Annotated in this window: 58 protein-coding genes and 1 pseudogene (1 of these 59 cut by a window edge); 34 read left to right on the top strand and 25 right to left on the bottom strand. The window is 44.5% G+C overall.

Annotated features, from left to right (window positions below; translation table 11 throughout):
* Positions 1–473, bottom strand: the 5' portion of a protein-coding gene (tssC, locus tag K2Y18_06625; protein MBX9805409.1) for a type VI secretion system contractile sheath large subunit. It extends 1,000 nt beyond the left edge of the window; only the first 473 of its 1,473 coding nucleotides appear in the window; it begins with the start codon at positions 471–473; its stop codon lies beyond the left edge, outside the window.
* Between the two features lie 17 nt (positions 474–490).
* On the bottom strand, positions 491–1,012 hold the full coding sequence (tssB, locus tag K2Y18_06620) for a type VI secretion system contractile sheath small subunit (protein MBX9805408.1): 522 nt from the start codon (positions 1,010–1,012) through the stop codon (positions 491–493).
* Positions 1,013–1,304: 292 nt separating this feature from the next.
* On the opposite strand from tssB, the gene K2Y18_06615 reads away from it, so the two are divergent.
* The 5 genes from K2Y18_06615 to pnp all read left to right on the top strand — a co-directional run bounded on the left by K2Y18_06615 (position 1,305) and on the right by pnp (position 6,656).
* The gene (locus K2Y18_06615) at positions 1,305–1,772 is read left to right on the top strand and encodes a hypothetical protein (protein MBX9805407.1); all 468 of its coding nucleotides are present in this window, start codon (positions 1,305–1,307) and stop codon (positions 1,770–1,772) included.
* A 60-nt stretch (positions 1,773–1,832) separates the two neighbouring features.
* Positions 1,833–2,948 (top strand): rod shape-determining protein RodA, encoded by a 1,116-nt coding sequence (rodA, locus tag K2Y18_06610; GenBank protein MBX9805406.1) that lies wholly within the window; start codon positions 1,833–1,835, stop codon positions 2,946–2,948.
* A complete protein-coding gene (gene truB / locus K2Y18_06605; protein MBX9805405.1) occupies positions 2,945–3,862 on the top strand; it encodes a tRNA pseudouridine(55) synthase TruB in 918 nt (305 codons plus the stop codon). Before rodA ends, truB begins: the two co-directional genes overlap by 4 nt.
* 257 nt (positions 3,863–4,119) lie before the next feature.
* Positions 4,120–4,389, top strand: coding sequence for a 30S ribosomal protein S15 (gene rpsO / locus K2Y18_06600; protein ID MBX9805404.1), 270 nt, complete (start codon positions 4,120–4,122; stop codon positions 4,387–4,389).
* A 164-nt stretch (positions 4,390–4,553) separates the two neighbouring features.
* Positions 4,554–6,656, top strand: a complete 2,103-nt coding sequence (pnp, locus tag K2Y18_06595) for a polyribonucleotide nucleotidyltransferase (GenBank protein MBX9805403.1) — start codon at positions 4,554–4,556, stop codon at positions 6,654–6,656.
* 72 nt (positions 6,657–6,728) lie between these two features.
* On the opposite strand, the gene K2Y18_06590 is transcribed toward pnp, so the two are convergent.
* From K2Y18_06590 to K2Y18_06555, 8 genes and pseudogenes are all read right to left on the bottom strand, one after another.
* Positions 6,729–7,241: a GNAT family N-acetyltransferase gene (locus tag K2Y18_06590; protein MBX9805402.1), complete on the bottom strand. Its 513-nt coding sequence runs from the start codon at positions 7,239–7,241 to the stop codon at positions 6,729–6,731.
* A gap of 8 nt (positions 7,242–7,249) precedes the next feature.
* Entirely contained in the window at positions 7,250–7,558 is a 309-nt protein-coding gene (locus K2Y18_06585) for a DUF1778 domain-containing protein (GenBank protein ID MBX9805401.1), read from the bottom strand.
* A gap of 107 nt (positions 7,559–7,665) precedes the next feature.
* Positions 7,666–8,304: a MarC family protein gene (locus tag K2Y18_06580; protein MBX9805400.1), complete on the bottom strand. Its 639-nt coding sequence runs from the start codon at positions 8,302–8,304 to the stop codon at positions 7,666–7,668.
* A gap of 38 nt (positions 8,305–8,342) precedes the next feature.
* A pseudogene (locus K2Y18_06575) lies at positions 8,343–9,419 on the bottom strand (hypothetical protein).
* 75 nt (positions 9,420–9,494) lie between these two features.
* On the bottom strand, positions 9,495–10,364 hold the full coding sequence (locus tag K2Y18_06570) for a hypothetical protein (GenBank protein ID MBX9805399.1): 870 nt from the start codon (positions 10,362–10,364) through the stop codon (positions 9,495–9,497).
* Positions 10,271–10,627, bottom strand: coding sequence for a hypothetical protein (locus K2Y18_06565; GenBank protein MBX9805398.1), 357 nt, complete (start codon positions 10,625–10,627; stop codon positions 10,271–10,273). Before K2Y18_06565 ends, K2Y18_06570 begins: the two co-directional genes overlap by 94 nt.
* 146 nt (positions 10,628–10,773) lie before the next feature.
* Positions 10,774–11,286, bottom strand: coding sequence for a crossover junction endodeoxyribonuclease RuvC (ruvC, locus tag K2Y18_06560; GenBank protein MBX9805397.1), 513 nt, complete (start codon positions 11,284–11,286; stop codon positions 10,774–10,776).
* Position 11,287: 1 nt separating this feature from the next.
* Positions 11,288–12,037, bottom strand: coding sequence for a YebC/PmpR family DNA-binding transcriptional regulator (locus K2Y18_06555; GenBank protein MBX9805396.1), 750 nt, complete (start codon positions 12,035–12,037; stop codon positions 11,288–11,290).
* A 238-nt stretch (positions 12,038–12,275) separates the two neighbouring features.
* On the opposite strand from K2Y18_06555, the gene K2Y18_06550 reads away from it, so the two are divergent.
* From K2Y18_06550 to thpR, 4 genes are all read left to right on the top strand, one after another.
* A complete protein-coding gene (locus tag K2Y18_06550) occupies positions 12,276–14,357 on the top strand; it encodes a sodium-translocating pyrophosphatase (protein MBX9805395.1) in 2,082 nt (693 codons plus the stop codon).
* Between the two features lie 154 nt (positions 14,358–14,511).
* Positions 14,512–15,558: a hypothetical protein gene (locus K2Y18_06545; GenBank protein MBX9805394.1), complete on the top strand. Its 1,047-nt coding sequence runs from the start codon at positions 14,512–14,514 to the stop codon at positions 15,556–15,558.
* A 164-nt stretch (positions 15,559–15,722) separates the two neighbouring features.
* The gene (locus K2Y18_06540; protein MBX9805393.1) at positions 15,723–16,514 is read left to right on the top strand and encodes a TylF/MycF family methyltransferase; all 792 of its coding nucleotides are present in this window, start codon (positions 15,723–15,725) and stop codon (positions 16,512–16,514) included.
* Positions 16,515–16,518: 4 nt separating this feature from the next.
* Complete coding sequence (thpR, locus tag K2Y18_06535; GenBank protein ID MBX9805392.1) at positions 16,519–17,061, top strand: RNA 2',3'-cyclic phosphodiesterase; 543 nt, start codon at positions 16,519–16,521, stop codon at positions 17,059–17,061.
* A gap of 197 nt (positions 17,062–17,258) precedes the next feature.
* Here the strand turns inward: thpR and K2Y18_06530 are convergent, their stop codons facing one another.
* Positions 17,259–17,612, bottom strand: a complete 354-nt coding sequence (locus K2Y18_06530; protein MBX9805391.1) for a histidine triad nucleotide-binding protein — start codon at positions 17,610–17,612, stop codon at positions 17,259–17,261.
* Positions 17,613–17,716: 104 nt separating this feature from the next.
* Here K2Y18_06530 and hslV point away from each other — a divergent pair, with 104 nt between their 5' ends.
* From hslV to K2Y18_06490, 8 genes are all read left to right on the top strand, one after another.
* Positions 17,717–18,268 (top strand): ATP-dependent protease subunit HslV, encoded by a 552-nt coding sequence (gene hslV, locus K2Y18_06525; protein ID MBX9805390.1) that lies wholly within the window; start codon positions 17,717–17,719, stop codon positions 18,266–18,268.
* Between the two features lie 4 nt (positions 18,269–18,272).
* Positions 18,273–19,583, top strand: a complete 1,311-nt coding sequence (hslU, locus tag K2Y18_06520) for an ATP-dependent protease ATPase subunit HslU (GenBank protein ID MBX9805389.1) — start codon at positions 18,273–18,275, stop codon at positions 19,581–19,583.
* Between the two features lie 216 nt (positions 19,584–19,799).
* Entirely contained in the window at positions 19,800–21,026 is a 1,227-nt protein-coding gene (locus tag K2Y18_06515; protein ID MBX9805388.1) for a hypothetical protein, read from the top strand.
* Positions 21,027–21,265: 239 nt separating this feature from the next.
* Positions 21,266–22,357: an efflux RND transporter periplasmic adaptor subunit gene (locus K2Y18_06510; GenBank protein MBX9805387.1), complete on the top strand. Its 1,092-nt coding sequence runs from the start codon at positions 21,266–21,268 to the stop codon at positions 22,355–22,357.
* Positions 22,354–25,467 carry an efflux RND transporter permease subunit gene (locus K2Y18_06505; GenBank protein ID MBX9805386.1) on the top strand — a complete coding sequence of 1,038 codons (3,114 nt, stop codon included), beginning with the start codon at positions 22,354–22,356 and terminating at the stop codon, positions 25,465–25,467. The genes K2Y18_06510 and K2Y18_06505 overlap by 4 nt, the downstream gene beginning before the upstream one ends.
* A gap of 247 nt (positions 25,468–25,714) precedes the next feature.
* A complete protein-coding gene (locus K2Y18_06500; protein MBX9805385.1) occupies positions 25,715–26,416 on the top strand; it encodes an outer membrane beta-barrel protein in 702 nt (233 codons plus the stop codon).
* 29 nt (positions 26,417–26,445) lie between these two features.
* On the top strand, positions 26,446–27,093 hold the full coding sequence (locus tag K2Y18_06495; GenBank protein MBX9805384.1) for a hypothetical protein: 648 nt from the start codon (positions 26,446–26,448) through the stop codon (positions 27,091–27,093).
* A 184-nt stretch (positions 27,094–27,277) separates the two neighbouring features.
* Positions 27,278–27,835, top strand: a complete 558-nt coding sequence (locus K2Y18_06490; GenBank protein ID MBX9805383.1) for an SMI1/KNR4 family protein — start codon at positions 27,278–27,280, stop codon at positions 27,833–27,835.
* 2 nt (positions 27,836–27,837) lie between these two features.
* Here the strand turns inward: K2Y18_06490 and K2Y18_06485 are convergent, their stop codons facing one another.
* A complete protein-coding gene (locus tag K2Y18_06485) occupies positions 27,838–29,013 on the bottom strand; it encodes a hypothetical protein (protein ID MBX9805382.1) in 1,176 nt (391 codons plus the stop codon).
* A gap of 340 nt (positions 29,014–29,353) precedes the next feature.
* Positions 29,354–29,821 carry a protein-export chaperone SecB gene (gene secB, locus K2Y18_06480; protein MBX9805381.1) on the bottom strand — a complete coding sequence of 156 codons (468 nt, stop codon included), beginning with the start codon at positions 29,819–29,821 and terminating at the stop codon, positions 29,354–29,356.
* Positions 29,822–30,041: 220 nt separating this feature from the next.
* On the opposite strand from secB, the gene K2Y18_06475 reads away from it, so the two are divergent.
* The 3 genes from K2Y18_06475 to K2Y18_06465 are packed head-to-tail and all read left to right on the top strand — an operon-like array spanning position 30,042 to position 32,338.
* Positions 30,042–30,716 (top strand): Tim44/TimA family putative adaptor protein, encoded by a 675-nt coding sequence (locus K2Y18_06475; GenBank protein ID MBX9805380.1) that lies wholly within the window; start codon positions 30,042–30,044, stop codon positions 30,714–30,716.
* Between the two features lie 3 nt (positions 30,717–30,719).
* Positions 30,720–31,811, top strand: coding sequence for an MltA domain-containing protein (locus K2Y18_06470; protein MBX9805379.1), 1,092 nt, complete (start codon positions 30,720–30,722; stop codon positions 31,809–31,811).
* Positions 31,808–32,338, top strand: a complete 531-nt coding sequence (locus K2Y18_06465; protein ID MBX9805378.1) for a Smr/MutS family protein — start codon at positions 31,808–31,810, stop codon at positions 32,336–32,338. Before K2Y18_06470 ends, K2Y18_06465 begins: the two co-directional genes overlap by 4 nt.
* 15 nt (positions 32,339–32,353) lie before the next feature.
* Here K2Y18_06465 and K2Y18_06460 read toward each other — a convergent pair whose 3' ends face one another.
* On the bottom strand, positions 32,354–35,671 hold the full coding sequence (locus tag K2Y18_06460) for a tetratricopeptide repeat protein (protein MBX9805377.1): 3,318 nt from the start codon (positions 35,669–35,671) through the stop codon (positions 32,354–32,356).
* 490 nt (positions 35,672–36,161) lie between these two features.
* Here K2Y18_06460 and K2Y18_06455 point away from each other — a divergent pair, with 490 nt between their 5' ends.
* A complete protein-coding gene (locus tag K2Y18_06455) occupies positions 36,162–36,344 on the top strand; it encodes a hypothetical protein (GenBank protein ID MBX9805376.1) in 183 nt (60 codons plus the stop codon).
* A 106-nt stretch (positions 36,345–36,450) separates the two neighbouring features.
* Here the strand turns inward: K2Y18_06455 and K2Y18_06450 are convergent, their stop codons facing one another.
* Entirely contained in the window at positions 36,451–37,791 is a 1,341-nt protein-coding gene (locus K2Y18_06450) for an MFS transporter (protein MBX9805375.1), read from the bottom strand.
* Between the two features lie 251 nt (positions 37,792–38,042).
* On the opposite strand from K2Y18_06450, the gene K2Y18_06445 reads away from it, so the two are divergent.
* Positions 38,043–38,711 (top strand): LON peptidase substrate-binding domain-containing protein, encoded by a 669-nt coding sequence (locus tag K2Y18_06445; GenBank protein ID MBX9805374.1) that lies wholly within the window; start codon positions 38,043–38,045, stop codon positions 38,709–38,711.
* A 12-nt stretch (positions 38,712–38,723) separates the two neighbouring features.
* A complete protein-coding gene (locus K2Y18_06440; GenBank protein ID MBX9805373.1) occupies positions 38,724–38,939 on the top strand; it encodes a Trm112 family protein in 216 nt (71 codons plus the stop codon).
* On the opposite strand, the gene K2Y18_06435 is transcribed toward K2Y18_06440, so the two are convergent.
* From K2Y18_06435 to K2Y18_06420, 4 genes are all read right to left on the bottom strand, one after another.
* Complete coding sequence (locus tag K2Y18_06435; protein ID MBX9805372.1) at positions 38,936–39,391, bottom strand: hypothetical protein; 456 nt, start codon at positions 39,389–39,391, stop codon at positions 38,936–38,938. The genes K2Y18_06440 and K2Y18_06435 overlap by 4 nt on opposite strands.
* Positions 39,392–39,443: 52 nt before the next feature.
* Positions 39,444–39,962 carry a hypothetical protein gene (locus tag K2Y18_06430; protein ID MBX9805371.1) on the bottom strand — a complete coding sequence of 173 codons (519 nt, stop codon included), beginning with the start codon at positions 39,960–39,962 and terminating at the stop codon, positions 39,444–39,446.
* Between the two features lie 43 nt (positions 39,963–40,005).
* Positions 40,006–40,401, bottom strand: a complete 396-nt coding sequence (locus K2Y18_06425; protein MBX9805370.1) for a hypothetical protein — start codon at positions 40,399–40,401, stop codon at positions 40,006–40,008.
* Positions 40,402–40,520: 119 nt separating this feature from the next.
* Positions 40,521–40,877, bottom strand: coding sequence for a hypothetical protein (locus tag K2Y18_06420; GenBank protein ID MBX9805369.1), 357 nt, complete (start codon positions 40,875–40,877; stop codon positions 40,521–40,523).
* A 166-nt stretch (positions 40,878–41,043) separates the two neighbouring features.
* Here K2Y18_06420 and K2Y18_06415 point away from each other — a divergent pair, with 166 nt between their 5' ends.
* The 4 genes from K2Y18_06415 (at position 41,044) to K2Y18_06400 (ending at position 46,183) form a co-directional block, all read left to right on the top strand.
* Positions 41,044–42,570 (top strand): thymidine phosphorylase family protein, encoded by a 1,527-nt coding sequence (locus K2Y18_06415; protein ID MBX9805368.1) that lies wholly within the window; start codon positions 41,044–41,046, stop codon positions 42,568–42,570.
* Positions 42,570–43,472 (top strand): ribose-phosphate pyrophosphokinase, encoded by a 903-nt coding sequence (locus K2Y18_06410; protein ID MBX9805367.1) that lies wholly within the window; start codon positions 42,570–42,572, stop codon positions 43,470–43,472. Before K2Y18_06415 ends, K2Y18_06410 begins: the two co-directional genes overlap by 1 nt.
* 63 nt (positions 43,473–43,535) lie before the next feature.
* Positions 43,536–44,633 (top strand): peptidoglycan -binding protein, encoded by a 1,098-nt coding sequence (locus K2Y18_06405; GenBank protein MBX9805366.1) that lies wholly within the window; start codon positions 43,536–43,538, stop codon positions 44,631–44,633.
* A 140-nt stretch (positions 44,634–44,773) separates the two neighbouring features.
* The gene (locus K2Y18_06400; GenBank protein MBX9805365.1) at positions 44,774–46,183 is read left to right on the top strand and encodes a mechanosensitive ion channel family protein; all 1,410 of its coding nucleotides are present in this window, start codon (positions 44,774–44,776) and stop codon (positions 46,181–46,183) included.
* A gap of 6 nt (positions 46,184–46,189) precedes the next feature.
* Here the strand turns inward: K2Y18_06400 and K2Y18_06395 are convergent, their stop codons facing one another.
* A complete protein-coding gene (locus K2Y18_06395) occupies positions 46,190–48,127 on the bottom strand; it encodes a lytic transglycosylase domain-containing protein (GenBank protein ID MBX9805364.1) in 1,938 nt (645 codons plus the stop codon).
* 30 nt (positions 48,128–48,157) lie between these two features.
* Here K2Y18_06395 and dapA point away from each other — a divergent pair, with 30 nt between their 5' ends.
* From dapA to K2Y18_06360, 7 genes are read left to right on the top strand one after another with little or no spacing between them, the layout of a single operon-like run.
* Entirely contained in the window at positions 48,158–49,033 is an 876-nt protein-coding gene (gene dapA / locus K2Y18_06390) for a 4-hydroxy-tetrahydrodipicolinate synthase (GenBank protein MBX9805363.1), read from the top strand.
* Between the two features lie 13 nt (positions 49,034–49,046).
* On the top strand, positions 49,047–49,355 hold the full coding sequence (locus tag K2Y18_06385) for a hypothetical protein (GenBank protein MBX9805362.1): 309 nt from the start codon (positions 49,047–49,049) through the stop codon (positions 49,353–49,355).
* Between the two features lie 18 nt (positions 49,356–49,373).
* The gene (gene smpB, locus K2Y18_06380) at positions 49,374–49,844 is read left to right on the top strand and encodes an SsrA-binding protein SmpB (GenBank protein ID MBX9805361.1); all 471 of its coding nucleotides are present in this window, start codon (positions 49,374–49,376) and stop codon (positions 49,842–49,844) included.
* A 3-nt stretch (positions 49,845–49,847) separates the two neighbouring features.
* On the top strand, positions 49,848–50,666 hold the full coding sequence (rsmI, locus tag K2Y18_06375; GenBank protein ID MBX9805360.1) for a 16S rRNA (cytidine(1402)-2'-O)-methyltransferase: 819 nt from the start codon (positions 49,848–49,850) through the stop codon (positions 50,664–50,666).
* A 5-nt stretch (positions 50,667–50,671) separates the two neighbouring features.
* Positions 50,672–51,034 (top strand): YraN family protein, encoded by a 363-nt coding sequence (locus tag K2Y18_06370; protein MBX9805359.1) that lies wholly within the window; start codon positions 50,672–50,674, stop codon positions 51,032–51,034.
* A gap of 25 nt (positions 51,035–51,059) precedes the next feature.
* Positions 51,060–51,650, top strand: coding sequence for a BON domain-containing protein (locus K2Y18_06365; protein MBX9805358.1), 591 nt, complete (start codon positions 51,060–51,062; stop codon positions 51,648–51,650).
* A gap of 12 nt (positions 51,651–51,662) precedes the next feature.
* Entirely contained in the window at positions 51,663–52,118 is a 456-nt protein-coding gene (locus K2Y18_06360; protein ID MBX9805357.1) for a GNAT family N-acetyltransferase, read from the top strand.
* 51 nt (positions 52,119–52,169) lie between these two features.
* On the opposite strand, the gene K2Y18_06355 is transcribed toward K2Y18_06360, so the two are convergent.
* The 5 genes from K2Y18_06355 to K2Y18_06335 all read right to left on the bottom strand — a co-directional run.
* Positions 52,170–52,334 carry a hypothetical protein gene (locus K2Y18_06355; protein MBX9805356.1) on the bottom strand — a complete coding sequence of 55 codons (165 nt, stop codon included), beginning with the start codon at positions 52,332–52,334 and terminating at the stop codon, positions 52,170–52,172.
* A gap of 135 nt (positions 52,335–52,469) precedes the next feature.
* Positions 52,470–53,798, bottom strand: a complete 1,329-nt coding sequence (locus K2Y18_06350; GenBank protein ID MBX9805355.1) for an RsmB/NOP family class I SAM-dependent RNA methyltransferase — start codon at positions 53,796–53,798, stop codon at positions 52,470–52,472.
* Positions 53,795–54,745: a cation diffusion facilitator family transporter gene (locus K2Y18_06345; GenBank protein MBX9805354.1), complete on the bottom strand. Its 951-nt coding sequence runs from the start codon at positions 54,743–54,745 to the stop codon at positions 53,795–53,797. The genes K2Y18_06350 and K2Y18_06345 overlap by 4 nt, the downstream gene beginning before the upstream one ends.
* Positions 54,746–54,801: 56 nt before the next feature.
* Entirely contained in the window at positions 54,802–56,409 is a 1,608-nt protein-coding gene (locus K2Y18_06340) for a hypothetical protein (protein ID MBX9805353.1), read from the bottom strand.
* Positions 56,410–56,458: 49 nt separating this feature from the next.
* Positions 56,459–57,460: hypothetical protein (locus K2Y18_06335; protein ID MBX9805352.1), on the bottom strand; the 1,002-nt coding region annotated here is incomplete at its 5' end.

Below are 57,460 nucleotides of genomic sequence, written 5' to 3'. Positions count from 1 at the left end.
CCAACCAAACAAGAGTAGGGATGGCCACCAAACGTGCCATATTCTTCTTCATAGATTTTCTTAAACATTTGGCTTTGGTCAAATTCAACGGCCTTTTCCAAATCGTCCAGAAGTTCTTTCTTGGTAATGTTCATTAAGCGAAGTTTCAAATGCACAGCTGTTTCGGTATTCATCACCAGGTAGTTTAAGCCTCTCCAAGACCCTTCCAGTTTCTGGAAAGCGGGGTCATGCATGATTTCGTTTAATTGATTCCCAATCAAATCATCAATTTCAAGAATGCGTTGATTGATGAAGGCAACCGTATCGTTGCTCACAACGGTTCCTTGCTCGAGAACTTGGTTGACAAATTCTGTTACCAAATCACGTGCAAATGGTTTTTGCGAATCATCGCGAGCCAATTTACCTTTCGACATTAATACATCGAGGGCGGTTTCTTCTGCTGCTGCTGGTGCGTCTGTTTTATCGTCAGCCATGATCGTATCTCCTTAAATTAAGATGCAGCGGGAGGTGGCGTATCGGTGATACCCAACTCTGTTTTCAAAGCATCGCGCTTTTCCGTATTGGTAATAATTTCCTGTAACATTTCACCCAAAGTGTCGTTACCATCCAGCTTGGTCAGTAAGTCTTTTAGGCGTGTTCGCGCTTCATAAAGTCTCTCAAGGGCAGGGACTTGCTTGGCCACATTGAGGGGTTCGAAGTCTTCAATATTTTTGAAGAACAACTCAACGCTCATTTGTGTATCGTCATTGGCAAGAGTATTGTTGATGCGCAACGCTAGCCTTGGATTAATTGAGGCCATAATTTCGTTGATATTATCGCGGTCAATCTCTGCGAATTTGCGGTCTTTAACTTTCGGTAAGGCTTCAGCTGGCATACCCGACAGGTCAGCCAAAATTCCCATAACAAAAGGCAATTCCTTCATCTCGATGGCGTTACCAATTTCAACGTCATAGGTAATTTGAACCCGTGGTGGTCTTACCCGATCCAGTTTATGTTGTAAACTTTCAACCATTTTTGAGCCTCCTTGTTCTCTCCAATATCGGAGAATTTCCGTGCTATACTTTAATTAATACGCTTAATTGTTTAAAAAATTATTAATTTTGTTAAAGTTTATCGATTTTTTGATTTAGAGATTATTAACAAAGTATTAATTTATTATTTTGAGTACGGAGGACTTTAAGTATGTGTAGACTTGCTATGAAAAATTCAAGAGGGGTGAAGCCCGAGACGAGCTCGTGCTTGTCAAAATCAAGAATTCTGATGTAAAGTAATATTAAGATTTACTATTTATGGGGAAAATATCCATGACAAATCAACCGCATACTGCCGAAAAGCCTAAAGAAATTGTTCTTGCTATAAAGCTTCTTTGGGCGTACTTCGCGGTCAGCATTCTTGGTATGGTGTTGAATTGGGGGCATGTCATTCTTATGGCGCGTACTAAATCTCCAGACTTTCCACCCCCCAATTTTCCGATGACTCTGGAGATGTTTCTTATTCTAACAATGAGCCTTTCCTTAACCATTCTACTTTGGATAATTCTTAAAATTTCTTCGAGTCGCAATTGGGCGCGTATCCTTTATTTAATCACCATGATCATTGGAGTGCCTTCATGGCTCTTGAACTTCATGGAAATGATGGAAGGACCTAAAATGGTGATTGTTCTATCTATCTTCGCAATATTCTTGTCCTTGGGTGCCTGTGTTCTTTTGTTTACAAGGCCCTCAAATGCATGGTTTAAGGAACAAAAAGCGCTTCGAAAACTGAAGAAGTAATGATTTTAATTTAAACGCCCTATGCTAAACAACAAATAGAAATAAAGCACCCGTAACTCTATGACATCTATTGCCCTTAAAGTATCCCTCTTGCGCCAAATTAACCCGTGGGTGATTGGGCTGTTGATTCTCATTGCCAGTGTCGGGTTTTTCATGCTTTACTCCGCAGCCAATGGCAGTATGACACCTTGGGCCTGGAAGCAAGTATACCGCTTTTCCATGGGTTTTACGCTGATGTTTGTTGTGAGTGTGACCGATAGCCGAACATGGATGGCCTATGCCTACCCAATCTACTTTGTAACCTTGATCTTGCTTGTTGGTGTTGAAGTCATAGGGTTTGTGGGGAAAGGGGGGCAACGGTGGATTGATCTCTATGTTTTTCAGCTTCAGCCGTCTGAGGTCATGAAAATAGCTCTGGTCCTGGCACTTGCCCGCTTTTTTCATAAAAGAACTCTCGATGAAATTCGACAAATATCCACGCTCCTGGTGCCCCTCGCTCTTATATTCGTGCCGACCCTTCTTGTGATGCGTCAACCGGATCTTGGCACGGCGATCATTTTGATTTTATGTGGATGTACCCTTTTCTTTGCAGCGGGTGTCCAATGGTGGAAATTTTTGACGGCGGGAGTCGCTATGCTGGCAGCAGCTCCGGTGATTTGGATGCAACTCTATGATTATCAGAAAATGCGGATCTTGACCTTTATCAATCCCGAAAGCGATCCTGCCAATTCGGGGTATCATGTAACTCAATCTAAGATTGCGCTTGGGTCTGGAGGTCTGACGGGCAAGGGTTATCTGAAGGGAACTCAAAGTCACCTCAATTTCCTGCCTGAAAAGCAAACGGATTTCATCTTCACAATGTTTAGCGAAGAATTCGGCTTGATAGGGGGCATTATTCTGCTGGGCCTTTATGCAGCGCTTCTGGCCTATGGATTTCGGATTGCGATGGCCAGCCGCACTTCATTTGGTCGGCTGGTTGCTTTGGGGATGACAACAACAGTTTTCTTGTATGTTTTCATAAACATGGCTATGGTTATGGGCATGTTGCCTGTAGTGGGCGTCCCTTTACCTTTTATTTCTTATGGCGGAACCGCGATGCTCACCCTTCTGATTGGACAAGGATTAATTTTTTCTGTTGCCTTGCATAACACCATTCGATTTGGCCGAAGCAGATGACGTTTGCAAAGAGAGTAGACGGTTGGATTATCCTCGATAAGCCCTATGGGATGACGTCGACAAAGGCGAGCAACATGGTACGTCGACTCACTGGGGCTTCAAAAGCGGGTCATGCAGGAACTCTAGATCCCCTTGCGACAGGAGTTTTGCCCATTGCGTTGGGCGAGGCTACAAAAACGCTTCCTTATGTTGTGGCCGACGTAAAGGAATACTCCTTTCAAGTGACATGGGGGGAGGCGCGTATTACTGACGATGCAGAAGGGGTTGTCATTGCAACTTCTGATCATCGACCTTCCTCGGAGTCTATAAGTGACATTTTGCCTCAGTTTATGGGGACAATTAATCAACGGCCCCCGATATTTTCTGCTCTTAATATTGATGGAAAACGTGCTTATGATTTGGCAAGATCCGGTGATCCCTTGATTTTAGCGAATTTGAAGGATGCTATCGCTTTGAAAACACGCCCTGTTGTGATTTACAACCTTGTGCTGGAGTCGATTGATTCCCCCGACCAGGCGACGTTTATTGTTACTTGTGGACCTGGGACATATGTTCGCTCTCTTGCCCGCGATATGGCGGAAGTGCTAGGCACAGTGGGCTATGTTTCTCGTTTAAGACGTATGCTTGTTGGAAAATTTCATCAAATTGATGCGATTTCTCTGGAAATGTTGAAAGAATTCGGGCATAAATCAGAATTACATCAAGCATTTCTTCCCCTTGGGGCTGTTCTGGACGACATCCCGGCAGTTTCCGTGACGGAGGAAGAAGCGATGAAGATTAACCAAGGGCAGCGGATTCCTGTCATAGGGAATGGCGTTGGATTTTCTTTGGTTGTTCTTAAGTTAGGCGACCAGGTGGCCGCCATAGCGAAGGCGCGCGAAGGGTATTATTACCCGATTCGTGTTTTTAAATAGCTTTGCTTTTGTCTACTTAACGGAAGAGTAGGGGACGAAAGGGTAGGTTGTCGAAGGGTTAGTATAAGCTCGTTATGATTGTACATAATGTTTGAGCTTCTCCCAGACATCTGTATGGAAGCTTTCCTCTAACTGATTGAGTTAAAGAGAGTTAACTTCCGCCGTAAAAGGCAGTTAAAAGTTGCTTTTGGTTGACTAGACCTGGAGCGATATAAAGAAATGTTGTATAAAAGTTTTAAAGAAGAGGACAAAATCCGATGTCGATCGAAGCGTTACGTAAACAGGAATTAATTAAGGAGTTCGCAACCAAGCCTGGAGATACTGGATCTCCTGAAGTTCAGGTTGCCATTTTGACAGAGCGCATCCGCAATCTGTCTGGTCACATGGAAACACATCCAAAAGATTTTCACTCTCGTCGTGGCTTGATCCTAATGGTCGGTCAACGTCGCCGACTTCTGGATTATCTAAAAAGTAAAAGTGAAGAGCGTTATCAAACGTTGATTAAACGCCTAGAGATACGTCGCTAATTGATTGCATCGGATGGAATCAGATACAGCATGATGATGAGGCTTAAATATTGCTCAAGCTCACAAAATATCAAGGTTTATGAAATGAAAAGGGCGAAGTTTTGGGACTTCGCTCTTTTATTATTTATATTTTCCCAAAATGAAAAGGTACGTTAATGTCAAAAATGTTTAAAATTACACGTCAAGAAGTTAAGTGGGGCAACCGCACACTTATATTAGAAACTGGTAAGGTTGCTCGTCAGGCAGATGGTGCTGTACTCGCCACTTACGGTGAAACAACAGTTTTATGTACGGTTGTGGCCCAAAGAGAGCCGAATCCAAATGTGGATTTCTTTCCGCTGACAGTTCATTATCAAGAAAAAGTGTTTGCAGTAGGCCGCATACCAGGTGGCTTTTTCAAGCGCGAAGGCCGACCTTCCGAAAAAGAAGTTCTGACCTCTCGTCTTGTTGATCGCCCCATTCGCCCCTTATTCCCAGAAGGCTTTCGTAACGAAGTGCAAGTCATTTGCACCGTTTTGAGCCATGACCTTGAAAATGACCCGGATGTTGTGGCTTTAGTCGGCGCTTCTGCTGCCCTTGCCATTTCTGGTGTTCCTTTCTTGGGCCCGGTTGGTGCGGCACGTGTTGGTTATGCGAACGGCGAGTATATATTGAACCCAACTCCCTCAGAATTAATTGAAAGCCAGTTGGATTTAATCCTGGCCGGGACCAAAAGCGGTGTTTTGATGGTTGAATCAGAAGCTCAAGAGTTATCTGAGGATATCATGTTAGGTGCTGTTGAGTTTGGCCACAAGGCTTTCCAACCGATTATTGAGGCTATTGCTAAGCTAAAAGATGCGGCAGGCAAAGACGATTGGGACCTTCCCGCGCCGGCTTATGATAAAAAGGCGATCTATGATCAAGTTAAAAAGATTGCCGAGAAAGATTTGCGCAAGGCCTATAGCATCACAACAAAGCAAGATCGTTACACCGCCATTGGCGAAGTGAAGACTGCCACAAAGGAAAAGCTCGCAAGTGAAATCGAGAATGAGTCAGCATTAAGTCATGCGTTGAAGGCTTTGGAAGCTGACATATTGCGCAACCTCATTCTTGAAGATTCAAAGCGTGTTGATGGCCGTGATTTAACAACGGTTCGCCCCATTGTTTGTGAAACCGGTATTTTGCCGCGTACCCATGGCAGTGCTTTGTTTACCCGTGGAGAAACTCAAGCCCTTGTGGTGACTACCCTTGGAACTGGACAGGATGAGCAAATTATTGACGCCCTTGAAGGGGAATATCGCGAACGCTTCCTCCTTCACTATAACTTCCCCCCATATTCCGTAGGTGAAGTGGGCCGGATGTCATCCCCAGGTCGTCGCGAAATTGGCCATGGAAAATTGGCATGGCGTGCGATTCGTCCCCTTCTTCCCAGCAAGGAGCAGTTCCCCTATACGATTCGAACCGTCTCTGAAATTACAGAATCCAATGGATCTTCTTCAATGGCAACGGTTTGTGGAACCTCTTTGTCCATGATGGATGCCGGCGTTCCTTTAACACGTCCCATTGCGGGTATTGCCATGGGGCTTATTAAAGAGGGCAAGAAATTCGCTGTTCTTTCAGACATTCTGGGTGATGAAGATCATTTAGGAGATATGGACTTTAAAGTTGCTGGAACAACCAATGGTGTGACAGCGCTTCAAATGGACATTAAAATCACGAGTATTACGCCTGAAATTATGCGTGTTGCGCTTGGCCAAGCGCGTGAAGGCCGTTTGCATATCTTAGAAGAAATGAGCAAAGAAATTGAGTCATCTCGTGAATCGGTAAGCGACCATGCCCCGCGCATGGTAACGATCACCATTCCTAAAGACAAGATTCGTGACATCATCGGCCCAGGCGGCAAGATGATTCGGGAAATTTGTGAGACCACAGGCGCTAAGATCGATATTGAAGATGACGGCACTGTCAGCATCTCTGCAGTCGATGCGAAGGCTATTGAAGCGGCTTTAAGCACCATTCGAGGCATTGCTTGTGACCCTGAAGTGGGTGAAATTTACACTGGCAAGGTTGTCAAAATCATGGACTTTGGGGCGTTCGTCAACTTTATGGGTAACCGCGATGGCTTGGTTCACATCAGTGAATTGTCACCAGAACGAGTCGCTAAGGTAACGGACATCGTTAAAGAGGGCGATACGGTACGCGTAAAAGTCGTTGGATTTGACGATCGTGGGAAAGTAAAACTGACCATGAAGTCGATTCCTCAAACGGAGGAAGCTCCTGAGGCTTAAGGTAGTAAAAGGGGTGAGGGACAAGTTCTCTCACCTTATGCCCTCTCTTACTCGATATTCTATGAAGGCTTTTTATTCAACAAACAAATTTCTTATAACTTTCATAGGCATAAAAAGTTTTAAAGGTTGGTTTGGAAATTGAATAAAGCCATATTTTGTATAGAAGGAGACTACTTTCTCGTTAGTTGCATCCACTATGACAGAAAAGCCTCGGATTTCATTGCTGTAACATTTTAGAAGAGCATCGATTAAAAGTTTCTTACCTATACCCATTTCTTGATTTTTTATGCTCACAGCTAGGCGGCCAATTCTATAGGCAGGCAAGAACGGATACCGAGGGAGTGATTGAGCAATTTCAATTGGTAAACCTGTAAACTCTATTTGAGCAGCTGATAAAGTGTAAAAACCCATAACTTCCGTTGAGTCTTCTTCCTTTGAGACAGCAACATATGTACTTGATATGAATTTCTTAACTTCTTGGCCAGCTTGGTTTCGTAGGTAAATGTTAAGAGCATCTTCGCCGCAATCAAATAGTTTGCGATTGTGTTTGTTATCGAGTCGTTCTATACGAACATCATTTGTCATGGTCGCTATTAGTTAGCCTCAAAGTATTGTTTTGCAGCGGAACGCAAGGCTTCATTAGGAACTTCATAGTTTAGTAAAGCTTCCATGAAGATACGTTGATCTTCTTTGCCGAGGGTAATAATCTCATACTCCCGTATTGTCCTTAAAGCTTCTTGTTGAGCAGAATTAATTAAAAATTCCGTTAATGTCTTTCCTTGTAAATCTGCAGCTTTTTGGAAAAGAGATTTTTGTTCTTTTGGGACGCGAGCCTCCAAACGGTCGCGTTTAAGACCGCTTCTTTTCTCATGAGAGTGTTGATACTCTTGTGTGTGACTCATAATGGCCTCCTAATTTCTTTAACCTTACATCTTATAATATACGGCAAATTGCCGTACTTTCAAGTGGTAAAATGCGAAAATTAGAAAAAATCACAAAATTACCCCCCTCAGCCCATCACACCCTTCACAACCATGGTGATTCCGTTGATCATGTATTGAACAGCCAAGGCGGCGAGAATAATACCAAAGACGCGGGTCATGACGTTGGTTCCTGTCACCCCCAGAAGTTTCATCAGCCAGTCACCAATCAGGAGACTAAGGTAGGTGATGAGCAAGACGGTCATCAATATCAAGACAATGCCTAAGCTTGCTTCCATACCCATGGTCTCAGCTTGGCGCATCAGGACAACGATGGAGGTTAACGCCCCAGGACCTGCAATGAGGGGAATTGCCAGAGGAAATACGGAGATATCATCGCGGTGCGTGGCTTCTTCGGCCTCGTCTCCCGTGGTTGAGCGGATACCAGACGCGCGAGCCACTACCATTTCAATGGCGGCTAGAAGCAATAAGAAGCCTCCCGCAATGCGAAACGCGGGCTCAGAAATGCTTAACGCATCGAGCAGTTTGTCCCCTGCAAAAGCAAAAGCGAGAAGCAGAATAGTGGCGATGACGGTTGATTTAAGGGCTGTGTGGCGTTTACTGGCGACAGTGTCGTTGCGTGTCAAACCAACGAACATCGGAACGACAGCAAAGGGGTCAATCACAACAAATAGAGTAACAAATGCCTGCCAGAAAAATAGGGACATGGAAGTGACCTCATAAGAGTAGAAACGATATCTCTTCTCTATTTGTAAAGGGTCACTATTTTGTTTACAAGATTCCTTTTACTAAATCGTTCTTTAGCAAGGTGATCACTGGCATCACTTGTCGTCATATGATGGGCCTTTGCGGTTTCAAAAATTTCCAAAAGAGTGTGATAAATACCTCCGACATGGGTCATGACGTTAGCAAGATTATAATTCGGACCCTCATAAGACACATTAATGAGGCCGCCAGAATTGATGAGGTAATCTGGAGCGTATAAGATGTTCCGATCTTCAAGGGCTTTGGCATGATGGGGTTCGGCGAGTTGATTGTTGGCAGAGCCGGCCACGATTTTGCACTTCAGAAGCGGGATCGTTCTGTCATTCAAAATTCCCCCCAGGGCACAAGGGGCAAAGACATCAACGTCGGCTGAATAAATGTCGTTAATGCCAACGGCTTCAGCGCCATATTGAGCGGCAATCTTTTGAAGGAGCGTCTTATTAATGTCGGTCAAAACTAAGGTGGCGCCAGCCTCAGAAAGACGCTTGACGAGGTCTATGCCCACATGACCGAGCCCTTGAATGGCGATACGAACGCCTGTCAAGTCTTCCTTCCCTAACTTATACTAAACGCAAGACTGAATTCCTGTGAAAACCCCAAAGGATGTTAGAATCGATGGATCTCCGCTTCCCCCTTCTTTGGCTTCACGCCCCACAACATGGGTTGTTGTCTCAAAGATAGTGCTCATGTCTTGAAGGGAGGTCCCCATATCTTCGGCCGTGATGTAAAGCCCGTTGAGGCGTTCCACAAACCGACCAAAGGCCCGCAATTTTTCAGGGGTTTTTTCTGTATGAGAATCACCTATAATGACGGCCTTCCCACCACCCAATTCCAGATTGGCCAAGGCGGCCTTGTAGGTCATGCCGCGCGACAGACGAAGGACGTCTTTTAAGGCATCTTCCTCCGTTGCATATGGCCAAAACCGGCACCCGCCCAACGCTGGGCCCAGATTGGTGTTGTGGATGGCAATGATGGCTTTGAGACCTGACGCCTTGTCATAGCAAAATGTAACTTGCTCGTGATCATCAAAATCATGGGCATCAAAAATCACAACCAAGTTCCTTATCTTTAAGACATATATTCTTAAGGATAAGGGGATCTTGTTAAGATTTCGTGAAGGAGAGAAGAGACGTCAATATTCAATCTTTTCGATCGTATAAGAGTCTAAATCTTCCCCAATATCAGCTTTCGCTCTATCTTTTGAATTTCCTGTTAGGTATAGGGGGGCTGGATTTAAACGACACTCATATACCTCCTCAACAAACTCTTGGGGTGCGCAAAAAAAGCTAAATGTGAAGCTCGTATTCACCCACAGAGGATTTTGATGACAGAATTCTGAGATCTTTCCTTGGATTGTTTCGGGTTTGAAAAAATAACCACTAGCATAGAATCTCAATACTTCTAAGGTCGGACAACTTGTTAGGACACCCAGGTCATCTCGATTGAGCAGGTGATCTTCCACCCCATAATGACAGAGTCCATGAGGGTCTCCTAAGGTTAAAGTACGCAAGCTTGGAAAGCAATTTGGGCTATTGAGGAGATTCCCCGTTTCACGGATCCCAATTAATTTAAGCCTCGTCAGTCCTTGCCAATTTTGAAAGGCATCACAGGTAAGGGTATGAGACCGCTCAACCCCATCTCCATGGAGAATCAAGGAACTTAGGTTCACACAGCGTTGTTGTAATTGGAGGAGCATAAAATCGGTTGCATCATGAATCTCAAGGTGTCTGAGAGGTAAGAACATCTGAATATAGGGTTCAAACAGAAGGGGGCTCGCTTCAGATTGGCCTAATAAGAGAGCATTCGTCTGATGGCGCGCTGGTAAAGAAGAACATTCCTCGGATATTGTCAAAGAACGGCGATGGGGAAAAGAATTTATGTAAGCTAAGACTTCCTCATCTAGTATTGTTAAACCATAAAGGCGAAAGAGTTTCTTTTTAATGTCAATTTGGTCGTTCGTGAAAAAACAACTGCCCGCGCCGCATTTAAGAACTCGGTACATACTGTCATTAAACGTTTCGCATACCAATTACCCATCTGTCTAAAGATGTGCCGTGTACAAAGGTCATCTAAGGGCCAGCCACTATTTACTTGTTTCGGAGCTTTTACTAAGTTTTCTTCGTCTTTCTTCGTATCATCTGTCTCTCTCTTCCTAAGAATTCCAGTCGCTTCTGCATTTTCTGGAAACGAATTTTCTTTCTCCATGGCTAAAGCTTGAAGGGTGAAGGAAATTCCTAAAATAAGAATTAGTAGTCTCTTTTTCATAAGTAAGTAGTCCCTTGTTCATTGAAATGAAATTTTTTGATTATTTTTCGTTTATACAGAAATTTGTTAATATAATCAATTTTCATTCTATATTAAAGTATATTTCTGGAAGTCTTTAATTCGTGACTTTAGAACAATCCGTCTTCTTAACCAGCCACAGACCGTGCAATCAACTCCGCAGTCCCGCGATAATGAGCATGGCAGATGGCAACGGCTAAAGCATCGGCAGCGTCGGCCGAAACTACCCCGCAGCTGGGAAGCAAGCGTTGAACCATCAACGCGACTTGATTTTTATCCGCATGCCCCACACCAACGATGGATTTCTTGACGCGATTGGCGGCATATTCCCCCACCACAAGACCTGCTTGGGCAGGAGCGAGAAGGACAATGCCGCGGGCCATGCCAAGTTTGAGGGTGGAGGCAGGATTTTTGTTCACGAAGGTTTCTTCAACGGCAGCTTCATGGGGGCTGTAGAGATCTATTATTTTGAGAAGTTCTTGGTAAAGTTGAGACAAACGAGGGGCGAGGTCATCGCCGCTATCAGATTTGGCAACACCGTGAGCCACATAAGCCAACCGATTGCCGGTGCTGTCCACAATCCCCCAACCGGTGGTGCGTAAGCCCGGATCGAGGCCTAAGATGCGGACCGTGTTGGTCATCTTAAGCGGTCAGCTTTTTCAAAACTTCGTCGCTCATTTCTCCGTTGGAATAAACGTTTTGAACGTCATCATTATCTTCCAATACATCAATGAGTTTCAGGAGGGTTTGGGCCGCATCTTCATCACAAGACGCGGTTGTGGTGGGGCGCCAGATCACTTTTGCTTCCAAAGGATCCCCATACTTTTGCCCCAAATAATCCCGGACAGAACCAAAGGAATCAACCGTAGAGGTGATTTCGTAGACCTCCTCTTCGGTCTCTAAATTTTCAGCGCCAGCTTCAAGAACCGCTTCAAACACATCATCATAAGATCCCACAGAAACGGGGTAACGAATTAACCCAATGCGCTCAAACATGAAGCTCACACTGCCTGTTTCACCCAGTGTTCCGCCATATTTGGTGAAAGCTGAGCGCACATCCGACACGGTTCGATTACGATTGTCCGTCAGACCTTCTACAATGATAGCGGTCCCGCCGGGGCCAAAACCCTCATACCGAACTTCCTCATAATGGGTTGTATCTTCTCCCCCAAGAGCTTTCTTGATGGCGCGATCAATGTTGTCTTTGGGCATGTTGGCAGCACGAGCAGATGAAAGGGCGGCGCGAAGACGGGGGTTTGAGTTGGGATCTGGTAGGCCACCGCGTACCGAAACAATGATTTCGCGTGTAATCTTGGCAAACATTTTGGCGCGCTTCGCGTCTTGGGCGCCTTTGCGATACATAATATTTTTAAACTGCGAATGACCTGCCATTTTTATCATCCCTTCTTTCTTTAAAGGCCGTTTCTCTATTTTTGACAGATGAAGGCCCTTGTGATCAAGACAAAAGAGAGAGGGTGAGTATTTTACCCTGAGAATGAATTTTATTGATGAAATTCAATTTAATCATCGAACCTGTTGCGTGAATAAATTTTATCTGGCATTCTGCGTGCAAATGGGGCATGCCCCTTATTTTGGATAACGAACTGAATAGAAGGATAATTTTATGACTATGGACTATGCTTTTCCCCTTATTTTTAGCTGTGCTGGATTGGCTTTGCTCTATGCGCTTGTCGCAGGACGCAGTGTCTTTGCCGCGAGCCCAGGCACAAAACAGATGCAAGAAATTTCAAGCGCCATTCAAGAAGGCGCCAAGGCTTACCTGAATCGTCAATACAGCACGATCGCCATGGTTGGCGTTGTGGTTGCTTTAATTTTGGGATATTTATTGTCCCCCTTGGTTGCTTTAGGCTTTGGCATCGGCTCTATCCTTTCCGGCCTTGCTGGGTATATCGGGATGAACGTTTCTGTTCGTGCCAATGTGCGCACCGCAGAAGCGGCTAAAACGGGATTGGCGCCGGCTCTTAACATCGCTTTCAAATCCGGTGCGATCACCGGCATGTTGGTTGTTGGGCTTGGGCTGCTGGGTGTTTCTTTGTATTATCATTATCTTCTGTCTATTAACATTGAACAACGCCTTCTCTTGGAAGCCCTGGTTGCTTTAAGTTTTGGGGCATCTCTTATTTCCATCTTTGCACGATTGGGCGGTGGTATCTTTACAAAAGGTGCGGACGTTGGTGCAGACTTGGTTGGAAAAATTGAAGCCGGAATTCCGGAAGATGACCCCCGCAACCCAGCTGTGATTGCGGATAACGTGGGCGACAACGTGGGCGACTGCGCGGGTATGGCTGCGGACTTGTTTGAAACATATGCGGTGACCATCGTGGCTTCCATGTTGCTTGCAGCGATTTTCTTCACAGGTTCTGATCAAAAAATCCTTATGATGTACCCACTTCTCATCAGTGCTGTGTGTATTATTGCCTCGATTGCCGGAACGTTTTTCGTATGTCTTGGCAAGACCAAGAATATTATGGGAGCGCTTTACAAAGGATTTATCGCGGCTTCAATCATCTCAGCGGTGCTCATTGTGGGCGTTACGTTTATGACTTTTGACAGTTTGACGCAAACCTTGTCGGTTGAAGGTTTAAGCTTTACACCAATTAACTTGCTTTACTGTGCGCTCACCGGTCTTGGTGTGACGGGCTTGCTCGTTTGGATCACCGAGTATTATACTTCCACAGATTATCGCCCGGTTCGAAGCGTTGCTCAAGCCTCCACAACAGGTCATGCAACGAACATTATTCAAGGGTTAGCGGTTTCCATGGAAGCCACAGCCCTTCCGGTTTTGGTGATTTGTGCGGGCATTATAGCCGCGTTCATGAATGCAGGCTTGTTCGGTATCGCCATTGCCGCGACTACCATGTTGGCTTTGGCTGGGATGGTTGTAGCGCTGGATGCGTATGGTCCTGTGACCGACAATGCCGGTGGTATTGCGGAAATGGCGAACTTGCCAAAGGATGTTCGTAAAGTCACAGATGCGTTGGATGCTGTTGGAAACACCACCAAAGCCGTGACAAAGGGATATGCGATCGGTTCTGCTGGTTTGGCGTCTCTAGTTCTTTTTGCGGCTTACACGGAAGATTTGAAGCATCACTTTAGCAACCTGAATGTTCAATTCAGCCTCCAAGATCCTTACGTTCTTGTTGGCTTGTTCATTGGGGGATTGCTTCCCTTCTTGTTTGGCGCCATGGGCATGAAAGCGGTGGGCAGGGCAGGGGCAGCCGTTGTGGTAGAAGTACGTCGTCAGTTCGCTGAAATCAAGGGCATTATGCAAGGTAAAGCAAAGCCGGATTACAGTGCAGCTGTGGACATGCTCACGAAAGCCGCAATTCGGGAAATGATTATTCCATCACTTCTTCCGGTTCTGGCACCCGTCGTTTTGTACTATGCTATTAACGCGATTGCAGGACAAAGCTCTGCGTTCTCTGCTTTGGGAGCGATGCTGATCGGAACCATCATCACTGGATTGTTCCTTGCGATTTCCATGACCTCCGGCGGTGGTGCTTGGGATAATGCAAAGAAGTATATCGAAGATGGCAACCTTGGGGGCAAAGGTTCTGATGCTCACAAGGCAGCAATTACAGGAGACACAGTCGGCGACCCTTATAAGGATACAGCCGGTCCTGCCATTAATCCGATGATCAAAATCATCAACATCGTGGCGATTCTCTTGCTGGCTGTTCTTGCTAAATAGAGCACAGGTGACGAAAAAACAACCGCTACTTCGAAAGATGTAGCGGTTTTTTAATGTATATTTCGATGCTAATAATGATATATAATTTACACGAAATAGTAATAATTTCAAATCTAACATATAATATTAATAGAACTTAATGGGAGCATTCAAAATGAATGTCTTGTCTTTTCGACTCATTCTGTGCGTCATAACGCTTTTCGTTGCCTATACTTTATCTACAGCTGCAATGGATGAAGAACTTGCAGGTGGTTACAAAGGCGGCAGCGAGTCACCCTTAAAGAAATCGAGGGATGGGGATAGTACGGAAGAGGGCAAATCATTTGGTGAGAAGGGGGGAAGCGGATCGCCTTTAAAGAAGTCGATGGAGGCCCATTCGCCTCTCAGCCCCAGAAATTCGGGGATCAGGCACTCTGGGGATTGGCGGGGACGTCACAGTCTTTCAAGTTCTGGGGAAGGATTTGGAGAAGAGAATGAACCACATCATCCTATTCCATCCATTGAGTATGCGATTCCTGCAGAGCCCCCGCCGTATAATCTCCAAAACTTCTATCCGAGTAAGGTTTTGGGCGCCCCAAAATCTATGATCAAGACTCTCAAAGCAACATCCGTATACCTGCTTGATGAACTCATTGTGAGAGATCATGAAGATCCGAAAGGAATCGTCGTCATTGTAGACGTTGATGGTGTTCTGACAGACAACCAAAACCCGAAGCCTGATGATATGGTTAATCCGCGTAGGAACGCGATCGAGCTTATGAGGGAGCTGCATAGAAGGGGTTTCCACCTTATCGCCTCAAGCGCTCAGTCTGACTTGAATCACACATTAAATCGTATTCGCAAGCTTGGATTGGCAGACATTTTTCATGTTGGCGAATCGACAGAGTATAGCGCTAAAATTATTAAGATCTTTCAAGAGAAGAGGTTTGTAAGAAGTGTGTCGGTTATGTGTTTGGGAAACGTAATCTCTGTACATTCATTTTCAGAAGGATCCTTTCCTTCGTATTATCGCGGCAAAGCTTTATCACCTCTTATCGCTTTTGATGGAAAGGTTGATTTCATCCGGCGTGTGGTCTTTCTAGATGATAGCTCTAATAATATTATTCCTTTTGAAAAAGACGTTATGGCGTTGCATCCATTCGGAAATCACCCTGTTAAAGTTGATATCATCTTCCTGGGAGAGCCTTCGTTAGAACCTTAAGGTGGGTCATCTTTCTTTGACTTTTATTCCTTTCCTCAAGGGCAGTGTAACAACACTGCTCTTTTTTATGTCAAGTGACACGACAGTAATCTTGCTATATAAGTTGAATGTATTGATACGAAGAGAAGATCTTGGGCAACGAAAAAACAGATTGTGAGGGACAAATGAGTATCTTTTTAAAAATAATGGTGGTGACGTTTGTTGTGGCCCAGGTTCATGCCCAAGAAGTGATTCCGTATGATTGGAGTCGGGTGTTGGAAGTTCCCCCCGGTGCTGGAATTAATGAAGGTTCACAAGTTCTTCACTTCAAATGCAAGAACAAACACTACACCGCGAGCCCTGAAGCAACCCAGTTTGTTCAGATAAATCTTCTCAAAGCTCAAAAGTTACAATCCGATGCGGAAGTGATTTTGGCAGCTTCAAAAGCAGTGACCATACCGAATGGTGTTTATTTAGAATTGGGCGTTTGTACAGGCAAAACCATCAATTTTATCGCGGCTTTAAATCCTCATCATACGATCTATGGCTTCGATTCTTTTGAAGGGCTTCCTGAAGACTGGGTAAGAAGTGACAAGACTTTTAAAAAGGGAACCTTTGCTTTTAAAAAGGGCGTTTATCTTCCTCCTGTTCTCCACAATGTTCGTCTCTACAAGGGGTGGTTTAAGGATGTTTTGCCAAAATTCAAAGCAGATGCTCTTGTCAATAGACCCATTGCATTTATGCATATTGATAGTGATATCTATAGCTCGGCTAAAACCGTCTTTGACAGTCTCGGGGATAACATCGTTCCGGGTACGGTTATTCTCTTTGATGAGCTTTATAATTACCCGGGCTCAGAGCAACACGAATGGAAGGCTCTTAAGGAGTTTTTGGAAGCGAAGAAGTTAGGGGTTGAGTTTATTGCTTACAACGAAAACCACGAGCAAGTGGCTGTGAAGATTATCGCCAAGACATAAAATAATGGGGGAACATCGTCGCCTTTTTTTGGGAATCCCTCTTCCAGAAGATGTTTCGACCAAAATATCGCTGCAGATAGGGCATTTCTTAGGGAAGGTGATCCCTTTTCAAAATTGGCATATAACATTACATTTTTTAGGAAATGTTGAGGAGGCAAGATGTCCTCTTGTGGATGAAGCGCTTCAATCCCTTGATTTGGGGGTTTCCTTTCCCTTAATCTTTGATCACGTCGGTGCCTTTCCGAGCTCCAAAAGAGCTCGTACGCTTATCCTTGGGACGAAGGAATCCCCTCAAATGAATGCCCTTGTTCAAACAACCGGCAACGCTTTAACTTCTCTGGGGTTCATCCTTGAGGCGCGTCCCCACGTGCCCCATGTAACGGTTCGTCGGTTTCATCCACCGAAGAATGTAACGGATGTCCTGAAAACGCATCTCTTCGAGGAGGTTAATATGACAGTCGATCACCTTATTTTATTTGAAAGCATGTTGAATCAAGGTCCCGTTCATTACGAGAGGCTTAATGTCTATAAGTTCGGAGCCTATTAAGAATTACTTCCGCTTTTTCTTAAACAACAGATAGTAAATCACATAAAACCAGCTCAAAAACCCATGAATAATGGCCCATATTATCGAGTGGTTTTGATTGAATGAGACAGCAATGGCTAAAGCTGTTCCAAATGAGATTCCGTATTTAACGATTTCAGTTTCCATATATTTTGACCCTTCTTTGAGTTAGGAATCCCTTACGCCATCCCCCCTAAGCGCTTGCCACCAATGATGTGCACATGGAAGTGATCTACTTCGGCGCCACTATCGGCGCCATTATTCATCACCAGGCGAAAGCCTTGATCGGTTAACTGCAACTCCTCGGCTATTTTTTCTACGATTTGAAAAAAGTTTCCGATTTCATCCGGGGTGGCGCGGACAGTAAAATCAATTAACGAAGCATAAGGTGCTTTGGGAATCACCAAAACATGGATGGGGGCTTTGGGGTTGATATCCTTAAAAGCTAAGACTTGATCATCTTCGTAGACCCGGTCGCATGGGATTTCGCCCTTTAAGATTTTTGCAAAAATATTGTTATAGTCGTAAATCAATGGGTTCCTCCTTCATGAATATAACTTAGCATAGCAAATTCTTGCCATTTTGCTAATCTTTCATGTAAAACTAGGATATGTCTACATTTCATCAGGAGCTTTTCATGAGTACGTCTTCGAATCTACCCTCGTGGCATGGGACAACAATTGTATGTGTTCGCAAAAACAACAAGGTCGTTATTGCCGGTGATGGTCAAGTTACCTTGGGGGCCACTGTCATTAAATCTCAAGCGCGAAAAGTACGCCGCATTGGGGATGGTAAAGTGATTGCTGGATTTGCAGGGGCCACTGCTGATGCGTTTGCCCTTTTTGAACGCCTCGAAGCCAAGCTTGAAAAATATCCCAGCCAATTGGCACGCGCTTGTGTGGAAATGGCGAAGGACTGGCGAACGGACCGTTATCTGCGTCGCCTGGAGGCCATGATGGCGGTTGCAGATTCTTCTGTTTCTTTGGTTTTAACGGGGAACGGAGATGTGTTAGAGCCGGAAGATGGGCTCATTGGCATTGGATCCGGCGGATCTTTTGCGCTGGCTGCAGCAAGAGCCCTCATGACCGTCGACGATATGGACGCAGAAACCATTGCTCGGCGATCCATTGAAATTGCTGCCGACATTTGCATCTACACCAATAAAAATATCACCATAGAGAGTTTGTAAATCCATGACTTCCCTGACCCCCCGTGAAATTGCCAGTGAGCTCGACCGCTTTATCGTCGGCCAAGATGATGCGAAACGAGCCGTAGCCATTGCTTTGCGCAATCGGTGGCGCCGCCAGCAATTGCCATTAGAATTAAGAGAAGAAGTTTTGCCCAAGAACATTCTCATGATTGGACCGACGGGCGTTGGAAAAACTGAAATTGCCCGCCGTCTGGCGAAGCTTGCTCAAGCGCCATTCATCAAAGTAGAGGCTACAAAGTTCACGGAAATTGGCTATGTGGGGCGGGATGTGGAGCAAATCATTCGAGATCTGATCGAAATCGCGATTCAAATGACGCGCGAACGGTTGCGTGAAGAAGTGAAAGTTAAGGCTGAAACGCACGCGGAAGAGCGTGTTTTGGATGCGCTTGTGGGGGCGAGTGCGAGTCCGGAGACACGTCAAAAGTTCCGGCATCTCCTTCATGATGGGGAGTTGGATGAGAAGGAAATTGAACTCCAGGTTGCGGACACCAGCGGTATGAGCATGCCAACCTTCGATGTGCCTGGCATGCCTGGTGCGCAAATGGGCATGATGAATTTGGGCGATATGTTTGGCAAAGCCTTTGGGCAACGGACAAAGGCCCGGAAAATGACCGTTGCAGAAGCCTATACGGTTTTGATCCAAGAAGAAAGTGACAAGCTTTTGGATATGGATAAGGTGGTCCGGGAAGCCACAGAAATGGTTGAACAAAATGGGATCGTTTTTATTGATGAAATCGATAAGATTTGTGCACGTTCCGATCACCATGGGGCCGATGTGAGTCGGGAAGGGGTACAGCGAGATCTCCTGCCTCTTATTGAAGGCACAAGTGTTTCTACAAAGCATGGAACCATCAAAACAGACCATATATTGTTTATTACGTCTGGGGCCTTTCATTTGGCCAAACCGTCCGATTTGCTGCCTGAATTGCAAGGTCGTCTTCCTATTCGAGTTGAACTCAAGGCCCTGACGAAAGATGACTTCGTTCGTATTTTAACGGAACCTGAAGCCAACCTTATTCGTCAATCTAAAGCTATGATGGAAACCGAATCCGTTACGCTCAATTTCACAGATGATGCGATTCAAGAGATTGCAACCTTAGCGGCTGAGGTGAATCAGTCGGTGGAAAACATTGGCGCGCGCCGCCTACACACGATTCTTGAAAAATTGATGGAAGACATCAGCTTCAAAGCCTCCGAAATGGCGGGAGAGACCATTACCATCACGGACAAAGACGTGCGGGATAAGGTCTCTGATTTGGCCCACAACGCGGATCTTTCAAAGTTTATTTTGTAAGGATGTTTTCAGATTGTTGTTTTGTCTTAAAGACTAAGAGATTTTGAACACCAATTGTATAAACAAGAATGACAACACTACTATTTAAGAGTTTTTTAAGTTTAAAATCAAGAAACAGATTGAAAAATAAAAATAAATTTCCTATATATATTTCAATTAACCTAGTACCTATTTGTGAATAGAAACTATTTAAATTATTATTTAAAGGAAACCCCGATGAAACGTATTCTCTTGTCTACACTTTTGTTTTCTTCTATCTCCAATATTCAAGCTATGGAAGAGGCACAGAGTCTGGCTCCTTTTATTTTAAAGGCGTCTTCTGAAAGTGTTCGAACTTTTAAAGATATGCTTCAAAGCAATTCGGAATTGACGTTTGTTCAAGACATAGTTTCTGGTTTTGAAAAATCCGTATTACCTGAACTGCCTCCGTTGGCTGTTAAAAGCATGGATGAGAGCGAACTGGTATCTAATTTGAAATCAGCTCTGCATAATTTTAAGCTGATGCTTGCTGAACAACATGGAGTTACCATTTCATTCTTTAATGTCAAAACGGTTGAGGGCTTGAAGGTTGTTTTAAAAGAAAGTGGAGCCGCTGAAGACCTTATTGATCAAGAAGTTCAAAGGAAAGTGGCAGAAGAACAAGCCGAATTTGAGAAAAGACAGCAAAATAAGATAAATGACTTTGAACTCTATAGCCAATGGACGCAGACTTACGGAACCCAACCTCTGGGTCTTTGGAATAGCTTCATTTATTATGTCCTTGGGTCATCCATTAAAATGCCTCCAGGGTGTGACTATGCCGAAAAAGGGCGCTTTGATAGAGAAGAACCTCTCCCTCTTAAAGCCCGTCAAATCACTTGGGACGCGTTGAGAAAGAGTGGGATCATTTCAACAACTATAGAAAATCCAATTGACTATCGCTACAATCCAGCAGCCCTTTTGAACGCTAAAATTGAGAGCAGTCAAGCCCGTGGTCTTATCCTTGGGTGTGGACATTTTTTGACTGTTTCAACCCTAGCTAACCTCAATCTCGATGAATATGAGCATAGCAATTGTGCGGGCTGCCGAGAAGACCACAAAGCACGTGGTGAAGTTACAATTAACATCGATGCAACACAATGTCCTGATATCTATGCTGATGGCTTAGATGTTGCGCTTTGGGCTGGTATCACCTCAGGTTCTGTTAGCTATATTAAGGATGAAATTGGCCTAGAGGGTTTTATGAGTAAGGGGAATGAGTCCTTATTCCAGAGCATGGTAAACTCTTTAAAACCGGGTGGTGAATTATTTATTTTCGCGAATAACGAGCAATCCCCATTATCGCGCGAGAGTCGAGTGTTTCTAAATGGGATCAAGGGTTTCGAGATTGTTGAATATCCAGAAATGATTGTCCGTAGCAATCTACAAGTTCCTGCCAAACGGGTGAAACTTGTGAAAAACTAACTCGATAGGGAGGACAATTAAGAGGAGAGAAAGCAGCAAACTTTCTCTCCTTTTTTTGACAAACATCAGTTCCCTGATTTATTCTTTTCATTACTGGCTGTTCTCCCTTGACCATCCTTACTGCTCCATTTTAAGATAAACTATTCTAAAAGAGTGAGTCTTTGAGAGCTTCTCGTGTTGAGAAGCTTGTCAGTAAACCAATCTCAAATGTACTTAGTAGAATAGTAAGGTAGTCTCTCGTGAAATTGATCCAAATTCGTCAGTATATAACCCGCAATCCCTTGTCGATTATTATTGGGGTTTTTGTGGTGTTATTCATAGGACGCGCAAACTTATTTCATGCCGAACCAGCCCCGATTGTTACACCCATCCCAAAAGTCAAGGTGAAGGAGATGAAGGCGACACCCTTGGTGACAAGTATCCAGTTGAATGGACATACCCTTGCAGATCGCACTGTCACCCTAAAAGCCAAAACGGGCGGGCGTATACTATCGCTCCTTGTCAAGAAGGGGCAAAAGGTTGATACAGGACAAGACATTATTCTGATTGATGCAGAAGATCGTCCCGCACGCTTAGCAGAAGCAAAGGCAAAACTGGAGCAACGATCCCTTGAATTTAAAGCTGACACGAAATTGGAGGAAAGGGCCTTCAAGGCGCAAAATGCTCTCGCGGCAAGTAAAGCCGACTATGAGGCTGCAAAAAGTTTACTGGTCGCCATTGAACAGGAAATTCAAGATACTCATATAAAGGCCCCCTTCAAGAGTATTTTGGAAGATACATTTGTCGAACTGGGAGATGTGGTCAATGTCGGGGATAAGGTCGCAACAATCATTGATCTGGATCCCTTGAAGGTTATTTGTAACATCTCTGAAAAAGATATTTCTCGCATTCACCTTAATGGAGAAGCTGAAATCATCCTCCCCGCCCTTGACAATCATAAGCTGTTGGGGCGGGTGACATATATTGCGAAGGATGCTGAACCGAAGACGCGTACCTATCGTGTTGAAATACAGACAGATAATCCCGACATGGACATACCGGCGGGCCTGACTGCGCGCATTAATTTTCCGACGAAAAGTACGAATGGCTATTTAATTTCACCATCGACCATAAGCTTAAGGGATAATGGTACGATCGGTGTGAAAGCTATTGCGGACGGGAAAGTTGTATTTCATCCCATTGAAATTATTGAATCCAAACCAGAAGGTCTCCTCGTTGCAGGCTTGCCCGATAGCATTACACTGATTACAACAGGCGGCGATTTTGTTGTTGAGGGCCAATCAGTGCATACATCTCTTGAGCCTTCTGAACCACCGGTAAAATCCACATGAATGGGTTAATTGCAGCTGCTTTATCTCGCACCCGCACGGTCTTATCTATTTTGGCCCTATTCATCATATGGGGGTCGATTGCCTATTGGAAAATTCCCAAGGAATCAACCCCTGATGTCAAAATACCCATCATTTATGTTTCCTTGATTCATGAGGGGATCTCTCCTCAAGATTCCCAAAGACTCTTACTTCGCCCGCTTGAGCAAGAACTTCATAATATTGAAGGCGTGAAAGAGATGCGCTCCACAGCTTTTGAGGGTGGGGGCAACATTGTTTTAGAATTTACCGCAGGATTTAATTCAGATCGCGCGCGCTCTGATGTGCGAGATCGGGTAGATCTTGCTAAACCAAAACTCCCTTTAGAAACAAAAGAACCCATTATTACAGAGATTAATCTCAGTCTATTTCCTGTCCTCGTTGTCAAGCTTTCCGGTCAAATTCCGCACCGCACGCTCTACCACATGGCGCGAGAACTGCGAGATGAAATTGAAGGAAGTCTGTCCAGCGTTCGAAAAGCGGAAATTATGGGAGACCAGAAGGACGTTGTCGAGATCCTCATTGACCCCACAAAGGTGGAAGGGTATGGGCTGGCTTTTGATGAAGTTATCATGAATTTTTCCATGAACAATCAGTTAATTCCAGCGGGAAATATTGAAATGAAGACGGGGCGCTTTGCCATCAAGGTGCCCGGTGTATTGGAAAGTATTCAAGATATTCAAAGACTTCCCGTAGCAACATTTCAAGACGCTGTGATTGAGTTGAAAGAGATTGCCGAGGTGCGACGTACTTTTAAAGACCTTGAAAGTATTGTTCGAGATCAAGGAAAGGCCGCTGTATCTCTGGAAATTTCGAAGCGAACCGGGGAAAACCTCATTCAGACGATTGAGGATGTGAAAGCAATCGTTGATGCACAAAAGAAGAAATGGCCGGAGCATGTGATCGTCGCTTATCAAAACGATCAATCCCACCATATCCGGGATATGTTAAATGATCTCCAAAACAACCTCATCCTCGCCATTATTTTGGTTATGGGAATTATCGTGATGAGTCTTGGATGGAGGTCTTCTCTTTTGGTCGGTGTGGCCGTTCCCGGCTCCTTCTTAATGGGCATCATGATTATTTCACTGATGGGCTTAACCGTTAACATTGTGGTTCTGTTTAGCTTGATTTTTGCGGTCGGCATGTTGGTGGATGGTGCCATTATTGTGGTTGAATATGCGGATCTCAAAATAGAGGAAGGCGTGCCACCGGGTCCTGCGTATCTTCATGCTGCACAACGGATGGCGTGGCCTGTTATAACTTCAATTATTACGATTATTGTCGTCTTTATGCCCTTGTTGTTTTGGCCAGGGGTGCCCGGGCAATTTATGAAGTTTATGCCCATCACCTTAATTGCGGTTTTGAGTGCCTCGATTTTGATGGCCTTGATCTTTATTCCAGCGATTGGTCAGCTGTTGAAGCCACCGCCAGGGCACATCCCTCTAAAGAAGGTCTCCAATGAACCCATAGAACTTAAAGGTCTGATGGCCCAGTACTTAAGAGTTTTGAAGTTCGCCTTAGATCATCCCAAGCGCATTATTTTGGGGGCGATTGTCATTTTGATATTGGCTAAGACGGCCTATTCCCATTTTGGTCGAGGTGTGGAGTTTTTTCCAAATGTGGAACCGGAAATTGCTGCCATTCAGATTCAAGGGCGGGGTAATTTATCCATAACAGATAAGGACGACTTGGTTCGTCTTGTTGAAGCCAAAATCTTGCCTATGAAAGAATTGAAGTCCGTTTACACACGTACGGGCACTTTCACGGGAAGTGGCGCGGACCTTCCAGAAGACGTGATCGGCACCATCACGGTTGAGTTTATTGATTGGCGCAAGCGCCGCCCTGCGGATATCATATTAGATGAGATTGATAAAAATACAAAAGACATCCCCGGCATTCACGTTGCTGTTCAAAAGGAAAAGAGTGGACCGCCTGCTCAAAAGCCGATCAATATTGAATTGTGTGCGCCAGAGGCTTCTCTCTTAAAGCCTGCTCTTCTCATTTTGAAAAAGCACCTGAAGGGTATGGCCGGTGTTACAAGTATATCCGATAACCTCCCCATCCCAGGTATTGAGTGGCAGTTGACCATTGACCGGGGCCAGGCAGCTAAATTTGATGCCAATGTCCGACAAGTGGGCAATGCCATCAAGTTGGTCACCAACGGGGTGACCGTTGCCACGTTCCGACCGGAAGATGCGCGAGATGAGGTTGATATCGTTGTGAGATATACGCCCCCCTTCAGGGTGTTGGATCAGTTGGATACCTTAAAGATACAAACCAAAGAAGGCCTGATGCCTATCAGCAACTTTGTGACCAGAAAGCCGGAGCCCAAGATTAGTAAGATTGATCGGGTCGATGGGCATGAGGTGTTAACATTAAATGCGGATGTTGTGCCCGGTGCCCTTGTTGCGGATCAAATTACAGAAATACGCGCTGCGCTTCCCAAGCTGAATCTCGATCCCGGGGTTAACGTCAAATTTAAAGGGGAAGAAAAGGACCGACAAGAGTCTATGATCTTTTTAATGCAAGCGTTCATGGTCGCGATTTTTATGATCGCCATAATATTAGTCACGCAATTTAATAGTTTCTTCAGTACAGGCCTTGTCTTGAGTGCGGTTGTCCTGTCAAGTGTCGGTATCTTTGTGGGGTTGCTTGTGCACAATTTGGCATTTGGAATTGTCATGGGCGGCATCGGCGTCATTGCACTCGCGGGGATTATTGTCTCTAACAACATCCTTTTGATCGATACTTATGATCTCATGATTGCGCAGATTAAAAAGCCAACCCTGGCTCAATATCGCGAAGTCATCATCCATACCTGTCTACAGCGTGTGCGCCCCGTGATCTTAACTAAATTGGCGACAATTCTTGGTTTGTTGCCGATTATGTTGGGGATTAATATTGACTTTATCAACTTCGAAATTACGGTTGGGGCGCCCTCGACCCAATGGTGGCACCTCTTATCTGTGTGTATCGTTTATGGTGTTTTGTTTGCTTCCAGTCTCACGCTTCTTGTGACACCATCTGCGCTCATGTTACGGGCGATGCGAAGGTGCAAAGAGGAGAAGTAAAGGTGTTGGGGCACCTGTTCATTTGAACCCTTCTTTATCAAAGTCTTGCTGCACTTGTAAATGAGGCCATTAGTAAATAAAGTATTAATAAAATTGTGTTAAAACTATCACAACTCTTTTTAAAATTTTTCCAACAATCTATTAAATCATTCTAAATATATAAACAACCTGGCTAGACTTTTAGAGTGTGAAGAGAGTTATGCGCTCTCTCAGAGTATAAATTGGAAACAAATTAAGGAGTAAGCAAATGAAGAAGCAAGTACTAAAATCACTAGCAATTGTTGCTTTGGCAACGACAGCATCAGTCGCAAATGTACGCAACCATGGTCCATATATTGGTTTTGGTGCTGGTACAGTTGTGGGTGAATATACAAAAGTAGAATTATCTGACAATGTAACACCAATAAATTATAAGTTTGCTATGACCAAGTTTAATGCTGCATTAGATCTCATCTTAGGTTATGCGATTAAAGTAAATTCTTGGCATCTTGGATTAGAGGCTGATTATTTGTTTGGAAATATTAATGACTCAGCATCTTTTCCAACAGCAAATGCTAACAATGCGTTAGCAAAAGTGACTTCCAATGGCGCATGGGGTCTTGGTTTAAGAGTAGGTTACCATTGTGAACGTGTAATGGGCTTCATTCGCTTGGGTATGGAAAATCGCCGCTTTAAGTCAACTGCATCAGCCTTTGGTCCGGTTGGGTTGCCAGCTGATACTGCAAGAAATACTCTTAGTTTTTCAACCAATAAGACTGCTTTTGCGCCAGGCGTTGGTGTTCAGACTAATCTGACAAAAAATATTACAGGAACTCTAGAGTATAGAGTTGCTTTATACGGTAAAGTTTCAAGGACTCTTGCTAACCCAGACGCAAACAATGTGACGACAGTATTTCGTTTCAAACCACGTGTTAGCACAGTCTTAGCTTCTTTTAGGTACCATTTTTAAAGGTTAAACATTTAACAAGGAGTTAGAAAATGAGTAAATTAGTAAAAATGGGATCGCTGTGCACGTTATTTGTGGCATCCTTTATGACCTTGTGTGGTGAAGGAAATGCTTCTGATGCAAGATTCAAAATAATCTATAATCAGAGCTGTGGTCCGAATGCCAACAAAGCATTGTTAAATGTTGAGCATGCAACAAGATGTTTGAGTGCTTTACAAGAGTTTACGGCTACAAAGAACCCGGGAATTGAAAACCAAATATTTCAAACGTCAAATGCACTCATTGAAAAGTTTGGGTGGCGGGATCTTGGGAGGCCAGCATGGGTTGAAGCCATCTATGATAAGTTCCAAGATACTTTAGTGGTTGGCGTTATCCATTTCTTAGAAAAGCAACATCAAGCTGGAAAAGAAATTGAGTTAAGTGGAGGAAAAGCCATAAAAAAGCCTCTGGTGCATGATTTGGAGCCAGACGTCAAGGAATTTGGTGACAAAGTATGGCGCGAACTCACACCGGCAAATAGAAAGAAACTTGAAGAAAAAGTCAAAGAATTCCATATGCAAGACGAATTCAAGGAAGTCCCTAATGCACTTGCAGCTTATTTTCGAGGGGAAGCAGCTCGTAGAGCTGGACTTGAAGCACAAATGAAGGCTGACATGCCAAAGTTAGTAGAAGTAAAATAGTTAGTGTCTTTCGGTCTTAATAAAAGCACCTTCTTCGGAAGGTGCTTTTTTTCTGTTCGCAGACAGCTTTTCTCTTAATGATGAAAAATCAATAAATTCATGCAATAAAAAATTGAGTAGATTAAAAATCATTTTTTATGATAGTTTGTGAAAAATATTACCTTTAATTTACGGAATTTTTAATATGAACTGTTTTAAAATATTTCTATTTACATGCTTTTTCCTTGCTCCGATAGCGACCGTCAACGGGGCAGAACAATTCAGGGGTGAAGAGGTGTGGGAAAAACTATCCCTCAAGGTAACACAAGCTCAGCAGCAGCTTAAAGAGTTAGGAGTGAAGGAACAGCTTAATCCAGTGCAAATGGATAAATTCCAAAGGCGCCAAGAAGTAGATCAGGCGTTTTTAGAGATTGAAAGAAGAATCTTCACGAAAGAGAGCCAACTTGTCTTGCCGGAAGCCCTTAAAGAACTGCACAGGCGGCAAAGCAACTTGGACACCAGTTTCGGCTTCATTATTTTGTCACCCTTAAGGGATATTCTTTATAGTGGGATTAGGCGTGGTCAGGAAAAGGGGATTCCAAGTCCCTGGGTTGTTTTTGCGCATCTGACGGCGAGTGAGTTCTTCTGCATCAATTATGCAAGTGGTGAGGTTGCTCGGTATACGGTTGTGCCTAAAGTGAAAATCCATGATAGATATAGTGATCTTTATGAATGGCTCGCAAAAATTGTCCTGAAGAACTAATCTTAGTTTATTGTATAGTGTGTTTTCACAATATGTTGGTTGAACAGTTCGCGGTATTCTCCAAAATAGGAGCGATCCATTTTAGTTCTTGGCTTTTTATAGAATGATCTGCCGAGGTGAAGTTGACGGTATTGTTGATGAATCCACGCAGGAATTAAAATAATCTTCAAAGGGCCTTCATAAGCGAGCAGTGTTGGCTCATCAATTTTGATCTTATGAGATTTATCAAAGCGAGTGACATGGTGCCATTCCATAGAATCATTGTCGCTTCCAACAGGACAACCACCATGCATCATATTTATATAATTGGGATGTTGGTTTAAAGGATTGACCCTATTGAAATCAACGGTTTTTAATAAATAATAAATTTCATATCCATCAATCTGGTGTCGACTCATATGAGGCGCAACAAATTTCGAGAAGGCATCTGCTATATCTGGCCACTTCATCTTCTTATCTGAGCCCAATGTGATACGTTCCTTTTTGAAGTCAATATATTTAAAAAAACCAAGCCATGGTTGGAGAGCCGTTTGATTTTCTTCTTCCAAATGGACAATTGAAATGCCTCTTGCAGCCTCAGCGGCTTCAAATTCAGCCATTTGCTTTTCTTTACGAGCACGTCGTTCTTCCGGACTTTCAACCATCTCTGCTTTGATAAAGGCCGTTGCGGGAAGAGAGACGATATGTGACCCTTTACGGGCTTCGAGGGTCTCTGTTCGGGAGAGCACCAAAGGAGCCACAGGACTATAGAAAACTTGGTGTGATGGCTGGAAACGGTCAGTGTCTTGGATTTTATTTGGATGGCGTCGTTTAACCTGAGCAATCCCCTCTCTTAATTCAGGGGTGGAAACGCCTGCCTCTTTACATGTATTTAATTTTCGGGGAGTGAGAACATCAAGATTTACCTCTTCAGCGGTGAGTAGTTTTGTTTTTTTCTTTGTTGGCTGTCTAAACTCCTCAGCATCATGAAAGAGGGCAGCATTGAATACACATAGCTTAGAAGCGCGTTTTGGGGTGAAAGCGGGTTGGCTTTCGTTTTCTTTATTTGTATTTTGAAAGCGGGGTTTGGGAAGAAATGATCCATCGTCTTCCATTCCAAAGCTGCTTGGTGTGAGGGTAGACAAGGAAAATAGAGCTGCTGAAACACTGATAATCGCATTTCTAAAATTTTTAAACATAAAAAACTCTCAAAGTTAAATTCTAATTTTCTAAGAAGATAATAATTAAGTAGTTAGAAGTACGGGAAAAATCAAGTAAATACTTTAGAAATTTTTCTCATTCTAGAAAATAAAAATAAAGTATTTTTATTAAAGTAAAGTGAAATTATGTTAAAAATCTATTTAATGGGTGAAATGTTATATTAGAAAAGGGTCTGCTGACCTGTACCAGTGGATAAGAAGAAGGTATATCTTGAATTTTCTTGTGAAGGAGGGAGTCGTCAAAGTCTTGCGTGTAGCGGCAGGCAAGAAACCTGAGGTGCTTCGCGCAAGGCTTTGACGTAACTGAAAAGCGAATAGTCTACTTGTCTTCTTTGTTTCCCTTAGGATCTTTACCATTAGCAGCTTCTTGGTTCTTTTGCTGCTCATAAAGAGCTGCAAAATCAACTGGAGCCAACATCAAAGGCGGAAAGCCACCATCCCTTGTGACATCTGCCAGGATATTGCGGGCAAATGGGAACAGGAGGCGTGGGGATTCTATCATTAAGAGAGGGCCAGCATCACTTTCCTCAACGTTATCCCCTAACGTTATGATACCTGCATAACTGAGTTCCGTTACAAAAAGGGGAGCCTTATCGCGTGTTGCATCGATGCGAATGTCCAAAATGACTTCAAAATTACGACCCCCTAAATTTTCTGCTTTGGCTTGAATGCCAACAGAGATATTTGGTTGTGCGTTGTTTTCATTTGTAAATGATGCAATAGGTGTCGGATTTTCGAATGATAAATCCTTAATATATTGCGCGTGGATCGTGATGGGTAGGGTCATTGCAGGACCCGTTGATTCTGTGCCCGGCTCTTTTGTTTCAGTAGACATTTCTTGTTTCCTCCTTATATAAAATTATATTATCTTCAAGTTGTAGCAATTTGAACCCAACTTCGTCTACACTAGAATAACAGGAGATAGGTTACGAAAACCTTGACGATAGATAAAATTGTTCTGAATATGGCCGCAACAAAAGGCCTCTTAAGGAGTAGTGACAATACGTATGATGGAAATACTTTTTTTTGCGGCATTAACAGGCTATATGATTTTTCGACTGTGGACCGTTCTTGGGAAACGCGATGGGTTTGAGGCGCCTCCAACCTCTCAACAGGATACTAAAGCTTCTGATAATGTAATTCCTTTGCCGGTCAGGCCTTCTATGAGATCCGTCAAAAGCGTCTCAATGTCTGAAGAAGCTGATACTCCTATAGATCTTAAGCCTTCGATACAAGAAGGTCTTAAGAAGATTCAAGCCGTTGATCCTGCGTTTCAGTTAGATCATTTTTTGAATGGCGCTGTGACGGCATTCGAGATGATTGTAGAGGCATTTGCGAAGGGTGATAAGAGCTCCTTGAAACCCTTGTTAAGTCCTGGGGTATTCAAATCATTTGTAAGTGCCCTTCAAGATCGCGAAGAAGCTGGGCAAACCGTTGAGACAAAGATTGTTGATTTGAAAGATCCAGAAGTTGTTGATATCGAGATCAAGGGCAAGCAAGAACAAATCACCTTAAAGTTTGTCAGTGAACAGATTGTTGTGACAAAAGATGCGGAAGGCAAAATCCAAGATAATCCTGCTCACTTAACCTTAACAATGAATGATATTTGGACCTTTAGCCGACCGATTGGCTCTGAAAATCCCAACTGGGTCCTTATTGCGACGCGCATTGAAGGCAATTAGGTCATGAGGCTTCCTTTACGCTTTTGTTTTATTGCCCTGACTGCGATATCTCTTCTCTTAGCTGGATGCCAAACCCAACCCATGCGGCCATCCTCTCTAGATTTAATACCCGTGACATACCAAGAACTACCCGGATGGAAGACCGATAAAGCCTTAAAGGCCTTGCCTGCATTGAAACGATCTTGCACGACCTTGTTAAAGAAAGATTCGTCTACTCCCATGATTACGCGAGGCGACAAAATGGGAACTGCCGGCGATTGGCGTCCATTTTGTTCAGCGATTCTGGACAATTCACCCACGACAGAGTCAGATTTAAGGCAAGTCATTCAGCGCCACTTGAGGCCTTACCAAGCTTCTGGTTCTAGTGGCGCGACGGGTTTGTTTACAGGATATGACGAGCCAGAGCTTCGCGGATCAAAGCGTCGTCATGGGCGGTACCAAACCCCCCTGTACCGCCTTCCTGGAGCTAAAATTCGTTATAAAGGGATGCCTCGCAATCGCATTGTAAAAGGCGGTTTGAAGGGACGGGGGCTTGAGCTGGTGTGGGTTGATGATCCCATCGCCGCTTTCTTCCTCCAGATTCAAGGCTCTGGGCGCGTGCGTGTGGACGATGGTAGCGTGATGCGTTTGGGTTATGCCGGGACGAATGGATGTGGTTACCATCCGATTGGAAAAACATTGATTGATCGGGGAGCCTTGTCTTCGGATGATGTCTCAAGGCAGTCCATCGTTGCTTGGTTAAAAGCGCATCCTTCCCAAGCAGAATCTGTCATGTCTACCAACAGGTCTTACGTGTTTTTCCGAATTCGGCATGGGGAAGGGCCCATCGGAAGTCAAGGGGTTGCCTTGACCCCTCAGAGAAGTCTTGCAGTTGATCGGGAATACATTTCCTTAGGAACCCCCCTTTGGATTGATTTAGAACATCCAGATGCCGGCGCGCCGCGTCTTCAATCCTTGGTTGTTGCTCAAGATACAGGGGGTGCCATTAAAGGGGGCGTGCGAGGTGATCTCTTTTGGGGATGTGGGGCTGATGCTGCTGATTATGCTGGGCGCATGAAGTCACGAGGGGAATTTTATTTGCTGTTGCCTAAATGACCCGGAAGAGAAGGGATCTCACGCCAGATGAGCAAACATTGTGGGAAATCGTCTCTAAAAAAGTTAAACCCCTGTCGCCTGGAAAAAAGCCTGTAACGCCTCCCCCTTCTAAACCCTATCGGACTCTTCGAAAGAAGGCCCCTATGGTGCTTCCACCAGAGCTTCCTCACATATCTCAGTCGACATCCTCCCACCGGATTCAAAGGATTCGTAACGTCGACATTGAAGCGCGCCTCGATTTGCATGGTTTTTCACGGGAAAAGGCCCGTGAAGCTCTTGCTCGGTTTTTAGTATCGAGCCAAGAGAGGGGCTGTCACTGGGTTTTAGTGATTACCGGGAAAGGTCGACCTCAACTGGATCAGGATGGGTCTTCTCAAACACGTCCCTATAAAAGCTTGAGAGACCTTGTCCCCCAGTGGCTTGAGGAACCGCATTTTCGAGCTGTCGTGTCCGTTTATACAACGGCTAAACCACAAGATGGGGGCGGAGGCGCTCTTTATGTCCGGTTGAAGAAAGTATCCCGATGACACCTAAGGGCTTTCCTATGCAACCTGAGCCATCGGCATACTATTCAGTTTTACTTTAATTCTTAATGTATGAGGGGAATCTTCTTGGAAATACTCTTTTGTCATTGCCAAGGCTTGATTAAAATAATTTAGTGCTTGGATATTGTAGGACTGAGCATGCTTGAAGTCCCCCTCTGCCGTTGCTATCTTGCCTTTTTTCAAATACAAATCACCTAAACTTTCGAGTGATTTATAAGCTTCAGGAGATTTCTTGAGCTGGAAGACGAGCAAGGCTTTGTTGAGCAGTTCTTCTGCGGTTTCAACGTCGCCCTCAAGGCAATAGGTTTCCCCCAACAATTTTAAGACACGAGCGGTATCGTTGTGGTTTTTACCATATTCCTTCTCATAAATATGCAAGCTTTCTTCAAATAGACTCCGTGCTTTTTGATAATCTCCAAGTTCATTATAGACTGCACCCAAAATCGCGAGACGGGAGGCTACATAAATGTGGCTGTCCGAAAAATTGCTTCTGGTGATTGTAAGGCTTTGTTCTGCAAGAGTTCGTGCTTTCTGAAAGTCCCCCAATCCTCGGTAAACATTGCTTAAATATCCCAAAACCCATCCAACACCGACATAGTCTTCAGCTTGCTTTTTATAAATCAAGAGGCTTTTTTCAAGTAACAAATTCGCCTTTTTATAGTCCCCCAAAATGGCGTAGATGTTTCCTAAATGCGCCTGAATCCAGGCATGGCCAATTTGATTTTGTGCATTTTTCTCATGAATTTCTAGGCTCTGCTCTAACAGAAGCTTGGCGCGTTTGTAGTCGCCTAAATCTCGATAAACGACTCCCAAATAACCTAGGGCTCTCGTGCTTTTTACATGGTTTGGTGTTTTTTCATAAATAATAAGGCTTTGTTCCAGAAAAGTTTTGGCCTTTTCATAATCGCCTTGGGCTCTATAAAAACTCCCCAGATATGCTAAAATCCGGGCAATCTTATCCTGATTATTGATTTCATGCGGATTTAAACTTGCCAAACTTGTTTCAAGATGTTGCTTCGCTTGAAGATTGTAGCGCAAATAGTAATATATGCAACCCAAGGCACCCCCAATTGAACCCTCCATTTTTGAATTGAGTAATGGATCGCGGTTAAGAAAGGCTTCGCAATGGGGAACAAGGAGTTTCATACGTGAAAAATCTTCGTTTTCAATTGTTTCAACCATATAAGACTCGAGAGACAATGCGATGTCATTTATAAGGGGGCTCTTATTTGACAGGGCTAATGCCTTTGTTAGATAGGTGAGAAGAATTTCCTGCGTTGCTCTGTGAAAAGAGACCGTAGAAATTGAATTTACAGAAGTCTCGGAGGTTATCAAGGAATACTTCTTTAAATTATAGATAAAGTTGTCAACAACAATGTCACTTTTATAACTCGAAAGGAGGGGTCGTGGGATATTTTGATAATCGAGGAGGCTAATCAATGTTAAAAGATCGGCAAAATCTCGATGGGTCTCAATGAGTTGCTTCAAAGATAGAGAGACGATGCTATATCGTGTCTTTGTATAGCCGCTTGCTTCCTTGACGACATCTTCTTGGATCGTTTCAAAATCCGTACTATCTTCCTTTAATTTCTCGAGATACTTAGCATAAGGCGTGTTGGTTGATTTCAAATAATAAGCTGCAATTGATACATCTAACGGAAAGGGTGGAACATCATTCAAGAAAGTTCTGGCTTGTTCTGCTTGGGAAGGAGTGAAGGTGTGACTTGTTTCATTTCCCATGATGTTCATAAAAAGATTCAGTTTTTCATTTGGAGATAACTCCCCTATGTAAACGAAATTATTGATCAAACTATTATTTTTCGTATTGCTGTCAGTTGTGGTAATAATGACCTTTCCTTCTCCCCATGCCTTTGAGTCACAAGGAAAATACTGCTGGATGCTTGTGAACTTGTTGACGTTGTCATAAATGAGAAACCAGTTTGAATATTGTTTTAATTTTTCTTTGACAAGGAGAAGAATTTTCTCATCCCGCTCAATTTTATTTTTGATACCTTGTAGCCCCATTAATCTTTTACGCTCCTCTTCAGATTTGCAAAGAGCATACGCTAGGTGTTCGAAAGAATCTTTGATGCTTTCTCTGGTTTCTGCGTTAATTTCCCAAACGATATTGGCGTTTTGCTTCAAGGCATATTGTCGGGCGATGGTTGTTTTTCCTGCCCCTCCAATCCCAACAATTGCAACCGTTTGAATTCCTTGTTTCTCTTTCAAACCCTCTGCAATCTTCGTGATCACGTTTGGACGTTTGAGGAATATATTGTCGGTAGGAACAAGCAGATCAGAACGGATTGAAGACGATGTTTTCGAGTCCGTCCTATTGAACCAGCTGCCTTTACTAATGTTATGGAATGAAAGGCCAAGATATACCGTGCCCACAAGAGTAGACGCAACAAACAAGAGCTTTGCTATTCTTCTTTTAGGAGTGGGTATTTGCTGTGTCGTTTTCTCTAAGAGGGTACCATGGTCGAAAATATCTTGCTGCAAAACTTCGTTAGTTAATTCCTGGTCTTTTTGAAATGAGGACATAATTGGATCGATATTTATATCCGGGAGCATTCTCTTGATGAGCTTAAAAAAGGTGCAGAAATAGTCTTCATGTTCCTCAAAACAGACTGAGTTTGTTTCATAAAACACATTTGGCAGGCTGAGTTGCTTCATTCCCCATGTTAAGAAGGTAAAAGTCCCGGAATTTAGGTTAAGCGTTTCTATTGATTTTGTTTGGTTCTTGGAATTATTTTGATAGGCTTCTAAAAATTTTTGAGGGACGAGATAAAGGATGTGATCATTTGGCTCGAGAATATTTTGGGAGCTAACATCTCCTATAGGCTTCTCATCCTTGTTTTCAATTAAGACTGTACTGATGCCGCAAAGACCAAGATGACCTTTAAGAGCGTTCAGAAAAGTCCTTTCCTCATGGGTCGTATCATTAAATACGATGGTGCTTGTAAAATTCTTGTTTTTAGTAAGGCGAAAGACTTCTTGCAGTCTTTTGGTGAAGTTAAGTTGGACTAACAGAGCTTGGTAGTGTTTTTTAATACGAAGGGTGTGCCCGTGCTTGCTCACAAAATCTATAATGCCTTCTCTGGAGTTCGTATCCATTTTTCGCATGATATTTGCGGTATGCGTTTCAACAGTTCGGTTAGAAATGGATAGAAGGGAGGCAATTTTGCTGGAGCCCCTTGTATGAAAGATAAAGGTAATAATGTCCATCTCTCGATGGGTGAACTTTATGCCACTTATTGTGGTTAAGCTTTCATCGTAAAGATTCAGAGGAGCGCTAAGTTCCTTATGTTCCATTATGGTTCCTTACAATTTCCAGAGTATTAAATTTACTCTTATTCGTTATTAATTTTATGAACTCGCCCCTTCAAATGAAGAGAAGAGTCTGCTACATACTACGCCGAATTCATTTGCTTTTATATATTTTTCAATGGGGTTGACGTCCTCACAAAATGCCGAGATGAAAGAACATTGTCCCAGAGCGCTAAATTCCACATATATTATCTAAAATTCTATACGTAATATGTACCTAAGTAGACTACTTACGCCTTCTTTCCGGATAAAAAAGTTTAGAATACTTCCTTACGGTGATTTTAAAAGGAGCGGTTAGGGCATTGGCCTTATAAGATCTGGTGATTTGGTTTTAGACAATTTTTCGTGGGCAGCGAAAAATCGAAGAGCCTTTAAAGGCGAATCACTGGGCCTCAGGGGTTTCAATGCCCGCTCTTAGTTTTCTCTTACACAATGGGGAGATCTTTTGAAGTGTCATGATAGAAGGAGAAAGAAAATGGATAATATTAGGACGATACTATTTTTTGTCATATTAGTTTTGGCTCAATATTCCCTAGGCGTAGAAGGGGATACCCATGATTGTAAAAGTTGCCAAGGGACTGTTGGTTCGTTTGTTCATGGGAGCACGGGGAACTGGTTGAAAGCAGAAGTTCTCCATAGAGACTGGGCAAAGGCGTAATAAATGGTTGCCCCTAAATTGGAAAGAGTGAGGGCGTTGTTTATACTTGGAGACCACGTAGGATAAACCATAATATTTGGCCAGCAAACTTTCTACTGCATTAATATTAATAAGAAGTTGGGTCAGTTCCTGTAAGAGCTGGCCTATTTTTTCCACTCTCATTAACCGCATGATTACCTATCCGATTAGGGATCGTTTCCATTATCCCCCCTTTCAAACCCCAGGTTGCCAACGCTGACAGGCCAGCAATTACAGATAACATGCCAGGAACGACCCAAGGGGCTGCATAATTATCAAGAAGAGCAGTGTAAGCCATGGGAAGCGTTGCCATCAGTGCCCAGGTGAGATTATAACACACCGCAATCCCTGTGTAGCGCACTTCTGTGGGAAAGAGTCGAAGGATAATGGGGAAAAGACTCGGGGCACAAAGCGCGATGAAGAGTTGTTGAATGATGAGAAACGCAATCAATAAAGGCACTGACTTGAGGGAAAGTAATGAAAAAATAGGCAGGGAAAGGGCTATATATAAGCTACAAGTCAGCCGCAAGAGTGTCTCTTTTTGACGAAACAAGTCTGCCACGATGCCCGCGATCGGAAGCATCAAGATCACAAAAACAAGGCTGACCGTCGTTGCGAAATAAACATCCTTTGATTCATACCCATAGAACTTTGGAATGAAATAAGGGAAATAGAGATTGGTGATGATCAGGGCAGCCATACAGGCAGTTAATGCTGCGCCTCTGAGGAGAGAAAGTTTGTGTTCTTGAAACAAGGCTATCAAGGGTTCCCTCGTATTGAGATTACTTTTTAGGGCTTGAAAGGCGGGCGTTTCTTGAATTGTATTTCTGGCAATCAGAAGGAGGAGGCCCAAGATCCCGCCACCCATAAAGGGAAGACGCCATCCCCAAGCGATAATTTCTTCGCGGCTCAAGGTTGCTGCGAGAAGATAGAGGACACCGCTGGCCAAGAGCGCTCCAAGACTGGTGCTTGCCACTACGAGGCTCGTTTTTCTCCCTCGACGATGTTCTGTTGAGAATTCAGCCACAATGGTCATAGCCCCTGGTAATTCACCCCCAAAAGAAAGGCCCTGAATAATACGAAACAATATGAGGAGAAATACCGCAATATGTCCGGAAGTTTCGTAACTGGGAAGACAAGAGATGAATAGGGTGCTTGCGGCCATGAGGGAAGTTGATAGCAAGAAAGCAGGCTTTCTCCCCCAACGATCGCCGATTACGCCTATAACAGTGCCTCCTAAGGGCCGGGCGAAATAGCCTACAGCAAAGACCAAAAAGGATTGCAATACGGCAGCGGCTTGATTGTGAGGGGGAAAGAAGACAACGCTCAAATAAGTTGCCATCATGCCGTACACCACGAAATCATAATACTCTAAGGTAGACCCCAAGCTTGCAAGAAGGGTGACATGAGAATTGGAATTTTTAGGCATAGATTTATCCTTATAAAATCAAGTTGTTAGAAATGATTTAGTCGTTGAAGTTATGTATGTTTGGAAAGAAGATACTGAATCATGATTTGATACCCCTTAAACAATATCCATTTATAAGCAGGAGAGGGAAATTTCACCTTGACCATAATCACAGGGCCGCAACTTGTCAAGAGCAAGAGTTTTCCTAGATTTGGCCTCGTATCATTCATAAACCACTTGAAATTTATGGGAAAAAAGTGCACATAATTACTATGATGACTCAAAAAAATATGACTCAAAGTCCATCCTTTCCTGACGTATTACCCTTGCTGCCCATGCGCGGGGTCATCTTGATGCCTCGTACATTGTTGCCTGTGCCCATCTTTGATGTCACCCAAGCAGCGATGCTTGCCGCCTGTGTTCAGGCTGAGAAAAAGCATATCGGATTGGTTCAACCAAATTCGACGTTGATTGAGGGCCAAGTTCTGGCACCGCTATTTTCTACGGGGTGTTTGGGGGAAATTGTGGAATTCGGCAAGACGGAGGAAAACAACCTCGTCGTTCTTCTGAAGGGCCTTTGTCGCTTCGACATTGTTGAGGAATTAGCCCCAGATAATGGGTGCCGCACAGCACGAGTGACTTATGATTCCTACCCAGGAGATTCAGCTCAGAAGTTGGATTTTTCCATTGATCGGGTTCGACTTTTACGCAGCCTAAAATCGTACCTAGCTTCAAATGATATGAATGCGGATTGGGATACTTTGGAGAAAGCATCCAACGATCAATTGCTCAATGTCCTTTCTATCGCCTGTCCGTTTGCTGTTCGCGAAAAACAGGCCCTGCTTGAAACCAGGAACCCAGAAGAGCAATCCCGCGTCATGACGGCCCTCATGGAAATGGCTGTTCTTGATCAGAACAAGAAAAATCAAACGTGTCACTAAAGGAAAATAATAATGACGGAAGTTGATCCTAGCCTTTTAAAAATACTGGTTTGTCCTGTAACGAAAGGGCCTTTGGAGTATGATAGAGGCGCGCAAGAGCTCGTCAGTCGTTCCGCCGGTCTTGCGTATCCGATTCGCAATGGTATTCCGATTATGTTGGAAGATGAGGCACGCCCTCTTGAGGACGCGCCCAAAACTTCAAGGAAGCCAACGCAACCTAAATCTTAAGAAGCTTTAGCGGCGGGTTGCTCTACTTTGGCAGGTTCACTCGCCATTTTCTCGGCTTTCTTATTTGCCTTTCTTTCGTCCTTCAATGCTTTTTCTTTTGCTTTGAGGGCTTTTCTTTCGTCCTTCAATGCTTGCTTCTTTGCTTTGTGTTCCGCTTTTTGAGCTTGGCGGTAGGCCTTATACGCATGCTTCAAGGCTTTCTTCTTTTCCTTGTATTCCTTTTTTGTAATGCTCTTATTTTTCTTTTGAGCTTTCAACTCAGCTTTTTGTTTCTGATAGTCTTCACGACTGGTGACCTTAACCTCAGCAGAAGGGGTAGCGGTGGTTTGTGGGCTGACAGCTGCGGGTGCTGACGTTTCCATCTTTGGGCTTGCAGCCGGTTCCGAAGCGCCAGCCATAGGAAAGGCTAGTAGGGCTGTTGAAAAAATAACTGCATTTGATATCTTAATCATGGTCGTCTCCTTTTAAAAATGTATTCGTTCCACTCTATTTTTTCCGTACTGCCTAATTTGCGGCTCCTTGGGCTTTTTGGGCCTTCACTTGAGCTTTATGGCTTTTCTTTTGTGTTTTTTTAACATCCTCTAACTTCTTCTTTGCATCCTTTATGGATTTATTGTATTGGTTTTCTGCTGCTTTTTTTGCCTTATCACGTTCGTTGGCTGCATCTTTTAATGACTTGTCAAACACCTTCTTTTCTTCACTCATTTGCTTCTTGTAAGCTTTGTCTCCGATGGTGCCTGCTGCTTTTACCTTTTCGATCTCAGCTTTCTTTTCAGTATCTTTAGTTGTAGCTGCTGCCGCTTTTTCACTATATGCCTTGTCAGCATCATCCTTTGCTTTACGATACACTGCGTTAGCATCATCTTCTGCTTTACGATAGGTGGCGGTAGCGGTATCTTTTATATCGCGAGACATTTCTTTGGTAGGAGCCGGAGTTCCAGTCTCGCTCGCCTGAGTTAGGGGGGCTAACAGAACAGTTCCAGAAAGAGCAAAGGTCTTTAAATGGGTGGTTAATTTTGTCATGGTCATTCTCCAAAAAATTGTTTACGATTTCCTCATTTTCCGTTCAATTGGGGATATTATCCCCAACGTTTTGATTTCCATTCGATTGTGCAGCTCTTTTTGCTGCCTTCTTGTCTTGTTTGTAACTCTTCTTTTCCGCTTTCTTTGTCTCTTTTAGTGACTTCTTTTCTGCCTTTTTAGCGGCTTTGTGTTCCTGTTTGGAAATGTCTCCGCTTTCTCTTTGAGCTCTTAAAGCATCTTTTCTTTGTTGAGAAGCCTGTTCAGCAGCATCTTTTCTTTGCCGATAGGTATCTTTTCTTGAGCCTTGGGGTTGTTGACTCATGAGGCTTTCTGGTTCTGGTGATAGGATCGAAAGATCTGTCGCCAAAATTTGAGACGTGAATAGCAACGTTCCACAAATAGCCATGACTTGGAAGCGGGGGGTGACTAGGGTCATCATAATTTTCCTTAAATTATCAATTTATCTATAGAGATTGTGCACTAAAATATCTTTAGATTTCGTTAATGCGCGTGTCTTGTCGAGAAGGACGTTTTTGTATCAGCGTCATTACTGACTTATTAGTGCCCTGCCTCTAGCGCCTTTATAGCGGCTTCTTGGCGTAATTCCAGTCGGTGTAGATCATCCTGAAATCTTCTATTTAAGGCTCTTATTTCGGCTTTGTGTTTGAGTTTTAATGCGCGCTTCTCGCTCTTGTTGCTCGAGAGTGAAGGAGGGGTGATCGGTTGTTGAGCAATGAGAGCTTCGTGGTCATCTGCAGAAAAATTAATGTCATGGACCTCAACTACATTGTCACCTGAAGAGGTATCGATTATATGGGGGTAGGAATCATCATCAACCCCGGCTAAGGTTTGAGGTACGGCAAATAGGAAGCAGAAAAGGACAAAGAGTTGAGCTCGCAGATAGACTTGTTGCATCACAATTCTCCTAAAAAACACACATAAAAGTTTCTTCTAATGTTAGGCTAAGGGGAAAGGGTTAATGATTTATTAACGGGTATTTTCTTGAATTGCGTAAAAGGGGTGACTTGGCGCAGAATATGAAACAGGCATTCAAGAAACAAGGAATTATGAGGCGAAATGAATGAGTGATCAGCAAGCCAGCAATCATCAAAATGGGGAGTTAATCCTCAAGCGGTTGGACGTTGATACCTATAGCGAATCCATCATTTTCTTACACCATGATTCTCATGTGTGTCGTGCGGAAGGTTTGCAAGCCTTTAGCCGTGTCCAGGTAACTTTAGGCAAGCGGTCAGTGATCGCAACCCTTTATAAAGTTCACTCCGATCTTTTACCAAAGAATGTCGTATTTTTGTCGAATTATGCCTGGAAAACGCTGAAAGCCCATGAGGGTGCCTCAATTTCTGTGTCCCATCCCCCTCCGTTAAAGTCCCTTTCTTGCCTTCATTCGAAAATCTATGGAAATACACTGAATCAGCGGCAGTTTGACAGTATTCTGGCCGATATTATGTCGGGAAATTATTCGGATATTCATATCTCGGCTTTTTTGACAGCGTGTGGGTCTGAAAATCTAAACCAGGAAGAAGTGACTGCTTTGACAAAGTCCATGGTTAAAACGGGGGATACTATTGACTGGGGGCATGATTTTGTCGTTGATAAACATTGTGTGGGGGGGTTACCGGGAAATCGAACCACGCTTCTTGTTGTTCCCATCATTGCGGCTTATGGATTGCTAATGCCAAAAACCTCTTCTCGGGCCATCACGTCCCCTGCAGGAACGGCTGATACCATGGAAGTATTTGCACCTGTCGAGTTAACCTTAGACATGATGCGTAAAGTTGTCCGCCAAGAAAATGGGTGTATTGCCTGGGGTGGGTCCGTTAATTTGAGCCCGGTGGATGATCTATTGATTCGTATCGAACGTGTTCTGGATTTTGATGGAGAGGGGCAGCTTGTGGCTTCCATCTTGTCCAAGAAAATAGCCGCTGGCTCAACGCAGATTTTGATTGATATGCCTGTGGGGCCAACGGCAAAGATTCGAACGCACGCTGAAGGAGACTCTCTTGCGAAGCTTTTGAAGCGTGTGGGTCATGAACTCGGGGTGATGGTAGACGTTTTATTCAGCGATGGTCTGCAACCTGTTGGACGGGGGATTGGTCCTACTTTAGAGGCCTTTGACATTCTTCAAGTATTGCAAGGAAGCCCTGAAGCACCTCAAGATTTGCGGGAACGAGCGTTAACCATAGCGGCCAAGATTATCGAGTTTCAACCTCATATCCATGCGGGTATGGGAAGAGCCCTCGCCGAAGAGATCTTAGTCAGCGGAAAGGCTTGGGAAAAGTTTGTAAAGATTTGTGAGGCTCAAGGAGGATTTCGCACATTCAAGCTGGCGGATCATACCCATGAGGTTCTTGCTGAAAGGCAAGGTAAAGTGACCCAAATCGATAATCGTGCTATTTCACGACTCGCAAAGTTGGCCGGCGCCCCACATGCAAAAAGGGCAGGGATAAGACTTCACACCCCTTTAGAGGCGAAAGTTGAAAAGGGTCAGCCGTTGTTTACGGTTTATGCCGATACACGTAGTGAGCTGGATTACGCGCTTGCCTACCTAGAACAAGATCCCAACGTCATTCGCGTGGACGAAGCGTGATGAAACCCATTCTCCTCAGCTTATTTACCGAACCCGCTTTGGTGCAACAACTTCAGATTTTGTTAAACGCAGATTTGGGACGCGTGAATCATCACGCCTTTCCGGACGGGGAAGATTATCTCCAAATTCAAGGTGATATCTCGAAGGAAATAGAAGGCCGCAACGTCATTGTTTTTGACAGTCTGCACCAACCTGACACAAAAACGATACCGCTGATTTTTCTTGCAGAAACAGCGCGAGAATTGGGAGCAAAACGGGTAGGATTGGTATGCCCATATCTGGCATATATGCGTCAAGACAAGCGGTTTCATCCCGGTGAAGCGATCACGTCCACTTATTTTGCTCGCGTTCTTTCTGAAGCCTTTGATTGGGTCTTGACGGTCGATCCCCATTTGCATCGGCGTCATTCTTTGGATGAGATTTATACCATTCCCTCGCAAGTGATCCATGCTACGGATGCCATTGTAAAATGGGTTATGAGCCATGTGGAGCAACCCCTTTTCATTGGTCCTGATGCGGAAAGTGTACAGTGGGTCTCAAGCATTGCAAGGCTTTCAAAGGCACCCTTCGTTATTTTGGAAAAAACACGTACTGGCGATCGGGAGGTTTCCGTTACTTTTCCCGACATGTCCGCCTTTATGTCTCATACGCCGGTCCTCGTAGATGATATTATTTCAACCGCCCGCACGATGATTGAGACCGTCGTCCATGTGAATCAAAAGGGCATGAATCCGCCCGTATGCATTGGGGTTCACGGTATTTTTGCAGGTGACGCCTATATCAGCCTGATACAGGCAGGGGCTTCAAAAGTTGTAACCTGTAACACAATTCCCCATCCAACCAATGGGATTGACTTGATGCCTGCCTTAAGTGAGGCGATTTTGCAGATTTTATCTGCTTGATAGACACCACACCAACTCTTCGATAGAATGGCGACAAAGAAAACGATCATAAAGGTTTGAGATATGTTTGCTATTCGTCGTCGTCACCATAATTTTGATATATGGCCTGGGTTTGTGGATGCGCTTGCCGCGGTGTTGATGGTGATCATTTTTGTGCTGATGACCTTTGTCGTGGCACAACTGTATCTGACGGATGCCTTGAATGATCGGGATCAATCAGTCATCAGCTTGAACAAGCAGATTGATACTTTGACCCATAACCTCAAGACAGAACGAATCTCCAAAGAAGAAGCTCAGAAAACCTTGATGTCGCTTGAGACTCAGATCACATCTCTTACTCACCAATTGAGTTTGGCGACACAAGATTTATCAGCGGAGAAAATTGCCAAGACTCAAGAAGCTGAAAAAGCCGTTAGTTTGTCCCAACAAATTGCAGAACTCCAAGAAGCGATTTCTCACTTGAATTCAGCCCTTAAAACCGAAGAGACCAAGTATAAAGAGCAAGAACTGGAGCTAGCGAATCTGCATCGTCGTTTGGAAGATACACTGGCCAAAAAGACGGTGGAGCTGGAAGCTTTACGTAAAGAGTTGGAAGGGGTTCAAGGGGAAAACGTTCTCCTCAAGGTTCAAGTTGACGATTTGGGCCAAAAGAAGGGTGTAACCTCTGAAGGGGTGACCTCATTGGGTCAGTTCCGGTCTGACTTCTTAACAAAGCTCTCGAAAGTACTTGGGGATCGACAAGATATTCGAGTTGTGGGGGACCGGTTTGTTTTCCAATCAGAGGTTCTCTTTGATCGAGGATCTGCGGAACTTGGAAAAGAAGGTCATGAACAACTGGATAAATTGGCGGTTGCCCTCAAGGAAATTTCTGTAAAGATTCCTTCTTCGATTCGCTGGATTTTGCGGGTGGATGGGCACACGGACACCATTCCCATTAAGCGCCAACAATTCCCTTCCAACTGGGAGCTTTCCTCCGCCCGGGCGATTTCCGTAGTTCGCTACCTGATATCACAAGGGATTGACCCGAAGAACTTGGTCGCGGCAGGATTTGGGGAGTTCCAACCGCTTGAACCAAGAAGTGATGCCAAAGAAGACTCAATGGGTGTTGAAAAATCCATGGCGCGCAACCGTCGAATTGAGTTTAGGCTCGATCAGCGGTAGGGGGTGAGGGGTAAGTGTTGCGCATCATTGTTGCAATCTATACCCCATTCAGGTTCTAAATCTATTCATAAATTATTTACCTCTTTGGTCATAAGATAGGGTTAGAAAAGAGTCTGTGCCCTATAAAGGAGTCAGTTGAGTTGTCCTGGCATAAAAGTTTTATGATTTTCTCAATATTATTTCTTTTGATCATTTCGTCTGCGATGATTAATACATCTCTTATGCCAAGTGGCCCCCTTCATATAACGTTGCAAGCTTTTAAGGCCATTCTAATCGGTCTTTCGTGGATTACTTTGTATGTTCTCATTAAGGCCATCTTTTTTGATCGGTATAAGCGTCTTTTCAAAAGGGACGTGCCCCGCATTGTGTTCATGACAACGAAGCTCCTTATTTTTGTGGCCATCATTCTTTCCATTATTGTTTTTGTTTTGGGCAAGTCGATCTTTAGTTTAGTTGCCCTTGGGGGCCTCGTCAGTGCGGGATTAACATTTGCCTTGGGTGATCTTATATTGGATGCTTTTTCAGGGGTTATTTTAGAGACAGAATCCCCTTTTGAGTTGGGGGATTGGATTAAACCTCTTGGTGGCGATCTTGGCAAAGTTGTTGAGGTGAATTGGAGAACCGTCATTTTGCAAAATCTTGAGGGGCATCTTATCGTGATTCCTCATCGAAAAATCGCTCAAGGGTTTATCAATTACAACAAACCTGAAATGGATTATTGGGATAAGGTTGAGATAACGGTAGATCACTCGATCCCCGTTGATCGGGCAACCCGTATATTGCGTGCTGGGGCCATGCAAGCCCCGAGTATTTATGATCGACAATGTAAAGTTAAAGCTCTCAAAACCACTGAAGGGGGTATTGTTTATGAGATTAAGTATAAAGTGCTTGATGTATTGAAGAGTCTTGACGCTAGGCATGACGTGATCGAATACGTCATCAAGAGTTTGCATGCCTATAGTTTGCGTGTGTCTGAATATCTTGGAGAATATGCTATTAGGAAAGGTGGAAGGCCTTATCAAGAAGACTTACCTCTTTCGGTTGAAAAACTCATCAGACAGGTTGATATGTTCAAGAGCTTGCCAAAATCAGCCGTCTTGAAACTTACTGAACAGGTGAAACGACATGTCTTTTCTGAGGGAGACAAAATCGTTTCTGAAGGTGAAGAAGGCGAATCCTTGTTTATGATTGGGGAAGGCGTTGTCGAGATTTCGATTGCCTACAAAACCAAATCTGGCACCAAGAAGCAAAAACAACTGTTTGTCTTAAGTTATCCAGGATCCTTTGGTGAAATGGCCTTGCTTTTAAATGAGAAGAGAGCGGCAACTGTCACGGCCATGATGAATACAGTTGTTTATGAAATTTCTCAAGATTTATTAATAAGTACGCTCAAAAACCACCCCAAAATTCTTAAGAAATTGACTGAGCAAGCTTTGGAAAAAAAGAATAAAAATAAAATGACAAAAACAGAAATGGAAAGCTTGAAAGAAGATACAGAGAAACACCCCAAAGGGTTGCTTTCTAAATTAGAGACTTTTCTCGTCGGTTAGCAAATATTACGCCCCCAGTCTTTGCGCATAATATGCATAGTTTTCCCACACCCGTTGGACGTAGTTGCGGGTTTCAGCATATGGGATCGTTTCAATCCAGTCGATGAGGTCAACGCCCATACGACGCGGATCTCCATATTTTTGAAGCCAGGAATCAACGGCTTTAGCACCAGCATTGTAAGCAGCAATGGATAAAATCATTGATCCTTTATATTTATTCAAGAGGTCTCTCAAATGGGCACAACCCAAAGGAACATTGACATTAGGATCCCCCAAAGATCCGAGACGAACCTTTGACTTCTGCGCAGTCTGCAAAGCTGTTTTTGGCATGAGTTGCATTAACCCTTGAGCACCGGCAGGGCTGATCGCATTCGGTTTAAAGCGACTTTCTTGACGAATGATGGCATGAACCAAAGCGGGGTTTGCCTTGGATATCTGATGGTGAAAATGGCGTGGCAACGTAGGGTAAGCCGCTTCTATCAAAGGAACATTTTTCATCTGGAGCTTCTTCGAGGCAAGCACACCGTAGTAGGGACCAAACTCTTTTGAGGCAAGTTCAATCAATAAGATTTGTTCACCCGGGTCGGTTAATTCTTGAAAGAGCTTTATTGCCAAAGGTTCAATGAGATGTTTCCCCCCAACGGCGCTTAAGAGGCGAATGGCTTGAACCCATTCTCGTTGTTCAAACTTTTTATGGAGAGTTCCATCAATAACAGGGCGTTTGGAATGCAAAGGGGGAGTTTGCCCGGTGACGCTTCCTCTCAAAGCGACCTGCCCATAATAAGTTCCAGGATAGGTCTTTGCTTTTGCCATCCAGGCTTTCGATTCTTCTTTTTTCCCTAATGCTGCAGAAGTTCGGGCAGCCCAATAGGTTGCGCGCGCTAGGCTAATTGGGCTTTTTACATTGTCATATAATTTTTGAAAATGGGTCATGGCAATCCCTGGCCGTTTCAAGAATCGAAGGGCAATCCAACCGGCTAACCATTCCGCATTGGCAAAGTCTTCACCACTGGTCAACCCATGGTCTTTTAAAACATTATAAGCATCTTGATAGCGATGATCATCCATTAACCGACGGACCAAGAGATTTCGCTCTCGCCACCACAGGTCCACATGTGCTTTTGGTTGTGGAATTTCATCAAATAGCTTCATCATCTCAAGATTACTTTCCTTGCGACGGTGCCATTTGATACGATCATATATCAACCCAGGATCCTTGAGGAATTCCTCCGGCACTTTACTCAGTTTTGTATCCACATCTCCAGACTGTTGGATTAGGGCAATTCGTGCATCCGCAAAGGCCTTGTAGGAAGCATTTAACCAAGGAAACATGATTCGAGCAGCTGCGACATTTTCTTTAATCAGCAACTGTTCAACCCGGTTTTGGTGGTCTTCTTTCGATAAATAATCCTTAAATTCACTCCAAAAAGATTTGAAGCTGGGCCCTTGCAAATCTGAAGTGATCCATGCGTCTTTGATGACTCTTTGGGCTGAGTTTTTCCTACCCGCGGCGATAAGCGCGCGGGCATATACTACCTTCCCTTTCGTCGTGAGAGGGGGATTTTCCTCAAACCATTTCCGTACGTCTTGTGATCTTTCGTTGCCTGTTAAGTTGTCCTCAGCTTTTGCTTGTATCTTGTCTTTTAAAGGCCAGCTCGGATTGTTACGGAAAAAAATAATCATTTTTGGAAATACGAGGGCTGCGGGTTCATTTGTCTTTTGAAGTTGCAACCATTTAATAAGTTTAGTGGTCACAGGGCATGAGTCAATATTGAGGTCTCCGACAAAGCTCCCTTGGATGGTCATATTTAAGGCTCGGCCACATCGAGAAATTTCATGGGAGGTTGCTTTAATAGGAAGAATCATTAAGAATGCGATGAGCAAAACCTTGGCAAATGAAAAATATCTGTTTATTGTCAGGTTATGTTTCAAAGTATCGTGCATTAACCCTGTTTCCATTAAGTGAGTTGAGATATGTTTTCAGGTTCTATTGTTGCCCTTATTACTCCCTTTTTTCAAGGACAAGTTGATGAAGTCGCTCTTCGGTCTCTTATAGAGTGGCAAATTCAACAAGGGAGCCAAGGGATTGTGCTTTGTGGATCTACGGGAGAAGGGTCTCTTCTCACTCCCCGAGAACGTTTACAAGTCTTATCGATTGCCCTTGAAGTTGTCAACAAACGTATACCTGTTATCATGGGTTGTAGCTCTGCTTCTACCCTTGAGTCCATTGAAATGGTCAAAGAGGCAGAAACTTTGGGGGCAGATGCGGCTCTTGTGATGACGCCCTTCTATATAAAGCCTATGCCGGAAGGTATTTTCCAACATTTTCAGGAAATATCAAAAGCTTCGTCTTTGCCCATTATTATTTACAATCACCCTGGCCGCACAGGTATTGACTTGTCTATTCCGTTGTTGACCCAATTGGCGGCTCTGCCAACAGTCGTTGGGGTGAAAGATTCTGGGATTGATATGCGACGCCCCATTCAACTACGTCAAGCCACCTCAAAACCCCTTTGTTTTTTTTCAGGTGATGACCCGACAACAAGTGCTTATTTGGCCAAGGGCGGGGATGGCTGCATTTCAGTAACTGCAAACGTGGCGCCTAGGCTATGCCAAGATTTGATGGACGCTTGGAAAAATGATGATTTAAAAACCTTTGCTTTGTTGCGGGATCGTTTATTTCCTCTTCATGAGGCGTTGCTCTTAGAAACAAACCCATCTCCCTTGAAATTTGCAGTTTCCTTGTTGGGTAAATGTCAGAACGAGGTTCGCTTGCCCCTTGTTCGTGTGGCACAGGATACCCAAGATCAAATTCGGCAAACAATGAAGACAATTGGCCTATTGAGTTAAGAGGAAAAATACTATGGAAAAGCGAAGAAAAGTGACGCGGCTTACAAAAGTCTCAAGTCCTTTGCAGTATCGAGGGTATTTGTTTTTTCTGATCTTGTTTTTGATTATATGGCCGCCATTGGGTGTTCTTCTGTTGATCAGACACGCTTGCATATCAGTGAGAAATTCAAAATTTTATCTGGTTTATCACGGAAGTTGGGGATGGCTTTACTTTTGGGGGATTCTGTTTTTTCCAGTTGCCATCGTCCTTCTTTTTGTGAAAGGTGTGGACCTGATTGATGAGACCGTTGTCGATGAACAAACTGTTATTGAAAGATCCTGATGTATAGAGGAAACCATTATGTCGGCCCCTACTGATCAATATCGTGTTGTGGCCCAAAATAGGCGCGCCCGATTTGACTATGAAATTGTTGAAACCCTTGAGGTTGGTATCATTCTTATGGGGAGTGAAGTCAAATCATTACGTCTGGGCACCAGCAGCATTAATGAAGCGTTTGCAGGGGAAATGGAAGGGGAAATCTTTCTATTTAATGCGAATATCCCTGAATACCTTGAGGCCAATCGATTTAATCATGAGCCCAAGCGCCCCCGCAAACTCTTAATGAAAAAGCGCCAGCTTAATAAGTTTTTAGGGGCCATACGTCGCAAGGGGCTGACCTTAATTCCTATCAAACTCTACTTCAATGCAAAGGGCCGAGCGAAGCTGGAATTGGGACTTGGTAAGGGTAAAAAGACCGTTGACAAGCGCAATACGATCAAAGATAGGGATTGGCAGCGCGATAAGGCCCGTGTCATGAGAGATAAAGGGTAAGATATGGGGGTGAAGGCGGGTCTATATATTGTTGCCACGCCCATCGGAAATTTGGGCGACATTACTTTACGCGCTTTAGAAATTTTGAAGAGTTGTGATGTTATTGCCTGTGAAGATACGCGGGTGAGCCGCAAGTTGTTATCCTCCTATAGCATTGACAAGCCTGTCATCAGTTACCATGACCATAATGCGGACCAGATGCGGCCCCACATCCTTGATAGGATCATGACGGGTCAAGCCGTTGCTTTGATCAGTGATGCGGGAACGCCGTTGATTTCGGATCCTGGGTATAAGTTGGTTCGGGATTGTTATGAAGCGGGACTGCATGTCACATTTCTTCCCGGCCCTTCGGCCGTTCTTGCTGGGCTTGTTCTCTCGGGCATGCCGTCGGATCGTTTCCTCTTCGCAGGCTTTGCGGATAAAGGAGCCTATCCAGAACTGTCTTCCTTAAATATGACCCTCATTTTCTTTGAATCTGCAAAACGGTTAAAGAAAACCCTCAAAGAGATGGCCCATGGGTTACCCAATCGCAACGTTGCCGTGGTGCGTGAAATCACCAAACTTTTTGAAGAGGTGCGCCGAGGGTCTTTCGAAGAACTGGAGCAATATTATGAAGAAAATGGACCGCCCAAAGGGGAGGTTGTCTTGATCTTGAGTCCCCCAGGTGCGACACCAGTTGAGGCTGTGGACATTGATCAGCTCCTGGCCCAAGCTCTTGAGACCCATAGCATACGGGATGCCTGTACGCTTGTGGCGGGGACATTAGGGATACCGCGCAAACAAATTTATCAAAGAGCCTTGGCGTTGAAGGAAAAAGAATAGGAACTATGATCCGTTGGCTTAAAACTTATCACGAACAGGGGCATTTGGCCGAATTCTTGGCCGCTTGGATGCTGCGCTTCAAGGGGTATCGTATACTTAAAAAGAGGTTCAAAACCCCAGTTGGGGAGATTGATCTTATTGCTGCCCGGGGGTGGACGCTTGTCGCGGTTGAGGTAAAACATAGGTCCACCTACCTCAATGCGGGCGAGGCCATTACCCCAAAACAACGCAAGCGCATTGAAATGGCTTTGTCCTTATATTTGCGGAATTTGAGGTGGGTGCCTCAAAATATTCGCTTTGACGCGGTTTATCTTATCCCGTATAAATTACCTAAGCATATTGTAAGCGCTTGGATTGTCGACTCATAAGTAAACAAGAAGAAAGGGAATTAAGATGAATATTCAAAAAGCACTTATATTGACGGGAATTGTTACTTGTTCCGTTACGTTGTCTGCCTGCGTTCCTGCCGTTATCGGTGGTGGGGCCGCGGTTGGGACGGCAGCCGTGCAAGAAAAGGGGCTCTCAGGTGCCTGGAGCGATACGAAAATATCATCAGGGATTAAGTTGAGTCTCTATCAACAAGATCCTGATCTACATCGCCTCGTGGACGTTAACGTTCAAAATGGGGAAGTGATGCTGACAGGTGCCGTTCCCAACGAGCAAATGCACTTGGATGCGGTCAGAATTTCCTGGGAACAACAAGGCGTAAAGCGAGTGATCGATAATATTGGCCGATCAGAAGGCGCTTCCCTTGGGACCTATACAAAGGATACTTGGATCACAACTCAGCTAAAGAGTACCTTGGTGTTTGATGGCGAGGTTCAATCCCGCAATTATACTATTAAAACTGTGAGCGGCCAAGTTTATCTCATGGGTATTGCCCAAGACCAGGAAGAGCTTGATCGGGTTGTCGACCATGCACGCAATACGACTGGCGTGTCGAAGGTTGTCAGTTATGTCCGTTTGAAAGATGAAGTGGACTAGGCTTAATTCCTCATGTCTGGAAATGAACTTAAAGAAGCTTCCCTGACTCTTGTCATCGAAGCTTCTCAAAACCCCTCCCCTGAAGATATCGTGTACCTGACACGCGGCATTTATGAAGAAGCGAAGAAGAAAAGGGGCATGCGTCCCAATAAATCCTTTTGCTTTTTCTTGAAGGACGAGCACGGCAAGACCGTTGGTGGCATCAATGGCTTCTGTTATTATGGGTGTCTTTATATCGATCAGTTGTTTATTGAAGAGGCCCATCGAGGGCTTGGCTGGGGCAAAAAGTTGGTGAAAGCCGCTGAGGATTTTGGTCATGAGCAAGAGTGTCGGATGATTACAGTAACCACCATGGATTGGGAAGCCCGTGAATTCTATGAAGACCTCGGCTATTCACACGTGTTCACCATTTCGGGCTATGAAAATGATGCAACCATGTATTTGTTGCGGAAAGATCGTCCTATATAATGGTCACTACAGGGTTTAATGATCATTATAATGGACGAAGTGTAGAGTGACTTAACTCGTCTTGAAGAGATAATAAGCTACATAAAGCCATCCAAAGATGCCATGGATGATGGCCCACAACACGGAATGATTTTGAACAAATGAGATGGCAATCGCCAACGCTGTTCCAAATGACACCCCATATCTTACGAATTGATCTCTGACAACAACCATCATTATACTCTCCTTTACGAATATGTTTATGGTATTATTGTGTAACAAAAACAATAGGTTGTCGACTCTAAAATTGGGGGAGTATTGGGTGTCTAAAACTTTATTGGTATGGAATATTGTTTATTCTATCTCAATTATCTAAACAGCCTTCTTCGCCCGCTCCATCACAGCAATAAAGAATCCATCAACGGCATGGGTGTGGGGTGTGAGCTGGAGGGTTTCCCCTTCCATAGGACAAGGTGTTCCAAAGACGCAGGTCCAAATTTCTCCAATAGGAAGGATCTGAAATTCTGGATGGGTGTTCAAAAATTGCTGAACTTGGGCTGTATTTTCTTCGCTAAACAACGAACAAGTCGCATAGACGAGACGCCCCCCCTCTTTCACAAGCGGGGCTGCACGCGTCAATATTTGCTGCTGTTTGACCACAAGTTCTTTTAAGTCTTGTTCATTAAATCGGCGCTTCAGGTCAGGATTGCGGCGCCAAGTACCACTTCCAGAGCACGGGGCATCCACAAGGACGCGATCGAATCGCCCGGCCTGGCGCTTCAGCCACTTAACGGTTGCATCATCTTCGAGGTTTCGAAACTCGACGTTGTTAACGCCTGCACGCTTCAAACGCTCGCGGGATCTCTCTAAGCGCCATAGGGCCACATCAGTTGCAACAATACGCCCCCGATTCTCCATGGTTGTGGCCATGGCCAATGTTTTACCACCGGCGCCTGCACAAAAATCAACAACAGCCATGCCACTTTTGGCCTCGACCAAAAGGGCCAGGAGCTGAGATCCTTCATCTTGGACCTCAATATCTCCTCGAATCCATAACTCATGGCCTGAGAGAGGACGGCGTTCTTTAAGTCTTATCCCGAGGGGGGACCAAGGCGTTGGTATTGCTTCAAATCCTTGGCCAAGAAGGGTCTTTAAAACAGCGTCTCGGGTAGCCTTAAGAGTGTTGACCCGCAAATCCAAAGGGGCTGGTTGATTCAAGGCGTGCACAGCTTCTTCAAGTTGATCTCCAAAGGTGGCTTTGAGGTGGGGCAAAACCCAGGCGGGGATGTTCAAACGAACTTCGAGTGGCATGGTCCCTGGTTTGAGGCGATTCATCTCTTCCAAGAGCATGATTTCAAGGGGGGATAAAGGCTCTGGATCAAAAGTATTTCGTTGCCCTTCTTGTTGGCATAAAGCTTGGATTTGAGGCGCGGTGAGGTTCTGAATTTTATGGGCATAAGCGAGGATGAGCAATCGTGGCCAACCCGACTTCTTTGCTGGGACCCCTTGTAAGTACCATGCCAACTCCTCATAGCGACGTAAACTCTGATAGACGATTTCTGAGATCACTCTGCGGTCGGTTGAGCCCATATACCGACATTGGCGAAAGTATCCTGTTACCACGCTGTCCGCAGGAGCAGGGGAGGCCAAAATTTTATCAAGCAAGGTAATGGCCGCTTGAAGACGCGCTCCTTCTCTCATGAAGAAACAGCCTCGCGATTAGGGATTGGGTCTTGGTGTATAATGACTTCGGCGTGGGGGAATGCCTTTTGAAGGGTTATTTCCACATTGTGGGCCACATCATGGGCTTCAAGAAGAGACAATTTCTCATCCATATCGAGGTGCATTTGGATGAAGTCTTGTAAGCCGGCTGTGCGTGTTCGCAAGTCATGAACGCCCCATACGTGGGGGTTGCTTAACGCAATTCTCGTAATCTCTTCTCTAGCTTCATCGGGCAGTTCTCGATCCATCAACACGTCCAAAGAACGACGTCCAATCGTCCAAGAATTATATAAAATATAGATCGCTATTCCAGAACCGACGAGCGCATCGAGGCGCGTCCAACCGAAAAACACAGAGACATTAAGCGAAACCAAAACACCCATGTTGGTATAGAAATCACCCAAATAGTGTAATGAATCAGCTGCGATGGCCAAAGAGCGTGTTCGTTTTACGACATACCGTTGATATTGCACGAGGAGTAACGTCAGGATGCTGGCGACAATCATGATGAGGCTGCCTATCTGCCCATCTTGAAGTGGATGGGGATGGATGAGGCGGTGGACCGCATCAATGATCAACCACACGGCAGACCCTGCAATAAAGGCAGATTGACCAAGTCCCCCCAGCGCTTCTGCTTTTCCATGACCAAAGCGGTGTTCTTCATCAGCGGGTTTTAAGGCTTGTCGTACGACGAGCAAATTGATAACAGACGCGGCCATATCGAGGAGGGAATCGATCAGGGAGGCTTGAAGGCTTAAAGAATCGGTTCGCATCCAGGCAAAGAATTTTGCGCCAATCAGAAGAGTAGCAACAGCAACGGCACCATAGGTTGCTGTGGTAATCAACATTTTATGGTGGCTAGAAATTAAGCCAGCGCTTTTCTTTGATAAATCAATATGCTCTGGGAGTTCTCGTTCGCTTGTCATATCTCACCCTATAAATTTGCCCCATTGTGGCGAAGAACAGAGTTTGTGTCAAACAGCTATTGAATCTTGGCCAATATCTTAGTCTTTACTGCATTCAACCCAGCCGTAATGCTGGCACTCGAATTTGCAATGGTAACCGCATTCGCACCCACATTACAGCATGGAGCCAACGTTGCTGTGTTATTTGCCGATAGAAGATACACATCAATATTGTTGGCCTTAATGTTGTTACAGATACGGAAAAACTTTGCGCCTACCTCAGCGAGAATTCGTTGTTGAAAGGTCGCTTTATCGACGGTTCCCCGATAGTTGGTCGCGTCTGATAAATTCAAGCCAAGACCCTTGTCCATGGTTTTGTACCAACGATTTTCACAAGTGATATCGTCCACGTTACTGAGCAAGTCTGTTGGAACAGGAACCATCCCATAACCGGTCATCCACCAGTGATTGACACCGCCCACGACGGCCGTTGCATCACCACATTTGTTAATGTAGTACGCATCCGCATCGGGGACAAAGTCATTCCAATACTGAGTGTTGTTAAAAATAAGGATCATACTTTTTTGCATGCCTCCATAAGGTTTTGGATAGGTACCTATTGAACGTGTTGTGGTCAAAGGATCGGCATTAACTTTCCAAAAATCATTCCAGCTCGGGTCAATTGTGCGCCATCCCCAAGATAAAAGAGAGGGGAAAAACCCGTCCACGCCTGTTGCAAAGGCTTTTAGACCATTCAAATAATTCACAACGAGTGTTTTGTTTGCCGTGAGAGGCAGGACAGGATAAGCCGTGTTAGAGATGTAACTATAAAGCTGAGAACAAGATACGTTTACAGTAGAAGGTAGGCATTTAAGGGGCCACATGCGCGGTGAGCAGGATTGATATCCTCCTGGACATAAGGCGGGCGAAGGATAGCTTGTTAGGTCAGCAAATGTATTACTTACGTAATATGTATTTGAGACCGAATTATAATTAGCAGGTGTCCAAGCTAAACTTGGGCCTAAGGGAAAATAGGCCGGTGTTGCTAATTCGTCATTGGCTGTCGGGCTCAAGTGACTGAAAAGATTTGCCGAGACGGAAGTGTTTGCATCCAAGAGAAACTCGACGGCGATCGGAGTGATACTCACCATCACATTGTTGGGCAAGCTATTTACAAAATTAATCAAGGCATTACATATATTTGCGTGAAAGCTACTGCCTTTGAATCGGACAGATACTTCATAGACGATTGCAACTTCAGCAAGGTTGGGGTTTGTTAAAGGAACGGTTGAAGTAGCATTGTAAGTGCTGGTAGGAATTCCGCCCAGAGCCATAAACGTGTTGGCGACAACTATAGAAGCCGACACAGTTACTGTTTTGTTGGTTGTATCGACGCTGATGGTTGGTCCTGTGATGTTTGACATGTTGGCTGTATTAACCGTAAACATTTTTTGAGCTTCTGTTGTAACCGTGGCGGGTACAGCATTACCATTGGCGGAACCTGCTCTTGCTGCTGCATCGACAGCAGATTGGAGTTTTCGTTTTTGTTCCAAACCGACAGAAGTATCAACAGCCAAGCCCAACATCAGTAGCAAAGGCACAAGGAGCAAACCAACGAGCACAAAGACGGCTCCTTTGTTGTTTCTCTTAAAGGATTCTATGATCTTCTTAAGGTCTCTAATCATCGTTCTCTACCTTCTTTAAAAGTCCTCGTTATTATTATCCTAGTACACTTTATCGCTTTGTCCCATTGCTCTTTTGTTGAGAGCTACCTTTATCTGACACGGCCTCATCCGCTAGACATTCGCCTTTGCCGGATGCCCCACCTGTTGGTTTGGTATCCCCATTCGATTTGCCGTCACTTTTTGCGGATGTATCGCCGTTTGGTTTCCCGTCTCCGTTAGATTTTCCATCGCCTTTGCCAGATGCACCGCCAGTTGGTTTACCGTCTCCGTTGGATTTACTGTCCCCTTTGCCAGATGTATCGCCCGTCGGTTTCCCGTCTCCGTTGGATTTACTGTTGCCTTTGCCAGATGCACCGCCGGTCGGTTTGCCATCTCCGTTAGATTTGCCATCGCCTTTGCCGGATGCATCGCCCGTCGGTTTGCCATCTCCGTTAGATTTGCCATCGCCTTTGCCGGATGCACCGCCGATTGGTGTTCCATCTCCGTTAGATTTACTGTCCCCTTTGCCAGACGCACCGCCGGTTGGTTTGCCATCTCCGTTAGATTTACTGTCCCCTTTGCCGGATGCACCGCCGGTCGGTTTGCCATCTCCGTTGGATTTGCCATCCTCTTTGCCGGATGCACCGCCGATTGGTGTTCCATCTCCGTTAGATTTACTGTCACCTTTGCCAGACGCACCGCCGGTTGATTTGCCGTCTCCGTTGGATTTGCCATCGGCTTTGCCGGATGCACCGCCGGTCGGTTTGCCATCTCCGTTGGATTTATTGTCCCCTTTGCCAGATGTATCGCCCGTCGGTTTGCCGTCTCCGTTGGATTTACTGTTGCCTTTGCCGGATGCACCGCCGGTCGGTCTGCCATCTCCGTTGGATTTGCCATCCTCTTTGCCAGATGCACCGCCGGTTGGTTTCCCATCTCCGTTAGATTTGCCATCGCCTTTGCTAGATGTATCGCCCGTCGGTTTGCCGTCTCCGTTGGATTTGCCATCGCCTTTGCCGGATGCACCGCCGATTGGTGTTCCATCTCCGTTAGATTTACTGTCACCTTTGCCAGA

The organism is Alphaproteobacteria bacterium (assembly GCA_019746225.1).
In the GTDB taxonomy this organism is placed as follows: Bacteria; Pseudomonadota; Alphaproteobacteria; order Paracaedibacterales; family VGCI01; genus VGCI01.
Note: the sequence above shows the minus strand (reverse complement) of the source record. Positions and strands in the feature narration are given on the sequence as shown.

Excerpts from the sequence above, each read along its gene's own strand:
- dapA (MBX9805363.1), top strand. The coding sequence starts at position 48,158 with ATGTTTTCAGGTTCTATTGTTGCCCTTATTACTCCCTTTTTTCAAGGA.
- K2Y18_06445 (MBX9805374.1), top strand. The coding sequence starts at position 38,043 with ATGATGACTCAAAAAAATATGACTCAAAGTCCATCCTTTCCTGACGTA.
- K2Y18_06485 (MBX9805382.1), bottom strand. The coding sequence starts at position 29,013 with ATGTTTAAAAATTTTAGAAATGCGATTATCAGTGTTTCAGCAGCTCTA.
- K2Y18_06585 (MBX9805401.1), bottom strand. The coding sequence starts at position 7,558 with ATGAGTCACACACAAGAGTATCAACACTCTCATGAGAAAAGAAGCGGT.
- rpsO (MBX9805404.1), top strand. The coding sequence starts at position 4,120 with ATGTCGATCGAAGCGTTACGTAAACAGGAATTAATTAAGGAGTTCGCA.
- K2Y18_06470 (MBX9805379.1), top strand. The coding sequence starts at position 30,720 with ATGAGGCTTCCTTTACGCTTTTGTTTTATTGCCCTGACTGCGATATCT.
- rsmI (MBX9805360.1), top strand. The coding sequence starts at position 49,848 with ATGGGGGTGAAGGCGGGTCTATATATTGTTGCCACGCCCATCGGAAAT.
- K2Y18_06500 (MBX9805385.1), top strand. The coding sequence starts at position 25,715 with ATGAAGAAGCAAGTACTAAAATCACTAGCAATTGTTGCTTTGGCAACG.
- K2Y18_06465 (MBX9805378.1), top strand. The coding sequence starts at position 31,808 with ATGACCCGGAAGAGAAGGGATCTCACGCCAGATGAGCAAACATTGTGG.
- K2Y18_06420 (MBX9805369.1), bottom strand. The coding sequence starts at position 40,877 with ATGCAACAAGTCTATCTGCGAGCTCAACTCTTTGTCCTTTTCTGCTTC.
- K2Y18_06565 (MBX9805398.1), bottom strand. The coding sequence starts at position 10,627 with ATGAAAAAGAGACTACTAATTCTTATTTTAGGAATTTCCTTCACCCTT.
- K2Y18_06495 (MBX9805384.1), top strand. The coding sequence starts at position 26,446 with ATGAGTAAATTAGTAAAAATGGGATCGCTGTGCACGTTATTTGTGGCA.
- K2Y18_06580 (MBX9805400.1), bottom strand. The coding sequence starts at position 8,304 with ATGTCCCTATTTTTCTGGCAGGCATTTGTTACTCTATTTGTTGTGATT.
- K2Y18_06515 (MBX9805388.1), top strand. The coding sequence starts at position 19,800 with ATGAAACGTATTCTCTTGTCTACACTTTTGTTTTCTTCTATCTCCAAT.
- K2Y18_06555 (MBX9805396.1), bottom strand. The coding sequence starts at position 12,037 with ATGGCAGGTCATTCGCAGTTTAAAAATATTATGTATCGCAAAGGCGCC.
- K2Y18_06505 (MBX9805386.1), top strand. The coding sequence starts at position 22,354 with ATGAATGGGTTAATTGCAGCTGCTTTATCTCGCACCCGCACGGTCTTA.
- K2Y18_06395 (MBX9805364.1), bottom strand. The coding sequence starts at position 48,127 with ATGCACGATACTTTGAAACATAACCTGACAATAAACAGATATTTTTCA.
- K2Y18_06540 (MBX9805393.1), top strand. The coding sequence starts at position 15,723 with ATGAGTATCTTTTTAAAAATAATGGTGGTGACGTTTGTTGTGGCCCAG.
- hslU (MBX9805389.1), top strand. The coding sequence starts at position 18,273 with ATGACTTCCCTGACCCCCCGTGAAATTGCCAGTGAGCTCGACCGCTTT.
- K2Y18_06435 (MBX9805372.1), bottom strand. The coding sequence starts at position 39,391 with ATGATTAAGATATCAAATGCAGTTATTTTTTCAACAGCCCTACTAGCC.
- K2Y18_06590 (MBX9805402.1), bottom strand. The coding sequence starts at position 7,241 with ATGACAAATGATGTTCGTATAGAACGACTCGATAACAAACACAATCGC.
- rodA (MBX9805406.1), top strand. The coding sequence starts at position 1,833 with ATGACATCTATTGCCCTTAAAGTATCCCTCTTGCGCCAAATTAACCCG.
- tssB (MBX9805408.1), bottom strand. The coding sequence starts at position 1,012 with ATGGTTGAAAGTTTACAACATAAACTGGATCGGGTAAGACCACCACGG.
- hslV (MBX9805390.1), top strand. The coding sequence starts at position 17,717 with ATGAGTACGTCTTCGAATCTACCCTCGTGGCATGGGACAACAATTGTA.
- K2Y18_06355 (MBX9805356.1), bottom strand. The coding sequence starts at position 52,334 with ATGATGGTTGTTGTCAGAGATCAATTCGTAAGATATGGGGTGTCATTT.
- K2Y18_06430 (MBX9805371.1), bottom strand. The coding sequence starts at position 39,962 with ATGACAAAATTAACCACCCATTTAAAGACCTTTGCTCTTTCTGGAACT.
- K2Y18_06475 (MBX9805380.1), top strand. The coding sequence starts at position 30,042 with ATGATGGAAATACTTTTTTTTGCGGCATTAACAGGCTATATGATTTTT.
- K2Y18_06460 (MBX9805377.1), bottom strand. The coding sequence starts at position 35,671 with ATGGAACATAAGGAACTTAGCGCTCCTCTGAATCTTTACGATGAAAGC.
- K2Y18_06410 (MBX9805367.1), top strand. The coding sequence starts at position 42,570 with ATGAAACCCATTCTCCTCAGCTTATTTACCGAACCCGCTTTGGTGCAA.
- K2Y18_06570 (MBX9805399.1), bottom strand. The coding sequence starts at position 10,364 with ATGTACCGAGTTCTTAAATGCGGCGCGGGCAGTTGTTTTTTCACGAAC.
- K2Y18_06550 (MBX9805395.1), top strand. The coding sequence starts at position 12,276 with ATGGACTATGCTTTTCCCCTTATTTTTAGCTGTGCTGGATTGGCTTTG.
- K2Y18_06350 (MBX9805355.1), bottom strand. The coding sequence starts at position 53,798 with ATGAGAGAAGGAGCGCGTCTTCAAGCGGCCATTACCTTGCTTGATAAA.
- K2Y18_06615 (MBX9805407.1), top strand. The coding sequence starts at position 1,305 with ATGACAAATCAACCGCATACTGCCGAAAAGCCTAAAGAAATTGTTCTT.
- K2Y18_06450 (MBX9805375.1), bottom strand. The coding sequence starts at position 37,791 with ATGCCTAAAAATTCCAATTCTCATGTCACCCTTCTTGCAAGCTTGGGG.
- K2Y18_06425 (MBX9805370.1), bottom strand. The coding sequence starts at position 40,401 with ATGATGACCCTAGTCACCCCCCGCTTCCAAGTCATGGCTATTTGTGGA.
- K2Y18_06405 (MBX9805366.1), top strand. The coding sequence starts at position 43,536 with ATGTTTGCTATTCGTCGTCGTCACCATAATTTTGATATATGGCCTGGG.
- thpR (MBX9805392.1), top strand. The coding sequence starts at position 16,519 with ATGGGGGAACATCGTCGCCTTTTTTTGGGAATCCCTCTTCCAGAAGAT.
- ruvC (MBX9805397.1), bottom strand. The coding sequence starts at position 11,286 with ATGACCAACACGGTCCGCATCTTAGGCCTCGATCCGGGCTTACGCACC.
- K2Y18_06345 (MBX9805354.1), bottom strand. The coding sequence starts at position 54,745 with ATGACAAGCGAACGAGAACTCCCAGAGCATATTGATTTATCAAAGAAA.
- secB (MBX9805381.1), bottom strand. The coding sequence starts at position 29,821 with ATGACCCTACCCATCACGATCCACGCGCAATATATTAAGGATTTATCA.
- truB (MBX9805405.1), top strand. The coding sequence starts at position 2,945 with ATGACGTTTGCAAAGAGAGTAGACGGTTGGATTATCCTCGATAAGCCC.
- pnp (MBX9805403.1), top strand. The coding sequence starts at position 4,554 with ATGTTTAAAATTACACGTCAAGAAGTTAAGTGGGGCAACCGCACACTT.
- K2Y18_06545 (MBX9805394.1), top strand. The coding sequence starts at position 14,512 with ATGAATGTCTTGTCTTTTCGACTCATTCTGTGCGTCATAACGCTTTTC.
- smpB (MBX9805361.1), top strand. The coding sequence starts at position 49,374 with ATGTCGGCCCCTACTGATCAATATCGTGTTGTGGCCCAAAATAGGCGC.
- K2Y18_06360 (MBX9805357.1), top strand. The coding sequence starts at position 51,663 with ATGTCTGGAAATGAACTTAAAGAAGCTTCCCTGACTCTTGTCATCGAA.
- K2Y18_06490 (MBX9805383.1), top strand. The coding sequence starts at position 27,278 with ATGAACTGTTTTAAAATATTTCTATTTACATGCTTTTTCCTTGCTCCG.
- K2Y18_06455 (MBX9805376.1), top strand. The coding sequence starts at position 36,162 with ATGGATAATATTAGGACGATACTATTTTTTGTCATATTAGTTTTGGCT.
- K2Y18_06385 (MBX9805362.1), top strand. The coding sequence starts at position 49,047 with ATGGAAAAGCGAAGAAAAGTGACGCGGCTTACAAAAGTCTCAAGTCCT.
- K2Y18_06340 (MBX9805353.1), bottom strand. The coding sequence starts at position 56,409 with ATGATTAGAGACCTTAAGAAGATCATAGAATCCTTTAAGAGAAACAAC.
- K2Y18_06415 (MBX9805368.1), top strand. The coding sequence starts at position 41,044 with ATGAGTGATCAGCAAGCCAGCAATCATCAAAATGGGGAGTTAATCCTC.
- K2Y18_06370 (MBX9805359.1), top strand. The coding sequence starts at position 50,672 with ATGATCCGTTGGCTTAAAACTTATCACGAACAGGGGCATTTGGCCGAA.
- K2Y18_06440 (MBX9805373.1), top strand. The coding sequence starts at position 38,724 with ATGACGGAAGTTGATCCTAGCCTTTTAAAAATACTGGTTTGTCCTGTA.
- K2Y18_06365 (MBX9805358.1), top strand. The coding sequence starts at position 51,060 with ATGAATATTCAAAAAGCACTTATATTGACGGGAATTGTTACTTGTTCC.